Below are 53,036 nucleotides of genomic sequence, written 5' to 3' on the forward strand. Positions count from 1 at the left end.
CGGCCCCAACGAGGTCTGGTCGTTCGGCGAGGCCGCGTACGAGGCGATCACGGCGTCGCTGCGCCTGCGGGAACGGCTGCGGCCGTACCTGATGGAGCAGATGCGGGTGGCCCACGAGCAGGGCGTTCCCCCGATGCGGCCGGTGTTCGTCGACTTCCCCGCGGACCCGGCGGCCTGGGACGTGGACGACCAGTTCCTCCTCGGGCCGGACGTGCTGGTGGCCCCGGTGCTCGAACCGGGGGTCACCACGCGCCGGGTATACCTGCCCGCGGGCGCGACGTGGACGGACGCGGTGGCCGGAACCCGGCACGAGGGCGGCGAATGGGTCGAGGCCCCCGCGCCGGCGGAGCGCATCCCGGTGTTCCTCCGCGACGGGGCGGACCTGCCGATCCGCGACGCGTAGTCACTGCTTCCGCAGCTCGACCCACGGCTGCGGCTCGGGTTCGCCCGGCGCCCAGCCCGGCGGCCAGGTCCCGGCCACGTCGATCCGGACGTGGGCTCCGGTGAAGTCGTATTCGGTGACCGTCGCGCCCGTGAAGTCGACGGGGCCGGCGAAGGAGGCCTGCACGAAGCTCGCCTTGCGGACTTCGCAGCCCCGCAGGTCCACCGCGTAGAGCACCACGTCGTCCAGGTCGAGGTCCATCCCGGGCCAGAACCGCGGGGACTCGCGATGCAGGTGGGGCCGCAGGAGCTGCCACAGCTCGGCCTGCCAAGCGACCGGGTCCGGCCAGTCGTCGTCGAACCGGGCGGCGATGGCGTGGACGCATTCCTGGCGCCGCTCGGGGTCGCCGTCGGCCTGCTCGGCGAAGGAGGCCAGCTCGGCCAGCCGGATGGTGTGCTCGTCCGCCAGCAGCTGCGCCGAGACCTCGTCGGGCACCGGCTCCGGGGGCGCCGACGGGGTCAGCACCTCGGCGGGGCGGTCGCGGCGCAGGAGCAGCCACGCCGTGAGCGACCCGGACACGGCGCCGATCAAGGCCAGGACCGCGAACGGGGTGACGGTGGACATACCCGCCATTCTCCCGGCCGGGGCCAGCCAATTAGGTGAACCGGTGAATCCGGCGGGTGCCCCGATCCGGCAGCGGATCATCGAGCGGGAACCGGGGAGCCCGGTTCCCGCTCGCGGGATCAGGCGGACTTGATCGCGGAGATCTCGAACTCCAGCGTGACCTTGTCGCTCACCAGCACGCCGCCGGTCTCGAGCGCGGCGTTCCAGGTGATGCCGTAGTCCTTGCGGCTGATCGTGGTGGAGCCCTCGAAGCCGATGCGGTCGTTGCCGAACGGGTCCTTGGCGGAGCCCTCGAACTCGAACGGGACGGTCACCGAGCGGGTGACCCCCTTGATGGTCAGGTCGCCGGTGACGTCGAAGCTCGTGTCGCCGGTCTGCTTGATCTCGGTCGAGGCGAAGGTGACCTGCGGGTACTCGTCCATCGACAGGAAGTCGTTGCCCTTGAGGTGCCCGTCGCGGTCGGCGTTGCGGGTGTCGATGCTGTGGGCCTGGATGGTCACCTGGACGCTCGACTTCTCCGGCACGTCACCGTCGATGGTCGCGGTGCCGGTGAACTCGTTGAAGCTGCCGCGCACCTTGGTCACCATGGCGTGCCGGGCGACGAACCCGATCCGCGAGTGGGCGGCGTCGAGGGTGTATTCGCCGGTCAGCTGGGGGTAGGTGGTCGCGCTGGTCATCGTCGTTCTTCTCTCCTCGTGGTGGCGCCCCCAGGTGATTGAGGGTTCAACGACACTGTACTCACTTTGGCTGGTTGCGCAAGCAAGCTTTCGGTAGAGTCGCCGACATGGGTGATCTGTCCGCGCTCGACCCCGACGAAGCCGCCTTCTGGCGGCCGCTGATGCGCATCGTCACCGCCCTGCCGCGCGCGCTCGAGGACCAGTTCCTCCCCGAGACCGGCCTCGCGATCACCGACTACGGGGTGCTGGTCGCGCTGTCCGAAGCGCCCGAGCGCCTGCTCCGCATCTCGGCGCTGGCCGCGACCACCGGGCTGTCGCTGAGCCGGATCAGCCGGGTCGTCGACGACCTGACCCGCCGCGGCCTGGTGGAGAAGCGCAAGTGCGCCGAGGACGGCCGCGCGTCCAACGCCGTGCTGACCGCGGCCGGATTGGCCAGACTGGAGGCGGCCTACCCGGGCCACCTCGCCCGCGTGCGGGCTTCGGTGTTCGACCACCTGAGCGCCGAGGACGTCCGCACGGCCGGGCCGGTGCTGGCCCGGCTGGCCGCGGCACTGGACACCGCTCCCCCGACCGACGACTGCTGAGGACGCCGATGAGCGACAAGGGCGAGTACAAGCGCGACCAGAACTACCTCCCGGACCGCATCACGGCCGACGGCCGCGACGGCTGGCCGGTCGAGCCCGGCCGCTACCGGCTGGTGGTGGCGCGGGCGTGCCCGTGGGCGAACCGCGCGGTGATCGTCCGGCGGCTGCTGGGCCTCGAGCCGGTGCTGTCGATGGGGATCGCGGGGCCGGTGCACGACGAGCGCAGCTGGAGTTTCGACCTCGATCCCGGCGGCAAGGACCCGGTCCTGGGGATCGAGCGGCTGCAGGAGGCGTTCTTCAAGCGCGACCCGGACTACCCGCGCGGCATCACGGTGCCGGCGTTCGTCGACGTCCCGAGCGGCAAGGTCGTCACCAACGACTTCGCGCAGATGACGCTGGACATGTCGACCGAGTGGACGGCGTACCACCGGTCCGGCGCGCCCGAGCTGTACCCGGAGAAGCTGCGCGACGAGATCGACGACGTGGCGCAGAAGGTGTTCACCGACGTCAACAACGCGGTGTACCAGTGCGGGTTCGCGCGGTCCCAGGAGGCGTACGAGCACTCGTACCGGAAGCTGTTCGCCCGGCTGGACTGGTTGTCGGAGCGGCTGGCGGACCAGCGGTACCTGGTGGGCGACACGATCACCGAGGCGGACATCCGGTTGTTCACCACGCTGGTCCGCTTCGACGCGGTGTACCACGGCCACTTCAAGTGCAACCGGCAGAAGCTCACCGAGCTGCCGGTGCTGTGGGCGTACACGCGCGACCTGTTCCAGACCCCGGGGTTCGGCGACACGATCGACTTCGCGCAGATCAAGGAGCACTACTACGTGGTGCACGAGAACGTGAACCCGACGGGGATCGTCCCGCTCGGGCCGGACACCGCCGGCTGGCTCACCCCGCACGGCCGCGAGGACCTGGGCGGCCGCCCGTTCGGCGACGGGACACCGCCGGGCCCGCCGCCCGAGTCCGAGCGGGTGCCCGCACTCTGAGGTCGGCGAGTTCGTCACGGCACGTGATCCGCATCGACGGCGGTAGGCTCGCCGAGGCCGGCTAAACCGGGGAGGCGGGTCGGGCGTGGCCTGCTCATGACTGCGAACATGCCGAACGCCGAGCGGGAAATCGTGTTCCGGGCCCTGTTCGAGCGGTACTTCGGTGAGCTGACGCGGCTGGCCCACCTGCTGGGCGCCGACGACGCGGAGGACGTCGCCCAAGAAGCGTTCGTCCGCCTGCACCGGCGACGGGCCCCGCTGACCGACGAGCCGCAGGTGACCCGCCGCCTTCGCGCGAGCGTAGTGCGGCTGGTGCGAAGGCGGCGCTCGCGGCCGGACCCGCCGCTCGACGGGCTGCCCCGCCGGCATCGCGAGGTCCTCGTCCTGCGCTACGGCCTCGCCCTGGGCACGGCGGACATCGCCGAGACGCTCGCTCTTTCGCCGCGCGCGGTCGACGCTGCCGCGCAAAGCGCGCTGGAGAAGCTGCGGTGGCCCGGAGACCGATTCCCCACCCCGGCTCGGAGACGAACCTTCGCGGTGGCAGCGGCGTTCGTGGTGGCGGCGAGCGCGCTCACCGTTTCCCAGCCGCTGCCGGACACCACCGCGTACCCCGACACCCCGCGAGCGGAGGGCTCCCGGCAAACAGGACCGAACCCGTCCTATATCCGCGAGACCGTCGCCCCATGGATCCCTTCCACATCGACATCCCCCAGGCCGACCTCGACGACCTGAACGACCGCCTGGCGAGGACCCGCTGGCCCGGCGAACTTCCCGGCGCCGGCTGGTTCTACGGCGTCAACCAGCCCTACCTCGCCGACCTCGTCGACTACTGGCGGCACGGCTTCGATTGGCGCGCCCAGGAAGCCCGCCTGAACGAATACCCGCAGTTCACGACCACCATCGACGGCCAGCGCATCCACTTCCTGCACGTCCGCTCCCCCGAACCCGGCGCCACGCCCCTGATCATCACCCACGGCTGGCCCAGCACCATCGCCGACTTCCGGGACGTCCTCGGCCCGCTCACCGATCCGGCAGCCCACGGCGGTGACCCCAAGGACGCCTTCCACGTCGTCGCGCCGTCGGTGCCCGGGTTCGCCTTCTCCGGGCCGACCACCGACCGCGGCTGGAACACCCGCCGCGTCGCGAAGGCCTGGGCCGAGCTGATGCGGCGGCTCGGCTACGCCCGCTACGGCGCCCACGGGGGCGACTTCGGCAGCATCGTCTCCCCCGAACTGGGCCGCCAAGCCCCCGATGCGGTGCTGGGCGTGCACGTCAACGCCGTCGCCAACGCCGGGGTGCCGACCGCTCCCGGCGACCTCGAGCGATTATCCGAAGAGGACCGCAAAAAGGCGCAGGAAAACGCCACCTGGTGGTATGCCCACTCCGGCTACGCCACCCAGATGGCCACCCGCCCGCAGACCCTCGCCTACGCCCTCAACGACTCCCCCGCCGGGCAGCTCGCGTGGAACCTCGAGTGGTTCGTCGACTGGGATCCCACCACCACGCACCAGACCCCGGTGAGCCGGGACGCCATCCTGACCGACGTGACGATCTTCTGGCTCACCGGCACCGCCGGCTCGGCCGCGCGCCTCTACCTCGAAGCCGGGCAGGACGGCTGGGGTGAGCGGCCCGCGCCCTCCGGTGTGCCCACCGCCGTCGCGAACTTCCGCGGTGACCACGCGCTGCGCGGGCTGGCCGAGCTGTCGAACACCGTCACGCGCTGGACGGAGTACGACACCGGCGGGCACTTCGCGTCGCTGCAGGCACCCGGAGAACTGGTCGAGGACATCCGGGAGTTCTTCCGCGGCCTCTAAACCCGGCGGCGGCGGCGATCCACGGCCCCGTCGAGCAACGGCCGCAGCTCCGCGACCACCGTCTCGAGGGGCGCGACGTCCTGGTGCGCCCGCGCCAGGACGATCGCGCCCTCCAGCGCGCTCAGCATCAGCACCGCCAGGGACGCGCTGCGGGCCGGGGGCACGCCGAACTGCTCCAGGGTGGCGGCGACCGGGCGCTGCCAGCCTTCGAACGCCTTGCCGACCGCTTCGCGCAGGCTGTCGCTGGTGGCGGCCGTGTCGGCGACCGTCGCCACCAGCGGGCAGCCCGCGTCGAAACCGGACGTCGTGAACTCGTCGGTCCACTGGGCCGCCATGGCCGCGAACAGGTTCCCCGGTGTCGGATCCTCGAGCTTGGCCGCGAAGCGGGCCACGCGCCGGGCGGCGTAGTCGCCGGCCCAGGTGACGGCCTCGGCGATCAGCTGGTCCTTACCGCCCGGGAAGTAGTGCTGCAGGGACCCCCGCGGCGCTTCGGCGTGCGCGACCACGTCCCGCATGCCGGTCGCCCCGACACCCTGGATCCGCACCAGCTGCGCGGCGCTGAGCACCATCCGCTCGCGCGGTGTCCTGGTCATCGGCTGCCTCCTTCATGACGTCCGTCATGGTAGCCCAGGCGGGCACGACCAGCACGAAGTCGCGTTCGCCGCGCTCGTACGACGGCACCGGCCGGAAGCCCTGGCCCCGCAGCAGCGCCTCGGCGCCGGTGTTCCCGGCCTGGACGGTGGCCCGCACGGTCCAGCCCGCCCAGCGTCCCGACGCCCACAGCCACCGGCTGAGCGCACTGCCGATTCCCTGCCGCTGCCACGCATCGGCGACGAGGATCCCGATCTCCGCCTCCCCCGGCGTCTCCGAGACGAAGTTGAGCAGCCCCACCGGAGTGTCCCCGCGGAAGGCGAGCAGCGCGACGCCGTCCGGTGGCCCGGCGAGCAGGAAACGCTGATAGCGCTGGAAAACGTCGGCCGGGCGCGCGGGGCCGCCCATCATGAAGCGGCGCCGGAGACTGTCCGGCGAGCAGGCCGCCACGAGGGTGGCCACCGGCGAGCCGTCCGCGACCTCTATGACAGTGGTCATAGCTTCATGAGACCACACGGCGACGCGGACCACACTATGACCGGCGTCATAGCCCACGGCACCCGATTCGCCCAGCCGGGAGGCGGGTACGTTGCCGTGGCCGCGCTCCCCCACCGCGAAAGGCGTCCGACGATGCAGCTCTACGCCGAACGGCCGATCCGCCGCACCGCCCAGCTCGTCAGCGACCTGCTGGCCGTGCTGCTCGTCGTCCTCGCGGTGTGGCTGGGGACCTCGGTGTACGACCAGGTCATGAAGCTGCGGGCGCCCGGCGACGGCCTCGTCGACGCCGGCACCGGCCTGCGCGGCACCTTCGACTCCGCGGCGAACACCGCCGACGGCATCCCGCTGGTCGGGGACGCACTGGCCAAGGCCCTGCACGGCGGTTCGGACGTCGGTACGAAGCTCACCGACGCCGGCCGCTGGCAGATCGAGGCCGTCGAGAACCTGGCCTGGTGGCTGGCGGCGATCATCATCGCCGTGCCCGTGCTCACGCTCCTGGTGACGTGGTTGCCGCTGCGCTGGCACTACACCCGCCGCGCCACCGCGGCCGCCCGGCTCCGGGCGCTCGGCGAAGACGGGCTGGACCTGCTGGCCCTGCGCGCCCTCGCGACGCAGCCCCTCCACCGCCTGGCGTCGGTGGGCGAACCGGCCACCGGCTGGCGGGAGCGCGACCGGGACGTCATCGAGAAGCTGGCCGGGCACGAGCTGGCCCGCCACGGGCTCGCGCCCTGAGCCGGAGGTCTCCCCGCCGGCGCTCAGGACACCGGCGGGAAGACCTCCTCACTCCGCGGGCCGGGAGAGCTCAGCCGACGGAGGGGCCCATCCCGAGCGACTGCGGCGTGCTCGCGTCGGGGGACGGCTGGTGCAGGCCTTCGTCCAGCGGGCCGAATTCGGTCATCAGGGCCGGGCTGCCGCCCCACGGGGTTTGTTCCTCGGCGATCAGCGAGTTCGTCGTGAGCAGCAGACCCGCCACCGACGCGCCGTTCTGCACCGCGGACCGGCACACCCGCAGCGGGTCGACGACGCCGAGGGCGATCATGTCCCCGTAGCGGTCGTGCAGGGCGTCGAAGCCCTCGTCGTCGCCCAGCTCCCTGGTCCGCGCGACGATCTCGTGCGCCGGGTGGCCCGCGTTGTGCGCGATCAGGAACGCCGGTTCGGCCAGGGCCCGCCGGACGATCTCGACACCGATGGCCTGGTCACCGTCCAAGCCGAGGCCTTCCAGGGCCTTCTCGGCGTGCAGGAGCGCCGCTCCCCCGCCGGCCACGATGCCCTCGGCCATGGCCGCCCGGGTCGCCGACAGGGCGTCCTCGACCCGGTGCTGCAGCTCCTTCAGCTCGGCCGGGGTGGCTGCGCCGACCCGGACCACCGCGACCTTGCCGGTCAACGCGCCGATCCGCTCGGTCAGGACGTCCTCGTCGACGCCGAACTGCGCGCGCTCCAGCTCCGCCCGCAGCTGGCCGACCCGGAAGTCCACGGCCTCCGAGGATCCCGCGCCGCCCACGACGGTCGTGCGGTTCTCGGTGACCCGGACCTGCTTGGCGCGGCCGAGGTGCTCCAGCGTCATGGTTTCCATCGTGAACCCGGACTGCCGCGAGAGCACCGCGCCGCCGACGATGGCCGCGAGGTCCTCCAGCTTGTGCAGCCGCCGGTCGCCGAAGCCCGGCGCGCGGACCGCGACCGACTGGAAGGTGCCGTTCATGTGGTTGTGCACCAGCATCGACAGCGCCGTGCCCTCGACCGTCTCGCCGATCACGACCAGCGGCCGCGGGTTCCGCATCACCTTGTCCAGCAACGGCATCAGCTGCTGCACCTTGGTGATCTTCTCCGCGCACATCAGGATGTACGGGTCGTCGAGCACCGCTTCCAGCCGGCCGGGGTCGGTGACCAGGTACGGCGAAAGGTAGCCGTTGTCGAACTCGAACCCTTCGACGAACTCGACGCTCATCCCGATCGACGGCGACTCCTCGACCGTCACCACACCGCCGTCGCCGACCGTGTGCAGGGCCTTGGCGATGACCGCGCCGACGGCGTCGTCGTCGTTGGCCGAGATCGCCGCCACCCGTGCGTAGTCCTGTTCGGACACCACCGGGTGCGCCTGCTTCTCCAGGTGCGCCACCAGCAGCCCCACGGCGTGGTCGATGCCGCGCTTGACCAGCACCGGGTTGCCGCCGTCCGCGATGGCCCGCATGCCTTCGCGGACGATCGCCTGGGCCAGCACGGTGGCCGTGGTGGTGCCGTCGCCGACGACGTCGTTGGTCTTGATCGCCGCTTCCTTGACCAGCTGCGCGCCCATGTTCTCGAACTGGTTCTTCAGGTGGATCTCGCGCGCGATGGTGACGCCGTCGTTGGTGACCACCGGCGACCCGGTGATCTTCTCGATGATCACGTTGCGGCCCTTGGGACCCAGCGTGGACTTGACCGCTTCGGCCAGCTTGTCCACCCCCGCCAGCAGCAGGTCGCGGGCGTCCGGGCCGAACCGCAGTTCCTTCGCCATGAGGCGCTCCTAGGGGGTGAGGATGGCCCGGCCGCGCACGCGCCCGGCGTCGAGGTCGGCCAGTGCGTCGAGGGCCGCGTCCAGGGGGTATTTCTTCGTGTGCAGGGTGACCTTCCCGGCCTGGGCCAGCACCATCAGCTCGACGAGGTCGTTGTAGGTGCCCACCAGGTTGCCGATGATGTTGCGTTCGGTGGAGATGATGTCGATCGTCGGGATCTCGATGTTCGAGCCGTAGCCGATGACGAAGTGCGACCCGGCCCGCCGGGTCATCGCGAAGGCGTCCTGCTGGGCGCCCTGCTGCCGCTGTACCTGCCGGGCGTCGTCGGCTCGGCGCCGCTGTGGCTGCGGTGCGCGCACGACCTCGACTCCGGCCACCAGCGCGGCGAGTGGGTCGCGCTCGAAGGCGAGCCCGGAACCGGCAAGCTGACCCTGGCGAAGGGCCTCCACCAGCGTCATCACCCGGCGGCCCGGCTGCTGACCGTCGACGCCGCCCTCGGCGCGGAGTGGTCCGCCTTGCCGCGCGAGCACGCCGAAGCCCCGATCCGCACGCTGGTGATCCGCCACGCCGACCGGCTGACGGCGCCGGCGGCCGCCGCGCTGGCGGCGGTGCTGCGGACCCTGCGCGAGGACCCCGGAGCACCTTGGGTCGTCGTCACCCTCGTGCCGGAGGCCGAAACCGAGCCGGCGCTGGCCGAGCTGCTGAAGTTCTTCCCCCGGACGGTGCGGGTGCCGCCGCTGCGCCACCACGTCGAAGACCTCGCGGAGCTCGTCCCGCTGGTGCTGAGCAAGCTCGGCTACGGCGGCAGGCTCACGTGTTCGGCCGCGGCGCTGCACCTGCTGATGCGGGCGGAGTGGCCGGGCAACACCGGGCAGCTCCACCAGGTGCTGCGCAAGGTGGCTCAGCGCCGCCGGGCGGGCACCATCCGCCCGGGCGACCTGCCGGCGGAGTTCCACGCGGTGACCCGGCGGCCGCTGAACCGCTTCGAGTCGATCGAGCGGGACGCCATCGTGCGCTGCCTGGAGGACGCGGACGGCAACAAGGTCAGGGCGGCGAAGCTGCTGGGCATCTCGCGGGCGACGATCTACCGCAAGATCCACGAGTACGGCATCGTGCCGCCGGCCCGGTAACCGCCACCGGGCCGCGCGGTGCAGTGAATGACTCATTCCTGGCCTCGCAAGTCATGGGCTTGCCCCGTTTGGGCGGACAGGGTTGATGAGTGGGGTCAGGCTAGCGCAGGTGTGGTAGCTGGCCGGGCTGTTGCTTCGTAGGCGGTGGGGCTGCGGTAGCCGAGGCTGGAGTGTCGGCGGCGGGTGTTGTACCAGCCTTCGATGTAGCTGAAGATGGCCTGGTGGGCCTGGGTTTTGGTGGGCCAGGGGCGGCGGTTGAGCAGTTCGGTTTTGATGGTGGCGAAGAACGACTCGGCAACTGCGTTGTCCCAGCATTGGCCTGTGCGTCCGACCGAGAGCCGGACTCCGCCCTGGGCGGCGGTGCGGGCGAACTGGGCTGAGGTGTACTGGCAGCCGCGGTCGGAGTGGAAGATCACTGCGGGGTCGGGGCGGCGCTGGGCGAGTGCGGTGCGCAGGGCTTGGTCGATGAGGTCGGTGCGCAGGTGATCGGCGGTGGCCCAGCCGACCACCTTGCGGGAGGCGATGTCGATCACGGTGGCCAGATACAGCCAGCCCTCCCCGGTGGGGATGTAGGTGATGTCCCCGCACCACCGCGTGTTGATGTTCTCGGGGTGGCAGGTGAAATCGCGGGTGATCAGGTCCGGGCGGCCCGGCGCGGCCGGGTCGGCGACGGTGGTGGTCCGCCATCGCTTCGGTGCCCGCCCGGCCAAGCCGGCCTGGCGCATCAGCCGGGCGATGCGTTTGCGGGAATGCCGATGGCCCTGGGCGTGTAGTTCGGCGTGGATGCGGGGTGCGCCGTAGGTGCCGCGGGACTCCTCGTGCACCCGGATGATGTTCTCGGTCAGCACGGTGTCGGCGCGGTCACGTGCCGACGGGCTGGGGTTGCGGTGGGCGTAGTAGGCGGCACGGGAGACCTCAAGCAGGGCGCAGGCACGCTTGACGGTGCCTGCGCCGCTGGCGTTCTCCGCCTCGATGAACGGGTAGACGTTCACCGGGTCTCCTTCGCGAAGAAAGCCGTCGCTCGCCGCAGGATCTCCACGTCCTCCTGCAATCGTTTGTTCTCCCGCCGCAGCGCGGCGAGCTCGGCCTTCTCGTCGCTGGTCAGCCCGTCGGTGCGGGTGCCGGCGTCACGCTCGGCCTGGATGATCCATTTCCGGACCACCGAGTCGGTCAGCTCGAAGTCCCGGACCACCTCCGGCACCGTCCGCTCGCCGCGTTGCACCAGCCCGACGATCTGGGCTTTGAACTCGGTGGTGAACACCCGCCGAGGCCGCTGCCGGGCACGAGGCTTCTTCTTCGCCATGCGATCCATGATGAGCGACATCCCTTCCAGGAGCTCCCGCCCCTGATCAGAGGTGTCCGCAAAACCGGGTCAAGCCCAGTCAGGAATGAGTCATTCACTGCGTGCGGAGTCACTTCGCGGGCGGGTTCACCGCCGCGGCGACGTCGGCGAGCGTTTTCGCGTCGACCAGGCCGGTGTCCTCGAGCACCTCCATGTGGTCCATCACGGTCTGGTTGGCCTGCTTCGCGTGCCGCCGGATCACGTCGTTCTGCGTGCCGGCGCGGACTTCGGCGATGGTCGCGAAGATCTTGCCGTGCGAGGAGCGGAGGAGGTTCGCGAACAGCTTGTCGAACTCCAGGCCCTGTGCGGCGGTCAGCTGCCGGACCCAGCCCTGCTGTTCGGCGCTGGCCTGCTCCGGCAGTGTCACCCCGAGCATCTTGGCGTCTTCGCGGACGAGCTGGTCGAGGCGCGAATGGCCGTCGAGCAGGTGCAGCCCCGCACGCTTCACCTGTTCGCTGCTGGCGTGGGTTTGCGCCAGGGAGCCGGCGGGGATCTCCCACAGACCGGCCTGGCGCACCTTGACCAGGAACGTCTTGTCGAGCTCGGTGACCGGCCCGGCCCCGGAGACGGGGGCGCCGGCGGCGGCGTCGCCGTCCGAGCCCATCTGCATGCCGGCCATGTCGTGGCCGTAGGCGGGGACCTGCGCCTGCGTCGAGCCGGGCGTGGTCTGGGCGTTGGCGTTCAGCACCATGACCGAGCCCACGCCGACGACGGCGAGCGTGGCCACGACGACCAGCGCGGTCCGGGCCTTGGCGCGGCCCGTCAGGCCACGGTGATCCGGCATGGTTCCTCCTTGTGACGACAGTTCTGGTACGGGGTACACGGACGCCGTCACGCGGAAGTTCAGCAAAATCCGGAGAATTTTCGTTGCCTGCCAACGGAATCAGCCCACAGGGACGCCGAAGACAGCGAAAAGAAGAGTGCGGCCGATCCGGCCGGGCACCGCCGGCGAGCGCCGGGGATGTCCATCTTGACCGATGCTCTTGCGATTGGCAAGTATTGCGCCATGCAACCCCTCGAAGACGCGGCCCCGGGCGCCGACCCGGACGTGGCCGCCCTCGACGGCCTCACCGTGGTGCTGGTCGGGATCGCGTGGGAATGCGCGCACGCGGCCCCGCCCGAAGTGTCCTTCCCGCAGACGCGGCTGCTGCTCATCCTCGACCGCCTCGGGCGGGTCCCGAGCTCACAGCTGGCGGCGGCGATGGGCGTCAACGCGTCTTCGGTGACGCGTCTGGCCGACCGGCTGGAGGCCCTCGGGTACGTGGCCCGCGGCCGCAGCCCGGGCAACCGCAGCGTCGTCACGCTGGAGGTGACCGAGACGGGCCAGGAAATCGTGGCGCGGATGCTCGAGCGGCGGCAGGCCGCCCTCGGCGCGCTGCTGGACAAGCTGCCGCCGTCGCAGCGGAAGGCCGCGGGCGAGGCGGCCCGGCAGCTGGTGCACGCGGCCGCCACCATCCCCGCGCTCGGCTCGGCCGCGCTGTGAGTGCCATCCTGGACGGCATGCCGACCCGGTGGACGTGCCCCCGCTGTGACCGGGAGTTCGCGCGGGCCGGTCAGGGGCACACCTGCGTCCCCGGCTGCACGGTGGACGAGACGTTCGCGGGCAAGCCGCCGTGGCAGCGCTCGGTGTACGAAGCGGTGCTCGACCACCTGCGCACCCTCGGCGACGTCCACGAGGACGCCGTCAAGGTCGGGGTGTTCCTCAAGCGGGACCGGAAGCTTGCCGAGCTGCGCCCGCGATCGCGGGACGTGCTGGTGTACCTGTGGCTGCCCCGGCCGATCGAAACGGCCCGCATCGCCCCGGCGAGCTGGGCGAGCGGGCCGCGCGTCGGGCACAAGCTCAGCCTGCGCGCCGTGTCCGATGTGGACGACGAAGTCCGCGGCTGGCTGACCGCGGCCTTCACCGTCTCCTGACCCCGGGCGTCGTGAGTGGTAAGGCGGGTTAGAACCCAATGCCACTTAGCTTGTGTTGATCATGCGGCGGTGGTGAGGGTGATGGTGGCGGGTCCGTTGTGGTGGGTGCCGGTGTCGGTGGGTTTCTTAATCCGGTATGCGGTGTGGCGGGCTCGTTTGACCACGCGTGGGTAGGTTCTGTGCCGGCGTTGCGGGTTGAGGTGACGGCGGGTGGTGATGGCGGTGGTGAGTGTTCTGGTCTGCTGGTTAGGGGGAAAAGGCCGCCGGGCCGGAGGTGGTCTGGCGGCGAACGAGGCGGACGGTGCGCAGGAATTTGACCCGGTCGGGGTCGATGTCGGCTTCGGTGGCGGCTCGGCAGATCAGTGTGCTGATGGCGTAGTGGGTGAGCAGGTAGCCGTAGATTTCCTGGCGGATCATGTCCGGGCTTTTCGATCGCAGGACCCGGCCGGGGCCGCGGAGGTGGGTTTTGAGCTGGTCGTTGCCGGTCTCGTGCTCCCAGCGCTGGTGGTAGGCCTGGGCGAGTATCTCGGCCGGGGCGTCGGCGGGATCGCCGATGGTGGTGATCACGCGGATCACCTCGTCCGGGTCGGGTCCGCGGTCGGGCACGGTGTACTCGATCACGCGCACCACGGTCGCCTCGGCGGGGTCGAGGTCACCGCCGTCGCGGGCGGTCTGCAGGATCTCGGCGCGGCGGGTGGTGCTGCGCACGGTCTTGTTGATCAGTACCGACAGGTAGGATCCGTCGTCCAGATCCATCAGCTTCGGGGTCTTCACCGTGGCGGGCAGCCGCCAGAGCAGGGCCGCGCCGGTGGCGGCCGCCTTGCTCCAGTCCTGGTAGCTGTAGAAACCGGAATCGGCGATCAGCAGCCAGTCCTCGGCCAGTGCGGGCCAGAGCCGGCGGGCCAGGGTCTGTTCGCCCTGGCGCTTCCCGCCGGTCCCGCGCCCGCCGATCCGGGTGGCCACGACTGCGTGGGAGGCGCACTCGGCGATGGTCAGTACCCGAACCTTTGCAAACGCGGATGCTTTCTCGCCGGTGCCGCCGGAATACCCGAACTCGGCGACGTTGGCGTCGGTGTCGGGGGCGTCCCACTCGAATCCGTCGATGCTCATCAGCCGCCATGGCCCCAGAAACGCGCCCTGGGTCAGCTCATCGGCTACCGGGACCGCGACCGTGTCGAACACCTCCGCCAGCGGCTCGGCGCCCAGCCGCTGGCGGGCCTGGGTGATCCCGCCTGTGGTGGGAATGTCCCAGCCCGGATCCCAGCATCCCCACGAGGCCAGCGTGCCGGCGAGGCGGGTCATGACCTCTTCGTAATCGTCGTCGGCGAACAACGACAGCGCCATCGCGTAGTACACCATCACGTGCGGGGGCAGTTTCCCGCCGGAGCGCTTCGCGCCCCGGCGGGTCACCGCGATCGCAGTGTCCACCGCGTCCCGTGGCACCGCCGTGGCCAGCACCCCCACCGACATCGAGTCCGCCCACCCGCCACCAATCCCGCTCACGGCAGCGACACTAACCAGCCAACCGACACCGCCAGAAGCACCACACCGACCAGCACAACATCAACTTAAGCTAAGCGGCATTGGGTTAGAACCCGCCTTACCACTCACGACCGGGTCAGGCGGACGGGCCGGTCCAGCCATCGGGCACGTGGCCGATGCGGACCCGCTGGGGGTGGTCGCCGACCGGTACCGAGACGAGCTTCTGCCCGGTCGCGAAGTCGATGGCGGTGACCTGGTCCGCGCCGGCCTCGGAAATCACGCAGGCCTTGCCGTCGCCGCTCACCGTCGCCCAGTACGGCTTCACCGCGGGCACCAGCGTGCCCTGCTGCAGGGACGCGCGGTCGACGACCGTCGCGTAGTCGTCCATGGTCCCGGCGATGCAGAGCTTGGTGCCCGCCGGGTTCATCGACATGCCGTGGTGGCGCGAGTCGTTGACGAAGGTCTTGCGGTCGTCGCTGGTGGCCGGGTTCTTGGGCAGTTCCTTGATCCGCGTGATCTTGTCGGTGGCGACGTCGTACTCGGCGAAACCGTTGAAGAACGACACCTGGAAGTACAGCTTGGACTCGTCCGGGGTGAAGGCGACCGGGCGCACGGCGTCCGAGAGGTCGCTGCGGCCGAAGGCGTCGAGGCGCTGGCGCATGTCGATCACCTTGACCTGGCGGAAGGTCGCCGCGTCGACCACGGTGATCCGCCGGTCCCCCTTGGTGAAGTCCCAGCCCGGGTCGTCGAGGTCGGTGTTGACCTCGCCGATCGACATGTTCCACAGGTACCGGCCGCCGTCGGTGAACACGTTCTCGTGCGGCTTGTCGCCGGTGCTGAAGGAGCCCACCTGCTGGCCGGTGACGATGTCCAGCACGTGCACGGTGTTCGACGTCGAAGCGGAGACGGCGACGCGGCGGCCGTCGGGCGAGACCGCCATGTGGTCGGAGCGGAAACCCGACACCGGGAAGCGCCAGTTGATCCGGCCGGTCGTCAGATTGATCGAGACGACGTCGGCGAAGCTCGGCCGCGACGCCACCACCGAACCGCCGTCCGGCGTGGTGTACATGTCGTCGACGAACTGGTCGTGCCCCTCGCCCGGCCCGTTGCGGATGCCGAGGAAGAAGGCCAGCTTGATCGGGTTGAGGTAGATCTCCGCGAGCCGCTGGTCCTTGTCGGGGATGATGTTCACCCGGCCGATCTTGGCGAACGAGCCGCGGGACTGGATGACGTCGGCCGTGCCTTCCCAGTTGTTGCCGACGAACATCACCTCCCGCAGGGCCGCCGCGGCGCCGGTCGCCGGCACCGCGGCGCCGGTCGCCAGGAGGGCGACGGACGCGGTGAGCAAGGCCAGGCGGGAGAGGTACGACCGTTTCCGACGGGAACTGCGCACGGGGAACACCTTTCGGCAGTGAAGAGGTGCGGTGACCTTCGGTCGATGGATTTCGCGGAGGAACGGGGTTACTGTCCGGTATTGTCACGATAACCGGCCACCGGAGCCGCTCCGGTAGGGCCGCTCGCCCAACATCGCGGACGCGGTGTTGTGGCCCTGCCACAACGGGAGGGTGCCGTGCCGGCCTCACCGCTGCTGCGGCAGGTGCTGGACGCGATGGCCGCGGACGACGCCGTCGTCGACGAGCTGGTGAAGGCGGCGCGCAGCCAGTCGCCCGAGGTCGCGCGGCTGCCCGAAGCCGAGAACCGGCGGCACGTCCGGTTCCTGCTCTCCGCCGCGTTGCGCGCCACGACGAACCCCGACACCACGGACTACACCACCGCCGAGGCGCTGGGCGCCGACCGGGCCGCGCAGGGTGTCCCGCTCGCCGACCTGCTGCGCGGGGTCCAGGCCGGCCGCACCCTCGCGGCCCGCTTCGCCGTCGAACGCGCGCGGGCCGCGGGGCTGGCCGACGACGTCATCCTCGAAACCATCCTCGAAGCCGAGCGGTACACCGGCGCGCTCGAGCGGCACATCGTCAAGGGCTACCACGCGGCCGAGCTGCAGCTGTCGCGGACGGTGCGCGACGCGCGGACGCAGCTCCTGCGCACCCTGCTGCTCGGCGGCGACTCGCCCACGCCGGAGGAGCTCCGGCAGGCCGGGCTGCGTCCCGAAGGCCGGTACTCGTGCGTGGTGTCCGACGTCAGCGACCCGGCGCGGGCGCGCACGCTCGAACAGGCGCTGCTGGAGTTCGGCGGGGTGTACGGGCTGGTCGAGGGCCGGCTCACCGGCCTGGCGGCCCGCCCGCCGGCCGGGGTCGCGCTCGCCGACGGCGTCCGGCTGGTCGTCGCGCCCCCGGCGGCACTGGCCGAGCTGCGCGAGGTGCACCGCCTCGGCACGGCGGCGGCCCGGATCGCCGGGCCCGGCTGCCACGACCTCACCGAGCTGGCGGGCGAAATCGCGTTGACGGCCCAGCCGCTGCTGGCGCGCCTGCTCACCGCCGGCCTGCTCGGCGCGCTCGACCCGGGCAACACGTTCCACCGCGAGCTGGCCGCGACGGCGCTGGCCTACCTCGACCACGGCCAGCGGCTCCGCCCCACGGCCGAGGCACTGCACCTGCACCCCAACACCGTCCGTTACCGCCTCGACCGGCTGGCCGAGCTCACGCCGGTCGCCCTGACGGAGAACAGCAGCGGCCGCGTGCTCGATGCGGTGCGGACGTGGTGGGCCCTGCACCAGTGGCTCGGAGGCCGATAAAGTCACCCGCATGGCTGAGCTGCGCCGGATGCCGGCGACCACCTCGACCGGAGAATGCGTTTTCTGCGCGATCGGCAGCGGCCGGGCGCCCGCGGCTTTCGTGCACGAGGACGACGACTTCGTGGCGGTCGCCGACCTGCGCCCGGTGACCACCGGACACCTGCTGGTGCTGCCGCGGACCCACCACGCGGACCTGGCCTCGCTGCCGGCCGGGGCGGGCGCGCGGATGTTCACCATCGCCCAGGAGCTGGCGGCGGCGTTGCGGCGCACGGACCTGCGCTGCGAGGCGATCAACCTGTTCCTGGCCGACGGGAAGGCCGCGGGCCAGGAGATCCCCCACGTCCACCTGCACGTAATCCCCCGGTTCGCCGGCGACGGGTTCGTGATGCGGGCGGACTGGCGGGTGCGATCGCGCGAGGAGCTGACGGAGGTCGCGGAGAAGGTCCGCGCGGCGCGTTAGGCCTTGTGCAGCTTGTCCGGGTGGTGCACGGCGGTCTTCCCGGACTTCTCGCTCTTGACCAGGTACTGGGGGTTGTCGGGCGACGCTTTGACGTCCCGCTTGCCGGCGTGGGTGTCCTGGGTGATCTTCTCCTCGACCGTGCCGACCGAGCTCTGGTTGCCCGCGTCCCACCGGACGCGGTCACCCTTCTTGAATTCTTGGGTCATGACCTGCGGGTACCCCGGATCCGCCCGCTCACCACTACGGTGACCGGGTGGACCCGAACGAGCGGCTGTCGTTCGGCGCGGAGGCGGCCGCCTACGCCGCGCACCGCCCGGACTACGCGGCCACCGCGGTGCGCTGGGCACTCGGCCCCGCGCCCGGCCCGCGGGTGCTCGACCTCGGCGCCGGAACCGGCAAGCTCACCGCCACGCTGGTGGAGCTCGGGTTCGGCGTGACCGCGGTCGAGCCCGACCCGGCGATGCTGGCCGAGCTGCGCCGGTCGCTGCCGCACGTGCGTGCCCGGCCGGGCAGCGCCGAGGCGATCCCGCTGCCGGACGCGTCCGTCGACGCGGTCCTGGCCGGCAACGCCCTGCACTGGTTCGACCCGGCCGTCGCGGGCCCCGAGATCGCCCGGGTCCTGGCTCCCGGCGGCGTCCTGGCCGGGCTGTGGAACGTCGTGGACGACCGGGTCGGCTGGGTGACCGGGCTGGCGCGGGTCGCCGGGCCCGCGGTGATCGGGCCGCGGGACACGCCCGGCGGCTGGCGTGCCGTGACAAGGGGGATCCTGCGCGGGACGGCCTGGTTCGGTCCGCCGGAGCGGGCGGAGTTCCCCCACGGGCAGCGCCGCACCGCCGATTCCCTGGTGGCGACCCTCGGCACGCGGGCCGGGATGCTGGTCATGCCACCGCGGGAACGAGCGGACACACTCGGCCGCATCCGGGCTTTCCTGGCGCAGGAACCGGAAACCGCGGACGGCGAATTCACCCTTCCGATGCTGACCTGCGTGCTGCGCGCCCGGCGCGGGTACCCGTCCCGGATGGACGACGAGGAAACGCGCCGCGAGTTCGGCACCAGCGTCAACATGACCGCCAAGCAGCTCGAAGACTGGCTGGGGAGCGACGAGTCGAAAGCCGCCGGGCAGCACAAGGACAGCGAGTCGATCGGGCACAAGTCCGGCCGGCGCATCGTCGAGATCCTGCGGAAGAAGAAGGACGACCTGAGCGAGGACGACCTGGCGCACATGCGGAAGGTGGTCGGGTACGTCCACCGCCACCTGGCCCAGCGCCCGTCCGGGGACGTCGAGGACACCACCTGGCGGCACTCGCTCATGAACTGGGGCCACGATCCGCTGAAGTAGCGGCGTAATCCTTCAGTTCCAAGGCGTTCGCCGCTTCCCGGATGGGGCGGGCCATCTGCTCGAGGACGCGGTTGCGGCCCGGCAGGTGCGGCATCAGCTTGATCATCCGGGTGTTGAACCACGCGAACGCCCGGGACTGCGGGATGATGCCGCGCAACGCCGTCTTCGCCAGCGCCTGGTTCTTCTCCACGAACGGCCGCATCGCGGCTTCGTACCGGGGCAGTGCCTGCGAAAAGTCCGAAGCCAGCTCGCCCGCCAAGACGTACGCGCCCGCCAGGGCCAGGCTTGTGCCCTGGCCCGACGCCGGGGACGGGCAGTAGCCCGCGTCGCCCAGCAGGGTCACGCGGCCGGTCGACCAGCGGTCCATGACGATCTGGCACACCGGGTCGAAGTAGAAGTCGTCCGCCGCGCGCATCGCCTCCAGCAGCGCCGGGATCTGCCAGCCCAGGCCGGCGAACCGGTCGGCCACCAGTTCCTTCTGGCTGTCGACGTCGCGCCGGTCGTAGGTCAGCGGAGGTGCGGTGAACCAGAACGCCGCCTTCGCGTCGGCCGCCCGCGCGGTGCTGTAGACGTTGACCATCTTGCCCGGCGCCGCCGAGTGCAGCAGTTCCCAGCGGTCCAGCTCGAAGCGGTTGGGCACCGTCGAGATCGAGATGTAGGCGTCGAACCGGCGCAGGTGGTCCTCTTCCGGGCCGAACGCCAGCGCACGGACGCCGGAGTGCAGGCCGTCGGCGCCCACCACCAGGTCGAAGCGGCGGGGCGCGCCGTGGGCGAACGTCACCTCGACGCCGTCCGGTCGCTCGTCGAGCCCGGTGATCCAGTCGCCGAAGAGGTACTCGGTGTCCGATCGCGTGGCGTCGTAGAGGATCCGGGCCAGGTCGCCGCGCAGGATCTCGGTGTCGTCGCCGTGGCGGAAGCCGAACGTGTCCGCGTCGAGGGTGGCGACTTCCTTGCCGCGCTTGTTCACGAAGGCCGCGCCGCGCATGTCGGTGCTCGCCGCGTGCACCTGCTCCAGCAGGCCCATCCGGCGGACGACGTCGACCGCGACGCCGCGGATGTCGACCTTGTAGCCGCCTTCGCGCAGGCTGGGGGCGCGCTCGACGACGGTGGTCCGGAAGCCGTGGTGGTGCAGCCACCAGGCGAGGGCGGGGCCGGCGACGCTGGCGCCGGAGATCAGGATGTGCTTCGTCATGCCCCGAAGGATCGGCGCGGCCGCTGACCGCTCACGAACCGAGCGCGAACCGCCGCTGACCGGCCTCCTCGACGGCCTGCTCCGGGGGCATTTCCCGGCCGCGGTCGAACGCCTCGGCGTAAGCCGCGGCGCCGAGGCGCGCGCGGACGCGGTCCGCCACGCCGTCGACGTCGGCGTCCCCGGTGACCGGCACGCCGCGCAGCCCGACCGCCACGCCGAGCAGGAACGCGGCCCGCTCGTCCTCGTCCCGTCCGGCCAGCACCCCGGCCAGTCCTTCGATCGCCTGGGCCGCCCCGGGCAGGTTCGCGTGCTCCAGCGCCGTGGCCAGCGCTTCCTGGTGCAGCTCGGTGGCTTCGTCGAGCCGGCCCTCGGCGGCCGCCGTCCAGCCGAAGCCGGTGTGGACGCGGATGCGGGTCTCGCCGCCGGTCACCGGGTCGGCGGCCAGGGCGAGCGCCGAGGTGTACCAGCGCCGGGCCGTGGCCAAGTCGCCCGTGCGCCGCGCGATCTCGCCGAGCCCACCGCGGGCCCGGGCCAGCGTCACCGGTGTTCCCGCGGCACGCGCCTGCTCGGCGGCCGCTTCGTAGTCGGCCTTCGCGGCGTCGGCGTCGCCCTGCCGCAGGACGCCGTCGGCGCGGCGGCACAGCAGGTCGGCGGCGTCTTCGGCCGCGCCGAGCTCGCCGGCCAGCCGGACGGACTCGTCCATCAGCTCGCGGAACCGCGCGTGGTCGCCCCGCCAGTCCGCGAACTCCGCGAGCTTCTCCAGCGCGCTCGCCTCGCCCCAGCGGTCACCCAAGGTGCGGAAGGCGGCCAGTGCCGCCGAAAAGTGCCCTTCGGCTTCGGCGATCCGACCGCGGTACTGGGCGCCGAGGCCGTCGCCGATCCCCGCGAACGCCCGGGACCACGCGTCCGGGCCGATCAGCGCGGCCAGCCGCTCGCCGTCTTCGGCCTTGGTGCGCGGGGAAAACGCCCAGAGCAGGAAGAGGTACGGGTACTCGAGCGGCCCGTCGAGCTCCCGCAGGATCGGCTCGATCGCGACGTCGGTGTCCGACGCCTGGATCACGCACAGGACGAATTCCTCGGCCAGGCCCGGCGGCGGTTCGGGGCCGACGGCGGCGAGCACGGCGTCCGCGATCGGCGTCGCCTCGCTGCGCAGGCCGCGCAGCCACCAGTACCACGAGAGCGCGGCGATGAGCCGCAGCGCGGTTTCCGGTTCCGCGGTGGCGCTCCAGCGCAGGGCCGCGTGCAGGTCGGCGTGTTCGGCGGTCAGCTCGGCCAGCGCCGTCAGCTGGTCCGCGCCGCGCAGTTTCGGTTCGCGGGCGCGCGCGAAGTCCAGGAAGTACCGCGCGTGCGCCGCACGCCGGTCTTCGCCCTGCTCGGCACAGAACGCGCGGATCGTCTCCAGCATCCGGTACCTGGTTCCGTCGAACTCGATGAACGACTTCTCGACGAGACCGGTGAGCACGGCGTCGGAGACCGCGCAGACGTGCTCGACGGCGGCCGGCCGCGCGCCGCCGGCGAACACCGCGAACCGGCCGGACAGCAGCTGTTCGTCCGCGTCGAGGAGGTCCCAGCTCCACTCGACGACGCCGCGCAGGGTGCGGTGCCGCGGTTCGGCGGTCCGGTCGCCGCGGGACAGCAGGCCGAACCGGTCGCCGAGCCGGGCGGCGACGTCGTCCGCCGACAACGACCGCAGCCGGGCCGCGGCGAGCTCGATGGCCAGCGGGAGGCCGTCGAGGGCGGCGCAGATGCGGGTGACCGCGCCCGGGTCGGGTGCTGCGCCGGGGGCGACGGCGGCGGCCCGGGCGGTGAACAGGCGCGCCGCGGCCTCGGCGGGCAGCGCGCCGACCGGCACCAGGGTTTCGCCGGTCAGGCCGAGTGCTTCACGGCTGGTGGCCAGCACGCGCAGGCCGGCGGCCTCCCCCAGCAGGCGCCGCACCAGCCGCGCGGCTTCGGCGACGACGTGTTCGCAGTTGTCGAGGACCAGCAGCAGCGGCCGGTCGGCGAGCCCGGCGGCCAGGCGGTCGGCCGGGTCCGCGGCCGCGCCCGGCGTCAGGACGCCCTGTTCCCGCAGGCCGAGCGCGGCGAGGACGGCACGCGGGACGTCGGTGGTCGTCGCGAATTCGACGAAACACACTTCGCCCGCCGCCCGGGCCGCGGCTTCGACGGCGAGCCGGGTCTTGCCCGCGCCGCCCGGTCCGGTGAGCGTGACGAGCCGGTGATCGCGCAGGGCCGTGGTGAGCCGGTCGAGTTCGGTGCGGCCGACGAACCCGGTCAGCGGCACCGGCACTCGGCGGGCCGGAGCGGGGGCCGCGGCCCGCAGGACCGCGGCGTGCGCGTCGGCGAGCTCGGCCGAGGGATCGGCGCCGAGTTCGTCGGCGAGGCGTTCCCGCATCCCGGCGAAGACCGCGAGGGCTTCGGCGGACCGGCCGCTGCCGTGCAGCGCCCGCACGAGCTGGGCGGTGAGCCGTTCGCGCAGCGGGTGTTCGCGGGTGAGCTCCCGCAGTTCGGCGACGAGCCGCTCGTGGTGCCCGAGCGCGAGCCCCGCCTCGACGCGGTCCTCGGTCGCGGCCAGCCGCAGCTCCGCGAGCCGGACCGCGCGCGGCGGGTCGGCGAGCCCGTCGAGCGCGGGGCCACGCCAGAGTGCGAGGGCCTCGGTGAACAGCCTGAGCTGCACCGCCGGTTCGGCGGTCTCCCGCGCCTGCGCGGTGAGCCGTTCGAACCGGTGGACGTCGACGTCGGCGGGGTCGACGGCCAGCCGGTAGCCGGCGGGGGTGAATTCGACGAGGCCGTCGGGTGCACCGCCGTCCCGCAAGCGCCGCCGCAGCCGGGAGACCTGGGACTGGAGGGCTTCGGCGGCGCCCTCGGGCGGGTGCTCGCCGTGCAGGCCGTCGATGAGCCGTTCGGCGCTGACGACGCGCCCGGCGTCGAGGGCGAGGAGGGCGAGCAGCCCCCGCAGCTGCGGGCCGCCGAGGGCAACCGGGGTCCCGTCGGGACGGCGGGCTTCGACCGGCCCGAGAATGGCGAATTGCACGCCGCCGATTCTGGCCCACCCCCCGCCCTCGTGAGTGGTAAAGCGGGTTAGAACCCTACTTACCACTCACGAGGGCCACGGCAGACTGCTCGCCCGCGCCGAGGAACTGCAGCAGGCGGGCGCCCTCCGCCTCGATCTCCGCCCGCTCCCCCGCTGTGAGCCGGCCGTGCGGTGTCACCTCCAGGACCGTTCCGGACCGGCGCCAATCCGCGCGGTAGAAGCCGTCCACCAGCAGCGTTCCGCGGGAAGCGCCGTTGCCGGGCGGCAACGGGACCCGCCGGCCGGGCGGGAGGACCCGCGCCCGGTCGGCGTGCGAGAGCAGGACGTTGTCGTACTCCGGCAGGAACCGCGCCGGCGCCGGGGTGTCCGGGTCCGGCAGCACGCCGTCGTCGACGTCGTACAGCACCTCACCGGTCTCCGCGCGGAATGTCCGCAGGCCCATCGGCTCCACGACCTCGCGCAGCTTCGTCAGCCCCGACCACGCCTGGACGTCGGCGATCGTTGCCGGGCCGAACGCCCGCAGGTACCGCCGCACCACGTCCTCGAGGGAGGGACGGCAATCCAGCGGACCGCCGAGCCAGCCGTCCAGGGTGGTCAGCGTGGCCGGGCCGGTCGACCCCCACACGCCGCGAGGTGTCACCTGCGCGGTCGGCACCAGGTAGCTGACCGCGTACGACAGCGCTTCGGCGTCGTGCTCCGGCCACCGCGCGGCCAACGCGTCCTGCAGCTGTCGCCGGGTGCGAGGCCGCTCGTGCAGCAGCACCCGGCCGAAGCGCGCCACCGCGCCCAGGTCGGCGTCGCCGATGCGCCGTCCGAAGTGGCCGGTGTAGCCGTTCGCCACCACGCGCTGGATCAGCGGCCGCAGCACCCGCGCGTCCTCGGCGAGGACCAGGTGGACGGTCCCCCGCATCAGCAGCCCGCGGACGGCCTGGCGACCGGTGAGCAGGGACGCGAGATCCTCCGGCCGGAACCGGGCGAGCCGCGTCCACAACCCGACGTACGGCGCGAGCGGCGCCTGCCCCTGCATCCCGACCAGGTGCCCGAGCATCGCCGGGACCGGCAGCGACGACCGCTCGAGGAGGTGCTGCCGCGCGAGCAGGGCCCGGTTCAGCGCGCGGACGTTCACGGCCGCAGCCCGCGGAAGAACGCGCGGATGTCGGCGACGAGCAGCTCGGGCTCCTCCATCGCCGCGAAGTGGCCGCCCTCGGTGAAGTCCGACCAGTGTGCGATCTTCTCCTCCGGATCCATGATCCGCCGGACCACCGGCGAGGTGTTGAACACCGCCCAGCCCGCCGGGACGTCCGAGGGCGCCAGCCAGCCGTGCGCCGCGTGGGCGGCCTCGTAGAGGAACCGGGCCGCACTCGCGCCGCTGCGGGTGAACCAGTAGAGACTGACGGTGGTCAGCAGCCGGTCGCGATCGATGCCGCCGGCTCCGCTCCACGCTTCGAACTTCTCGGCGATCCAGGCCAGCTGCCCGACCGGGGAGTCGGTGAGCGCGGCGGAGATCGTCTCGGGCTTGTGCGACTGGAGGTCGAGATACCCGCGGCCTGCCTGCCAGTCCGCGCGGGCGGCGTCCAGTTCGGACTGCTCGGCCTCGGAGAGGCCGTCCGGCAGCGGCAGCTGCTCGCCGGCCAGGGCGATCGTGCCGCGGTCGCTGTTGACGTGGGTGCCGATGACGCGGTCCGGGTACACCGCCGCGAGCCGGCCGGTGACCCCGGCACCCAGGTCACCGCCCTGCGCGGCGAACCGGTCGTAACCCAGCCGGGTCATCAGCTCGGCGAACGCGTCGGTCGTGCGCGCCAGCTCCCAGCCGGGGCCGCTCAACGGCGTCGAGAACCCGAACCCGGGCACCGACGGGACGACGACGTGGAAGGCGTCCGGACCCGGCTCGGTCAGCGGGCCGATGACGTCGAGGAATTCGGCGATCGAACTCGGGTAGCCGTGGGTGAGCAGCAGCGGCACCGCGTCGGCCTGCGCCGAGCGGACGTGCAGGAAGTGGAGGGTCTGGCCGTCGATCTCGGTCGTGAACTGCGGGAACGCGTTGAACGCCGCTTCCTGGGCGCGCCAGTCGAAGCCGTCGCGCCAGTACTCGGCCAGCGCCTGGACCTCGGCGGTCGGGATGCCGCGGGACCAGTCGGGTTCGTCGCCGGGCACGGGCACGGCGAACCGGGCGTCGGTGAGCCGCCGGTGCAGGTCGTCGAGCTCGGCCTGCGGGACGTCGATGCGGAAGGGACGGATTTCGTTCGTCATGAGCAGCACGGTATGAGTCATTGCGGAAGCCTTCCTTCCGCGATTCGTGCGATCCTCGAGGAATGTTGCAGACCTCCGCCCGCCTCCTGCGGCTGCTGTCGCTGCTCGAAACGCGGCGTGACTGGACCGGCGCCGACTTGGCCGACCGGCTCGGCGTCACCGCGCGCACCGTCCGGACCGACATCGGCAAGCTGCGCGAGCTCGGCTACCCGGTCGAAGCCGCCCCGGGTGTCCAGGGCGGCTACCGCCTGGGCGCGGGCGCGCAGCTGCCGCCGTTGCTGCTGGACGACGACGAAGCGGTGGCCGTCGCGGTCGGGCTGCGGACGGCGGCGGGCGTGGCCGGCATCGGCGAGACGTCGGTGCGCGCGCTGGCCAAACTGGAGCAGGTGCTGCCGTCCCGGCTGCGGCACCGGGTGCGGGCGCTGCAGGCCGCGACGGTCGCGGTGCCCGGCGCCGGTCCGGCCGTCGACGCGGACGTGCTCACGGCGATCGCGGCGGCGATCCGGGCGAGCGAACGGCTGCGCTTCGACTACACGAGCCACCAGCGCACGCCGAGCCGCCGTGACGTCGAGCCCCACCGGCTGGTCAGCTGGGGGCGCCGCTGGTACCTGGTCGCCTGGGACACCGCCCGCGACGACTGGCGCACCTTCCGCGTCGACCGGATGACGCCGAAGGTGCCGAGCGGCCCGCGCTTCGCCCCGCGCGAGCCGCCGGAAGGCGATGCCGCACAGTTCGTCCAGCGCAGCGCGGGCGCGGCGACCTGGCGGTTCCACGCCCGGGTACGGCTGCACGCCTCGGTGGAGTACGTGCGGGCCCGGCTGCCGATCGCGGTCGACGTGACGCCCGAGGGACCGGAGGTCTGCGTGGCCGAGGTCGGGTCCGATCACGCGCAGATGCTCGGGCTGTACCTGGGCCTGCTCGAGGTGGACTTCGAAGTGCTCGACGCGCCGGAGCTGGCCGAGGCGCTGGCGAAGACGGGCGAGCGGTTCCTGCGCGCGGCTAACGCAGGGAGTCCGCCAGCTCCTGGATGAGCTCCATCTGCTCTCGCGCGCCGACCTCCATGCCGGACTGCAGGATCGTGTCGCGCAGTTCCCTGCTGCCGGTCTCGGTCAGCAGCTCCAGGCGCGCGCGGTCGCCGTCGAGCGCGGTGAAGGTGACGGTGTTCAGCGGGCCGTCCACGTCGTCCGGGTCGACGCCCGGCAGCTCGAACACCTCGGTGTAGACGATCCGCTCGTCGGGCACGATCTCGCGGTACTCGCCATGGAAGCCGACCTCGGCGCCGTCGCCGGTCTTCAGCACGTACCGCCAGCGACCGCCGGGACGCAGGTCCAGCTCGACCTCGGTGGTGGTCCCGCGGTGCCCGCTCCACCAGCGGCTCACCAGCTCCGGGGTGGTCCACACCCGGTAGACCAGGTGTCTCGGCGCGTCGAACTCGCGCGTGATGAGGATCCGGTCGTCGGCGGGGGTGGTGATCTCCACGTCAGTGCTCCTGTTCCTTGAGTTCTTCGAGGACGTCGTCCATCAGGTCGAACCGCGCCGCCCACGTCCGTTCGTAGCGCTTGACCCAGTCGTGGATGGGCTTGAGCGCGGCGCCGTTGAGCCGGTAGAGCCGCTGGCGGCCGTCACCGCGCACGTTCACCGCGCCGACTTCGCGCAGCACCCGCAGGTGCTTCGACACCTGCGGCTGGGCCAGGCCGAGCAGGTCGACGAGATCGCCGACCGAGCGTTCACCGTCCATCAGGACGTCGAGGATCTGCCGTCGCCGGGGTTCGGCGACCGCGTTGAAGGTGTCGGCCGTCGTCGCTGCTCGTGCCACGCAGCTCATCATATTCCCATATGGGTATGCGTCAAGCCCGCATCCTGGGCACGCTGGGCCCCCGCCCCTCCGTCTGTCACGATCGGGCGATGACCAGCCGGGCGGAGAGTCCACAGAGGACTGACGCGCGCGGCGCCCGGCGCAGCGCCAGCGCGAGCGCCGTGCTGCGGGCCGTCCTCGACGGCGGGCCGATCGCGCGCAGCACCATCGCGCGCCGCACCGGGCTGTCCGCCGCCGCCGTCACCGGGCACACCGCCGAACTCGCCAGGCTGGGGCTGCTGCGCGAACTTCCCGAAGCCGAGTCACGCAAAAGCGTCGGGCGGCCGCACGTCCCGGTCGACCTCGACACCGGACGCCACGTCGCCGGCGCGTTGCACCTGGCCGTGCACCACGCCACCGTCGCACTGCTCGACCTGCGCGGGAACGTCTTGGTGCAGCACGAAGAACCCCACGACGGCCTGGCCGCCGAAGACCTGCTGGCCCGCGCCGCCGAGATCTTCGACGACCTCCTGCTCGGGCACGCCCCGGACCGCGAGCCGCTCGGTCTCGGCGTCGCCACCGGGGGCTGGGTCGACCGCGCGTCCGGCACCGTGGTCGAGCACCCGCTGCTCGGCTGGCGGGACGTGCCCGTCCGCGACCTGCTGACCGGCAGCACCGGGCTGCCCGTGGAGGTCGACGGGCACGCGCGCGCCCTGGTGCACGCCGAACGGCTTTTCGGGGACCCGAGGGCCCGCGACAGCGTCGTGCAGCTGTTCACCGGCAACGTCGTCGACGCCGCGTTCGCCACCGGTGCCAGCGTGCACCACGGGCCGCGCTCGGCCGCCGGCGGTGTCGCGCACCTGCCGGTCGACGGCGGCACCGAGCCGTGCCGCTGCGGGCGCACCGGCTGTCTCGAGGCGGCCGTTTCGGAAGCGACACTCGCCCGCAAAGCCGTGGAAAACGGATTGCTCGACGAGCCGGAATTTTCGGAATTGCTCGCGCTCGCCACCGACGGCAATTCCGCGGCACTGCGGATGTTCGACGAACGCGCGCGGCTGATCGGCCAGGCGGCGGCCCTTCTGCTCGACGTCCTCAACCCGGCCGTGCTCGTGGTGGTCGACCGCAGTGTAGCCGGGGTGCCGAACTGCCTTCCCACGATCCGGAACGAGGTTCGTGACCGGGTCCGCGGCCCGGCATCGGCGGAAACCGTTGTCGGCACGAGCTTCCCGGGTCGAGAGCTGGCCACCGCCGGCGGCGCGGTGCTCCTGGACGTGCTCTACGAAGACCCGCTCGGTCCCCTTCTCACGCGGTGGCCGCGCGCCTCGTGAACCGGCCGAGTTATTTCACGAACTCGCAAAATTGACCGTCCGTCCGGGTGCTGCGAACAATTGCTCCCATCCCCACCGACTCCCGGAACGGACGAAACCACCGTGAAGAAAACCCTGCCCCTGTTCGCCGCCGCCGTGGTGCTGCTGGCCGGCTGCGCTTCGGCGACGGCCACCGGTGCGCCCGGGCAACCGGAGAAGCTCGAGCTGCGCTACCAAGGCAGCGCGAACGCCGTGACCCTGCCCGAGCTCGCCGAGGACCTCGGCTACTTCGGGCCGGTCAAGCTGAAGTGGGTCGGCAACACGATCAGCGGCCCGCAGGACATCCAGTCCGCGGCCACCGACCAGACCGACTTCGGCGGCGCGTTCACCGGCGCGGTCGTCAAGCTCGTCGAAGCCGGCGCCCCGGTCAAGGCGGTCGTCAACTACTACGGCTCCGACGACAAAGCCTTCATCGGCTTCTACACCGGAGAGGACAGTCCGATCCGGACCGCCCGCGACCTCATCGGCAAGAAGGTCGGCGTCAACACCGCCGGCGCCAACCTCGAAGCCGCGCTCGACACCTGGCTCAAGGGGCAGGGCCTCTCCGACGCCGAGATCAAGCAGGTCCAGCTGGTCGTCATCCCGCCGGTGAACGCCGAGCAGGCGCTGCGCAACGGCCAGCTCGACGTCGCCGCGCTGCAGGGCATCCTGCAGGACCACGCGCTGGCGGCCGGCGGCGTGCGCCCGCTGTTCACCGACGTCGGTGCGTTCGGCCCCTACAACGGCGGCCCGTACGTGCTGCGGACCGACTTCATCAAGAAGTACCCGGAGACCGCGAAGATCTTCGTCTCCGCCGTGGCACGGGCGATCGAATGGGAACGCACGACTCCGCGCGACGAGGTGATCGCCCGCTTCACGAAGATCATCAAGGCCCGCGGCCGCAACGAAAGCACCGACACCCTCAAGTACTGGAAGAGCGTCGGCATCACCCACGGCGGCCTGATTTCCGACGCCGACTACACCCGCTGGGAACCGTGGCTGAAGCAGGAGGGCTACCTCAAGCACGACAAGATCGACACTGCGAAGCTCTACACCAACGAGTTCAACCCCTACCGCGACGGCGCCCCGGCGGTGACCAAGTGATCGGCATCCGTTCGGTGACCAAGACCTTCGGCGCGCTGACCGCCCTCGACGACGTCAGCCTCGACATCGCCGACGGCACGTTCCTGTCGCTGGTCGGGCCCAGCGGCTCGGGCAAGTCGACGCTGCTCGACCTGCTCGCCGGGCTCGCCACGCCGACGTCGGGCGAGGTGCTGATCGACGGCGAGCCGGTGCGCGGGCCCGGCCTCGACCGCGGGGTCGTCTTCCAGCAGTACGCGCTGTTCCCGTGGCGCACCGCCCGCGCCAACGTCGAATTCGGCCTCGAAGGCGGGCCGCTCGGCAAGCGGGAGCGCACCGAGCGCGCCCGCGAATACCTCGCGCTGGTCGGGCTGTCCGGCTTCGAGGACCGCTACCCGCACGAGCTGTCCGGCGGGATGAAGCAGCGGGTCGCGATCGCCCGCAGCCTGGCCTACGACCCGGCCGTGCTGCTGATAGACGAGCCGTTCGCCGCGCTCGACGCGCAGACCCGCGAGCAGCTGCAGGAGGAACTGCTGCGGATCTGGCGCCGCACCGGCAAGACCATCGTGTTCATCACCCACGGCATCGACGAAGCCGTCTACCTCGGACAGCAGGTCGCGGTGCTGACCTCGCGGCCCGGGCGGCTCAAGGCCGTCGTCGACGTCGACCTCGGCGACCGCACCGGCGACGTGCGGTCCGGGCCGGAGTTCGGGCGGCAGCGCCACCGGCTCTGGGAACTGCTGCACGACGAGGTCCGCAAGGCGGCCGAACACGAACGGAGCGCGGCCCGATGACGACCACCCTCGAAGCCCCCGCCGTCCACACCAGACCCATCGGCCCACCGCCGGAACCGCGCCGGTTCACGAAGAAGCTCACCCGGGCGGTGCACGCGTCCGCCGCGGTCGTGCTGTTCGTCCTGCTCTGGGAGCTGGTCCCCCGGTTCGTCCTCGACGAGGGCACCCGGACCTTCCTGCCGCCGCTCTCGGAAGACCTGCAGGCCCTGTGGGACCTCACCCTCGACGGCGAGCTCGCCGACCACCTGCTGGCCAGCGTCGGGCGCTCCGCCGCCGGGTTCGCGGTGGCCGTGGCCGTCGCGGTGCCGCTCGGGCTGCTGATCGGCTGGTACCGGCCGGTGGCGCGGTTCCTGCAGCCGCTGCTGGAACTGGCCCGCAACACCGCCGCGCTGGCGCTGCTGCCGGTGTTCACGCTGCTGCTCGGCATCGGCGAGCTGTCCAAGGTCAGCCTGGTGGTCTACGCCTGCGTGTGGCCGGTGCTGCTCAACACGATCGCCGGGGTCAACACGGTCGATCCGCTGCTGGTCAAGGCGGCCCGCTCACTCGGGTTGTCGAGCCCGCGGCTGTTCCGGAAGGTGATCCTGCCCTCGGCCGTGCCGACGGTGTTCACCGGCATCCGGATGGCGGCGTCCTATTCGATCCTCGTGCTGGTGGCGGCCGAGATGGTCGGCGCGAAGGCCGGGCTCGGCTACCTGATCAACACGAGCCAGGTGAACTTCCAGATCCAGCAGATGTACGCCGGGATCATCGCGGTCTCGCTGCTCGGCGTGCTCGTCAACGCCGGTTTCGTCGTCCTCGAACGGCGGTTTTCCACCTGGCGTCCCAAGGAGTTTCAATGATCGTGTCAAGCACCAGCTGCGGTCGTGATCGGTGGTGAGTGATGGAATTCGCGGCCGTCGCGCAGCAGTGCCCAGATGACGTCGACCAGGCGGCGGGCCAGGGCGATCAGAGCCTGGGCGTGCCGTTTCCCCTCGCCTCGTTTGCGCAGGTAGAAGGCCCGGGAGGGACTGCCGGGGCGTTTGATCGCCGACAGGGCGGCCAGGTAGAACACCCGGCGCAGGCCGCGGTGATAGCGCTTGGGGCGGTGCAGATTGCCCCGCACTCGCCCGGAGTCGTGGGGCACTGGTGCGAGACCGGCGTAAGCAGCCAGATGCGCGGAACTGCGGAACGCAGCCTGCAGGTCACCGCCGGTGCCGACCAGCAGCTGAGCGCCCAGGACCGGCCCGAACCCGTCGAGGCTGGTGATATGTCCGGCATCAGGATGCTCACCGAACCGCTCGGCGAGCTGCTTGTCCAGATCCTTGATCTCCCGGTTCAATTCCAGCAGCTGCCGGGCCAGCCGGGCAATCAACGGCGCGGTCACCGATTCCCCCGGCAACGCCACATTCTGCTCCGCCGCGGCAGCCAGGGCCTTGTCCACCATGGACGGAATTCCCTTGGCCCAGGCACCATGCTCGGTCAAGTAAACCGACAGGCCGGCCGCTTCGGCCGCGCGGATGCCCTCGGGGGTCTGGAAGCCGGTGAGCAGCACCAGCGCCGAGCGGGTGGAGTAGTCGAACGCCCGCTCCAGCGCGGGAAAAATGCTCGCCAGCAGCTCCCGGATCCGGTTGACCCCGCGGACCCAGTCGGCCATCAGGTCGTCCCGGCGCGCGGTGAGCACCTGCAGGTCGCGCGTGATCGCATCAGGGGCGGTGATCGGGGTCAGATCGCGGCGCAGCCGGGCGGTTTCGGCGATCGTGCGGGCGTCACGAGCGTCGGTTTTGCCTTCACCGGCGAACGCGCCGGCCATCCGGTTGACCAGCCGGCCCGGCACCGACACCACCGGCTGCCCAGTGCCCAGCAGCAAGGTGATCAGCAGGCTCGCGGCGCCGGATGTCATGTCGAGCGCCCACACCACCTCCCCACCTTCACCGGCTTTCGCGGTGGTGCGGGTGATCAGTTGCTCGATCGCGGCCTGGCCATTGGCCACTTTCCGGGAGAACACCATCTTGCCGGCCTCGTCCACCGCGCACGCGTGGTGGAAGCCTTTCCCCACGTCGATTCCGACCCACACCCTGCGCGCTGCCACGCCGCCTGTCCTCCCGTCCTTCGCAGCTCAACCCCGTGGACGACCCGCCAGCATCTCCATAAACAGCGACCGAGCGCAGATCTCAATCAGCGGCCAGGGCGTCCAGAACGACGGAGCGGCCACTCCTCGGAAGCCACCTCGAAGGCAAGAAACCATCAGCCACACCCCATCGCCCTGGGCATCCAGGACACCCCGTCCTGAACACCGACAATCTTATGGAGAAGCCATGATGCACCTCAACGCGTTCGTGATGCCGAACGGCCACCACGAAGCCGCGTGGCGGCACCCGTCGACGGACCCGCACCGGGCCCGGACGCTGCAGCACTACGTGGACATCGCGCGGACCGCCGAGCGCGGCAGGCTCGACTCGATCTTCCTCGCCGACGGAGTCGCCCTGTGGGGCAACGTGAAACACAACTCCCACAGCCACTTCGAACCGCTGACCCTGCTCTCGGCGCTCGCCGCGTCCACGGTCCACATCGGACTGATCGCGACGGCGTCGACGACCTACAACGAGCCCTACCACCTGGCCCGGAAGTTCGCCTCGCTCGACCACCTCTCCGGCGGCCGCGCGGGCTGGAACATCGTCACCTCGGCGGGCATCGACGAAGCCCGCAACTTCAACCTCGCCAAGCGCCCGTCGCACGACGCGCGGTACGACCGGGCCGAGGAGTTCGTCGAGGTCGTCAAGAAGCTCTGGGACAGCTGGGACGACGACGCCGCGGTCGTCGACCGGCCGAGCGGCGTCTACGCCGACACCGGCCGGATCCGCGCGATCGCCCACGACGGACCGCACTTCCAGGTGCAGGGCCCGCTCAACATCGAACGCCCGGTGCAGGGGCACCCGCTGCTCGTGCAGGCCGGTTCGTCGGAGACCGGCAAGGAGTACGCGGCCCGGCACGCCGAGGCCGTGTTCACCGCACAGCAAACCTTCGCGGACGGCAAGGCGTTCTACGACGACGTCAAGGGCCGTCTCGCGAAGTACGGTCGCACGCCGGACGAAATCAAGATTCTGCCGGGCATCTCGCCGATCCTCGGCCGCACCGAAGCCGAGGCGCGGGCGCGCGAAGCCGAGCTGAACGCGCTGATCATCCCGGACTACGGGCTGCGGCAGCTGTCCAAGATGCTCGACCACGACGTCACCCGCTACCCGCTGGACGGGCCACTGCCCGACGTCGGCAGCTTCACCGAGGGCGGCCAGAGCCGGTTCGACCTGGTCGTCGGCCTGGCCCGGCGCGAGGACCTCACCATCCGGCAGCTGCTGGAAAGGCTGGCCGGCGGGCGCGGGCACCGGGTCTTCGCCGGGACGCCGGTCCAGGTCGCCGACGAGCTGGAGGCGTGGTACCGCGGCGGCGCCGCCGACGGCTTCAACGTCATGCCGCCCACCCTGCCCGGCGGGCTCGACGACTTCGTCGACCTCGTCGTCCCGGAGCTGCAGCGGCGCGGGCTGTTCCGCACCGAGTACTCCGGCACCACCCTGCGCGAGCACTACGGCCTCGCGCGGCCGGTCAACCGCAACCGAGTGAAGGAGCCCGCATGACCACCATCGGCACCGACGTCCGCAAGCTCACGGGGAGGATCGGCGCCGAGGTCGTCGGCTTCGATCCCGCCGGTGACCTCGACGCCGCGCAGGTGGCGTTCCTGACCGACGCGCTGCACGAGCACAAGGCGCTGGTGTTCCGGAACGCCCGGCTCGACGACGAGGGCCAGCAGCGGTTCGCCGCGCACTTCGGCGAGCTCACCAAGGCCCACCCGACGGTGCCCGCCGTCGACGGCGCGCCGACGATCCTGCCCGTCGACAGCGAGCGCGGCCGCGCCAACCACTGGCACACCGACGTCACCTTCGTGCTCAACCCGCCGAAGGCCAGCACGCTGCGCAGCCTGGTGGTGCCGCCCTACGGCGGGGAGACGCTGATCGCGAACACCGCCGCGGCCTACCGGGACCTGCCGGAGCCGTTGCGCGCGTTCGCCGACACGCTGCGGGCGGTGCACACCAACGACTACGACTACGTGCAGCCGCCGGAGACGGTGGACGAGCAGGAGCGGGAGCGCCGGGCGCAATTCGTCTCGCGGAAGTACCGGACCGTGCACCCGGTGGTGCGGGTGCACCCGGTGACCGGTGAGCGCGGCCTGTTCATCGGCGGGTTCGCGCAGCGGATCGAAGGCCTCTCGGTGTCCGAGTCGCGGGACCTGCTGCGGCTGCTGCAGTCCTACGTCACGCGGCCGGAGAACGTCGTGCGGGTGACGTGGGAGCCGGACCAGCTGGTGCTGTTCGACAACCGGATCACCCAGCACTACGCGATCGACAACTACGACGGCCTGCCGCGGCGGCTCAACCGCGTCACGGTGGCCGGGGACGTTCCGGCCGGCATCGACGGGCGGTCCAGCGAGTCGCTCGAAGGTGACGCGTCGCACTACATCTCCGTCGCGTAGTCAGCGCCCGTCCGCGCCCGGGTAACCGGGTGCGGACGGGAAGGAGTGTGGTGTGGTCATTGTGCAGGCGAAGGTCAGGATGGCGGTGCTGCGGGCGTCGGGCCAGAAACGGTTCTACGACAACGCCTCGGCGTTGCACCACCGGCTGCCGCGGCACCAGAAGCCGTCGATGGCCCGGCCGCCGCGCAAGGTCCGGCGGCGGGTCGACGTCGAACACCACGACGAGCTCGGCTTCCCCTGCTCCACGTTCCGGCCACGGGGTGTGCGGGCGTGCGACCTGCACGTGCTGCACCTGCACGGCGGCGGGTACGTCGAGCAGGTGCGGAAGCACCACTGGCGGTACGCCGCCGACCTGGTCGCCCGGCTCGGCTGCGCGGTGACGCTGCCGGTGTACCCGCTGGTCCCCCACCACGACCACACCGCCACCATCCCGGTGGTCCAGGCGGCCTACGACGAGATCGAGGCCGAGCGGGTCGTGGTGACCGGTGACTCCGCGGGCGGGGCGCTCGCGCTGGCGGGTCAGCCCGATCCACGCCGACCTGACCGGGCTCGCCCCGATCACGCTGTTCATCGGGACCCGGGACGTCCTGCTGCCGGACTGCCGCCGGTTCCGCGCCCGGGCTCGGGACGCCGGGACGGAGCTGGACTACCGCGAATACCCCGGCATGTTCCACAACTGGCTCATGCAGGCGATCCCGGAGCGCCTCCTGCGGCGGTCACCCGTCAGCGCCCACCGAACGCAGTGAATGACTCATTCCTGGCGTCGGACGCCAGGAATGAGTCATTCACTGCACCGGGGCCGGTCAGCGCCCGTTCCGTGCCGAGTCCCGGAAGCAGTCCCACGCGCGGCTGACCAGCGCCGGGTGCGTCCGCAGGTCGATCACCGTGCGCGCCAGGGCGGCCGCCGAAGCCAGCATCGCCGCCCGGCCGCGTGGGCTCGCCGCCGCCCGCGCGAACTCCGGCGTGTGGTCCGACATCTCCTCCGCCGTGATCGCGACGAACGGGTGGATCGCCGGGACGCGGACGCTGACGTCGCCGATGTCCGACGAGCCGAGGAAGACGCCCGGCGCCGGCGGGGTCGCGTGGATGCCGCACGCCGCCAGGTGCTCGGTGAACCGCTCCGAGAGCACCGGGTTGTCGCGGAAGTGCGCGTACCCGCGTCCGAGGCGTTCGACGTCGACCTTCGCCCCGGTCGCCAGCGCCGCCCCTTCCGCGCACGTCGTCACGTCCTCGACCAGGCGGTCGAGCGCGTCGGTCGTCAGCGCGCGGAGACCGAACCGGCCTTCGGCGCGGTCGGGGACGATGTTCGTGGCCTCGCCGCCCTCGGTGATGATCCCCTGGACGTGCGAGCCGGACGGCAGCCGCTGGCGCAGGGCGGAGACCGCGCCGAACGCCTGGATCAGCGCGGCGAGGGCGTCGATGCCGTGCTCCGGGTCGCCGGTCGGGTGGGCGGCCCGGCCGTGGAAGGTCGCCTTCAGCTCGACCTGCGCGGTCAGCGGCGCCCACGACCACGAGTGGACGCCGGGGTGGACCATCAGGGCCGCGTCGACGTCGTCGAACACGCCCGCCTCGGCCAGTGCGACCTTGCCGCCGCCGCGTTCCTCGGCCGGGGTGCCCACGGCGAGCAGCGAGCCCGGGGCGTCCCCCAGGACGTCCTTGGCGGCCAGCGCGGCCCCCAGGCCGGTCGCCGCGATCAGGTTGTGCCCGCAGGCGTGCCCGAGGCCGGGCAGCGCGTCGTATTCGAGCAGCAGCGCGACGCACGGCCGCCCTTCGCCGGCGCGCGCGACGAACGCGGTGGGGAGCCCGGCGATCCCGGTTTCCACCTCGAAGCCGTCGGCGGCCAGCTCGGCGGTGAGCCGCTCGGCGGCCGCGTACTCCTCATAGGACAGTTCCGGCCGCTCGTGCAGCGCGGTCGCGACGGCCCACAGCCGCTCGTCCAGGTGCTCGATGCGCTCGTCGGCCCGCTCGTGCAGCTCCTCGTGCCACTCCATGCCCTCCGGGATACCCCAACCACGGACGGTCATGCCACCGGGGTGTTTCGCGCGGACCGCGTCCGGCTACTCCGGCGCCATGGACCACAGCAAGGCACCGGTGCTCGAGGCGCTGCGCGACTACCACAGCGCCGGCTACGTTCCGTTCAACGCGCCCGGCCACAAGCAGGGCCGCGGCATCGACCCGCGGGTGCTGGAAGTCGTCGGCGCCGACGTCTTCAAGTCCGACGTCATCGCGCTCAACGGCCTCGACGACCGCCTGATGCGCCAGGGCGTGCTCGCCGACGCGCAGGCGCTCATGGCCGACGCGGTCGGCGCCGAGCACACCTTCTTCTCGACCTGCGGCAGCTCGCTTTCGGTGAAGAGCGCGATGCTCGCCGTCGCGGGCCCGCACGAGAAGCTCCTGGTGCCGCGGCACGTCCACAAGTCGGTGATCTCCGGGCTGATCGTCAGCGGCGTCCGGCCGGTGTGGGTGCGGCCGCACTGGGACGCCGAGCGGCACCTGAGCCACCCGCCGGGTGTGCGGGAGTTCGCGGAGGCCTACGAGAGCGACCCCGAGGTCAAGGGCGCGCTCGTGGTGACCCCGACCGACTACGGCACGTGCGGTGACCTGCGGGCGATCGCCGAGTGGTGCCACGAACGCGGGCTGCCGCTGATCGTCGACGAGGCGTGGGGCGCGCACCTGCCGTTCCACGACGGCCTGCCGCCGTGGGGCATGGACGCGGGTGCCGACCTCTGCGTCACCAGCGTGCACAAGATGGGCGCGGCGGTGGAACAGAGCTCGGTCTTCCACCTGCAGGGCGACCGCGTCGACCCGAAGGTGCTGAAGGCGCGCGAAGACCTCCTCGGCACGACGAGCGCGAGCTCGCTGGTCTACGCGGCCCTCGACGGCTGGCGCCGGCAGATGGCCGAGCAGGGCAAGGAACTGATCGACGGGGCGCTGACGATCGTGGAGGCGGTCCGCGGCCGGCTGACCGAGCTGGGGCTGACGGTGATGCACGACGAGTTCCTCGGACCGGACCTCGCCGACTCGGTCGACCCGCTCAAGGTCGTGCTCGACCTCGACCCGCTCGGCATCAGCGGCTACCAGGCGGCCGACTGGCTGCGCGAACACCGCCGGGTGACCGTCGGCCTGTCCGACCACCGCCGGATCGTGGCCCAATTCACCCACTCCGACGACGAGAAGACGGCGGGCACGCTGATCGACGCGCTGGACGCGTTGCAGAAGGTCGCGCCTTCGTTCGAGAAGCCGCCGAAGGTGGACCTGCCGTCGCCGAAGGAAATGGAGCTCGAGACGGCGATGCTGCCCCGCGACGCCTTCTTCGGCGAGACCGAGCAGGTGCCGGTGGCCGAGGCGGCGGGCCGGATCGCGGCCGAGATGATCACGCCGTACCCGCCCGGCGCGCCCGGCGTGCTGCCCGGCGAGGTGATCACCCGGCCGATGCTCGACTACGTGCGCAGCGGTCTCGGCGCGGGCATGCAGCTGCCCGACCCCGCCGACTCCGAGCTGAAGTCGATCCGCGTCGTGGCCCGCTAGTCGTGAGTGGTAAGGCGGGTTAGAACCCGCCTTACCACTCACGAGCGCGGGGCGGCGGCGGTCAGGCTTTGGCGCTCTTGAGTTCCAGGGGGTTCTTCGGTGCCTGGGAGCGGGCGTCGATCATCCGCTGCCCCAGCTCCTGCAGCTGCTTGCGCCCCATCGCCGAGCGGACCTCGGGGAACCACTCGTCCTCTTCCTCTTCGACGTGGTGGCGGACGTTCTCGGTGAGCACGGTGACCTTCGCGTCGAAGGTCTCCTCCTTCGGGTCCATCCCGAGCAGTTCGGACAGCATCCACACCACGACGTGGTGCTCCTCGACGCTCTCCAGGACGTGGTCCTTCGTCTCCGGCACGGCTTCCCGCGCCGCCGGGTAGAAGATCTCCTCCTCGATGTAGGCGTGGACGGTCAGCTCTTCGATGATCGAGTCCGCGATCCGGCGCTTCTCGTCGTACGCGTCCTCCCCCGCCTTCTCGAATTGCTTGAAGAGCTTCTCCACGGTCTTGTGGTCGTTCTTGAGCAGCACGATCGCGTCGGTCGACATGACCGGGCGAATACCCAGTCGCGACGCCGGAAAACGCCGTTTGCCGGATCCCCCATCCGGGTATTCAGGCGGTCCCCGACCTCCAGGAGTACAGCGGTGAACCAACCGACGGGCGATGTGCTGACGTTCGGCATCGAAGAGGAGTTCTTCGTCGTCGACCGCCGTGGCCACCTGTCCCACGCCGGCGACGACGTCGTCGACGCGGCCGAAGCCGCCGGCGACGACCAAGGCGAGCTGCAGCACGAACTCACGCGCCACCAGGCCGAGGCGGCCACCGACGTCTGCCGGACCCACACCGAAGCCCTGCGCCAGCTGCGCAGCCTGCGCGGAGACCTCGACGGCGCCGCCCGGCGGCGCGGGTACCGCGTGCTGCCGGCCGCGGCCCCCCTGCTGTTCGACCCGAACCCGCCCGTGATCACGCCGAACCCGCGCTACGAGCGGATGGCCGAGCACTTCGGCGCCACCGCGCGGACGTCGCTCACCTGCGGCTGCCACGTGCACGTCGCGATCCCGGACAAGGAAACCGGCGTCCAGGTGCTGAACCGGATCCGGCCGTGGCTGCCCGCCCTGCTGACGGTGACCGCGAACTCGGCGATCTCCGACGGCTACGACACCGGCTACTGCAGCTGGCGCTACCAGCAGTGGAGCCGGTGGCCGTCGGCCGGGCCGCCGCCGCGGTTCGCGTCGCTGGACGAGTACGAAAGCATCGTCGACGGCTGGCTGCGCGCGGGCTCGATCCTCGACCGCGGGATGATCTACTGGGACGTCCGGCTGTCGGAAAACCAGCCGACGCTGGAGTTCCGCATCGCCGACGTCGCGGCGGTCCCGGAAGACGCGGTGCTGCTCGGCGTGCTGGCGCGCGGGCTGGTCGCCACCGCGCTGGCCGACGACGCGGCCGCGCCGCACCTGTCGAACGAGGTGCTGCGCGCGCAGATGTGGCGGGCGTCGCGCGAAGGCGTCACCGGCTGCTGCCCGCACCCGAAGAGCGGAGACCTCGAACCGACGAAGGTGGTCCTCGACAACCTCGTGGAGCTCGTCGCCCCCGCGCTCGAAGCGGCCGGTGACCTCGAATTCGCCCGGGAAGGCACGGCGCGGCTGGCGGCCGAGGGTGGCGGCGCGGACCGCCAGCGGCGGAAGTTCGCGGAGCGGGAGCGCGCCGAGGACGTCGTCGACCTGCTGACGGGCGACTAATCCTGCAGGCGGTCGAGCAGTTCGAGGGCCCGGATCGCGGGACGCGACTCCCCCGGGTCGACGACCAGGTGGACGCCCGCCGCCTCGGCGTGCCGGTGGGCGCGGAGCAGCACGCGGATGCCCGCGCCACCGAGGAAGCCGACGGTGCCGAGGTCGACCCGCAGGACGCCGGGGCGGGCGCGGATGTGCTCGTCCAGCACTGCCGCCAGCCCGGCCGCCGTGCACAGGTCCACCTCGCCGGTGATCTCCACGACGACCGCGTCGGGGCTCTTCCAGCGGATGCGGCTCCCCGGGTCGCCGTCGGACGGGGCGCGGGGTGCAGGCAGCCCTTGCGTCGGCGGCGCGTCGGCCCCGATCACGCGCAGCCGCTCGTGAGTCGTCATGGGTGCGAGGTACCCGCCGTGCGCGAGCGGTGAAACAAGACCCGGGTCCAGGTGCATTTACGCGCACCGAACGGGTAACCCCGGCGAACGCCCGTCCGGAAGGAGCCCGACCCATGTCCGACGGCCCGCCCACGATGGGTGTCGAAGAGGAGTTCCTCCTCGTGAACCCCCGCACCGGGCACGCTTCGCCGTGCGCCGAACCGGTGCTGGCCCGGTACCGCCACCACGGGCCGCTGCCCGACGGCGTCCGGGTGCACCGGGAGCTGCGGCTCACCCAGCTCGAAGCCGCCAGCGGCGTGTGCACGACGGCCGGCGAGCTCCGCGACCAGCTGACCGTCGCGCGCCGGGTGCTGGCCGGGGCCGCGGCGGCCGAGGACTGCGCGCTCCTGGCCACCGGCACGCCGGTCGGGCCCGGGCCGGCCACGCAGCCGCCCCCGAGCACCGGCCGGTACGCCGAGATCGACGCCGCGTACGGCGCGGTCGTCGCCGATTACGAAGCCTGCGGCTGCCACGTCCACGTCGGCGTCGCCGATCCCGACACCGCGGTCGCCGTCGTCAACCACCTCGGCCGGTGGCTGCCCACGCTGCTCGCCCTGTCCGCCAATTCGCCGTTCGACCACGGGCGCGACACCGGCTACGACAGCTGGCGGATGGTGCTGCAGTCGCGCTTCCCCGGCTCCGGCCTCGCCCCGCACCTGCGCGGGCACGCCGAGTACCGCCGGGCCGTCGAGACGCTGGTCGACTGCGGCGCGCTCGTCGACCCGGACCAGACGTTCTGGCTGGCCCGGCCGTCCGGCCGGTTCCCGACGGTCGAGTTCCGGGTCGCCGACACCGCGCTGACCGTCGACCACGCCGTGCTGCAGGCCCTGCTGAGCCGCGCGCTGGTGCAGCGGGCCCTGACCGACCTCGCCGAGGGCCGGGAGGCCGCGCCGCTGTCGCCCCAGGTAGCCGCGGCGGCGGTCTGGGCCGCGGCGCGCCACGGCCTGTCCGGGAGCCTGGTGGACGCCGTCGAGCAGACGCGGCGGCCCGCGTGGACGCTCGTCGAGGAGTTGCTGGCGCACGTCCGCGCGCCGCTCGAAGAAAGCGGTGACCTGGCGGAGGTCCGGAAACTGGTCGAGGCGGTGCGCGCCGGCGGCAGCGGCGCGGCGCGGCAGCGCGCGGTGGCCGATCGCGGGACGGCCGAGGCGGTGCGGTGGCTCACCGCGGCGACCGTGCCCGTGGGGCATGGATCGCTGCTGACGGGGTAGCCGGGATCATGACGACTTCCACCACTGCGGCGCTCACCCTGCCCGCCGCGCGGGGTCCGCTGTCGGCGTCGGTGCTGGGCACGCTTCTCCGCGAGCAGCCGCGGGCGGATCTGGACTTCGACGGTCTCGCGGACGCCGACCCGCTCGGCGACGATCTCCAGCTGGCCCTGCACCTGTGCTACGAGCTCCACTACCAGGGCCTGCCGGGCGTGTCCCCCGACTGGGAATGGGATCCGGAACTGCTCCGCCTGCGCGGCGCGCTCGAGGCCCGGTTCCTCGCCGCGCTGCGCGAGAACGTGCCGGGCGGCGACGACGTTCAAGCGGCACTCGACGACCTGCTGGTCGAGCCGATCGACGTCGAAGGCGTCTCGCACTTCCTGCGCGACCAGGGCGACTGGACGCAGATGCGCGAGTACTTCACGCACCGCTCGATCTACCACCACAAGGAAGCCGATCCGCACGCGTGGGTGATCCCCCGGCTGCGCGGCCGCGCCAAGGCCGCGCTGGTGGCGGTGGAGTTCGACGAGTTCGGCGGCGGCCGTGCGGAGCTCGTGCACGCCCGCCTCTACGCCGACCTGCTGCGCGCGGCCGGCCTGCCCGACGGCTACCTCGCCCTCATCGACCAGGTCCCCGGCGCGATGCTGGCGGTGGTCAACATGATGTCGTTGTTCGGCCTGCACCGGTCGCTGCGGGGCGCGCTGTGCGGCCACTTCGCCGCGGCGGAGATCACCACGGCGCCCTCCGCGCAGCGGATGGACCAGGCCCTGCGGCGCCTGGACGCCCCGGAGGCGTGCCGGTTCTTCTACACCGAGCACATCGAAGCGGACGCCGTCCACGAGCAGGTCATGCGCCACGACGTGCTCGGCGACCTGCTGGAGCAGGAGCCCGAGCTGGCTGCCGACGTCGTGTTCGGCATCCAGGCGACCGAGTTCCTCGAGGGCCGCTTCGGGGAGCAGCTGCTGAGGCGCTGGAAAGCCGGGAAGTCGTCCCTGCGCTCGTGACGAAAATGGCCTCCCGGTCCGCCGGGAGGCCATTTCGGTCAGTCGTTCGCCTGCGTGCGGACGCGTTTGCGGTGGCTGGTGTCGCAGAACGGGAACCGCTTGCTGCGCCGGCACGCGCACACCGCGACCAGGAACCGGTCGGAGCGCACGAGCTCGCCCTCGGGCGTGCACAGCTCGACCGGTCCCTCCACCAGGACCGGGCCGCCCGGGACGACGGTCACCCGGCGGGGTTCCCGCTCAGCGGTCGGCACGGAGCACCACCAGCTCTTCCATCCGCTGACCCGGCTGGATCAGCCCGGCCGCCTCGAGGAACTCCGTCCGTCCGGAAAGGACCGGACCGAACGGGATCCGCGCGCGGCGTGCCACCGAAGTCCGCAATCCCCGCGCGGCCAGCAGTTCCCGCGACTTGTCCGGATCGGCCATGGTGGACTGGACGAGCAGCATGGTCCCGCCCGGACGCAGGAGCGTCGCCGCGGCGGCGCACAGCGGGTCCAGCAGCGCGCGGCCGTCCGGGCCGGCGTCCCAGCCCCGGGTGGACCGGATCGTCGGCGCCGGGGACGGCACGTACGGCGGGTTCGCGACGACGACGTCGAACGGCCCCTCGCGCAGGGCTCGGGCGAGGCCTCCCCGGCACGGGCGCACGGCGAGCTGCCGGACCAGCGCGTTGAGGCGCGCCGAAGCCAGCGCCCGGCGCGAAAGGTCCACCGCGACCACGGTTCCCGCGCCGCGGCGAGCGAGCGTGATCGCCTGCGCGCCGGTGCCGGTGCACAGGTCGAGGGCCCGCGCACCGGCCGGGATCGCCAGCTCCGCGATCGCCGAGGCGAGCAGGGCGGTGTCTTCCTGGGGACGGTAGACGCCGGGCAGCCGCAGCATCCGCGGGGCGGGCGGCACGGGCTGGTGGACGACGGACCGGGCGGCCAAGGGGCCCGGGCGGACGGGTTCCGCCGACGTGGTCATCTGGGTCTCCTTCACTCGCCGCGGTCCCGGCGCGATCGCCGGCGGACAACCGCGTCGCCTCGGCTTACCCGGCGATCATCACGGCAAACGCCGGTGGTTGAGCCGTGCGCGGCGGGGTATCCGGGGTGGAAAGGACCTTGAAGGAGGCATGAGATGACGTCCGAAGAGCGCACGCAGCACCCGACCGATCCCGCGGAAGGCCCCCGCGGCGACGACCCGCACGGCGACACGCCGGAGGCCCAGCGCGAAACCCTCCGCGGCGAGCAGGGCACGTCGGGCGGCGACGAGCACGACGACAGCGACCCGCAGTCGGGCTGAGCACCCCTCGTGAGTGGGAAACAGGGTTCTAACCCTGTTTCCCACTCACGAGGACGGAAGCGGGGGTCGCGTTCGGACTGTCCGAACGCGACCCCCCGCTTTTGCGCACCCGCGGGTCAGTCCTGCGCGAACTCGAACGGCAGCGCGTCCACGCACGCCTGGTACTTCTGCACCATCTCGTGTTCGGTGTGCCCGGCGACGAACAGGTGGGCCAGCTCGAAGCTGTAGCTGTCCTGCTCCGGCAGGTCCGACAGCCGCTGCCCCACCTCCGGCACGATCTCGATCTGGGTGCCGTCGATGCGGTTCTGCACCGTCGCGACCTCCTCGGGCGTCGGCACGCGCGTCACCACGCCGTCCTCGAACCGGCGCAGGTACCACTTGCCGGCGATCTGGTAGGTGCCCTTGTGCGGACGGCGGCCGGGGTCCTGGCCCAGGCCGAGCCGCACCATGATCTCGTGGTTGGCGACACCGTCGACGAACTCGAACAGCTCCGCGTGCGACTGCGAGTGCCGCGGGTTGATCTCGAGCAGCGCCACCTGCCCCGACTCCGGGTCGCAGAAGAACTCGATGCTGAAGGTCGCGTTGTCGAAGCCGATCTGCTTCATCACCCGCTCGGCGACGTCCCGCATCCGCTGGACGGGCTCCTCCGGCAGCTGCGACGGGTACTGATGGCGCAGGAACGAGGAGCTGTCCGGGTAGTTGATCGAGTCGAGGGCGCCGTAGACCGTCACTTCGCCCTGGTGGACATAGCCTTCGATGGCCGCCTGGACGCCGTGCAGCGCTTCTTCGGCCAGGCACGCCGCGCCACCCACGCGGGCGATCTCCGGCGGCAGGTCGACCTGGTCGAGCACGTAGCCGAACGGCTCCCCCACGCGACCGACCCCGGCCCGGATCTCGGCCACGGCTTCGGCGAATTGGGTGTCGTTCTCCGCCTTGAAGGCGAGTTCGGAGGAGAAGGACTTGACCGGCTTCAGCCACATCGGATAGCCGACGCCCTCCGGCGGGGCGGGTTTCCGGTCGTCGAGGTCGACGATGCCGAAGTTCGGCAGCTCGTCGATCACCTTTCTCTGCTCCAGCCGGCTCCAGTACTTGTGCTCGCACTTCAGCACCGCCTCCAGGGACACGCTGGGCAGGCCGTACCGGGCGCACAGGATGGGCACGAGCGACGCGGCCGGGAAGTCCCAGTAGCTGACGATCGCGCCGACCTCCCCGTCGAACGCGTCCAGTTCGTGCTGCGCCGTCTTCAGCAGCGCTTCGAAGTCGATGTCGCCGTGTTGCAGCTCTTCGGGGGTCAGGAGGCCGTGGAACCGGTAGCTCCCGGCCCCCGGCAGGCGATCCAGTACGCGCTGGTTCTCCTCGTCCAGGCCGATCACGAAGATGTCGGTACTCATGCTGAAGGGCTACCCGAGGTACCGAGCGGCCGAAACGGGGCCGGATGGCCCGTTTCGCGGCGCCCGCAGCGGGCATCCGCAGGTATGACAGCCCTGCCCGAACCACTTTCCCTGTGGGTCGAAACCGCCCCTGCCCCGGATCGCACCGGCGTCCCGGTGCCGGAGTCCGCCGACGTCGCGGTGCTCGGCGCGGGCATCGCCGGGCTCACCACCGCGCTGCTGCTCGCGCGGGCCGGCCGGTCGGTCGTCGTGCTGGAGGCCGAGCGGGTCGCGGCCGGGGTGTCCGGCCACACCACCGCCAAGGTCAGCGCCCAGCACGGCGCCAAGTACGCGGATCTGACCTCCCGCCACGGCGAGGCCGCCGCGAAGGCCTACGCCGGAACGCAGGCGGCGGCGTGCGAGTGGATCGCGACCACCGCGGCCGAGCTGGGCATCGACTGCGGGTTCACCCGCGCGGACAGCTACGTCTACACGACGCAGGAAAAGACCGTGGACTCCCTCAAGGAGGAAGCGGACGCGGCCGCCGCGGCCGGCCTGCCGGCGTCGTTCACCGAGGACGTCGCGCTGGACGTGCCCGCGCTCGGCGCCGTGCGAACCACCGGGCAGGCGCACTTCCACCCACGCCGGTGGCTGCTCGGCCTGGCCGCCGAGATCGAGCGGGCGGGCGGCACGATCGTCGAACACGCCCGGGCGACCGCGCTCAACGGGCAGACCGTCCGGACCTCGCGCGGTGACGTCGTGGCGGGTGAAGTCGTCGTCGCGACCCACTACCCGGTGCTCGATCGCGGCCTGTACTTCGCCCGGCTCGACCCGGTGCGCGACCTCGTCGTCGCGGGCCCGGCGGACGGCGGCACCGCACCGGAGGGCATGTTCCTCGACGCCGACACGCACCACTCCGTGCGCGGGTACACCGAGCAGGGCACGCCGATGGTGATCGCCGGCGGCGAGCACTACCGGGTGGGCGCGCACGTCAACGTCGAACGCCGGTACCGCCGGCTCGCGGACTGGGCGGACGAGCACGCCGGCCTGCACCGCGTCACCCACCGCTGGTCGGCCCACGACATGTCCACGCCCGACCTGATGCCCTACGTCGGCCGGTACCTGCCGGGGACGAAGAACCTGTGGGTGGCCACCGGGTTCGGCCAGTGGGGCATGACCGGCGGCACGGCCGCGGGCCACGTGCTGGCGGCGCGGATCCTCGGCGAGCCGCACCCGGCCGCGGACCTGTTCGACCCCAACCGCTTCGACGCGCGTTCCGTGCTCGAAGTGGCCCAGGACAACCTGACCGTCGCGAAGTACCTGGTCGGCGACCACGTCGCCGCGCTGTGGCGGTCCGAGAAGCTCGACGACCTGCAGCCCGGCGAGGCCGAGGTCGTCCGCGTCGGCGGGGAGCTGGTCGCGGCCCACCGTGACGAGGCCGGGAAGCTGCACACCGTCGGCGCGCACTGCACCCACCTGGGCTGCCTGGTTTCGTTCAACGACGCGGAGAAGACCTGGGACTGCCCCTGCCACGGCTCACGCTTCGGCGTCGACGGCGAAGTGGTGCAGGGCCCGGCGGTCCGCCCGCTGCGCCGCGGCCCGGAATGAGCCGGCGGGGGACGTCCCCCGCCGGCCCGCCCGGCTATCCGGAAGCCAGCTTCTTGCCCGCGTCGTAGAGCAGGTGCAGGGCGTCCGCCAAGCCCACGACGGTCAGCACCGTGGCTGCCAGCCGGGTCGCCCGCGGGGCGATCACCAGGCCGGCGGTCAGGCCGGTGCCGATCCAGACGTTCAGGCAGAACGGACACGACACGAGCTCGCCGACCGCGTGCTCGACGTGCCCCTTGCCCGGGACGGACTCGTTCAGCTCGGTCGCACCCGCGGACTCCTCGTAGCGGGTGAACGGGGCCCGCAGGGGGCTGGTGACGGCCGCCTTTCCCAGCATGCGGCTGGCCTTGAACGTCGCCGCACCCAGCAGCGCCGTGTCGCCGGCCCCGAACCGGTCCGGCAGCCGGGCCCCGAGCGCGCGGCCGAGCACGGTGAGCCCGCCCACCAGCGCACCGTAGGCGCCCATCGCGCCCCGATAGCCGGCCAGCGGCCGATCCTCGTCACCGGCGTAACTGCGCTGAACCTGCTTCGCCTTCTCGGTGACGTCTTCGATGACGCTCATTCGTCCGCCGATCCGGGCTGCATCATCTTGCCCTGCTGCTTCGCCTTCGCCTCGTCCGGCAGGAACCGGGAACCGGCCGCCTGGAGCTTGTTCTTCACCGCGCCGGGGACGATCTTGTCCTTCCCGGCCATCAGCGCTTCGTATCCGGCCTCGGCGATCTCGGCCGGGGTGTCCTTGTCGCCGGCGGCGATCTTGGTGTCCTCCATGCCGGCGCGTTCGAAGAACTCGGTGTCGACCGGGCCCGGCAGCATCGCGGTGACGGTGACACCCTTGTCCTTCACCTCGGCGCGCAGGCCCTCGGAGAACGACGTCAGGAACGCCTTCGAAGCGGCGTAGACAGCCTGGTAGGGCGCCGGCGACGTACCGGCGATCGACGAGGTGAACAGCACCCGGCCGTGACCGCGGCCGACCATCCCGGGCACGACCCGCTTGGTCAGGTGCACCGCCGAGCGGACGTTCAGGTCGACGACCGTCAGGTGGTCCTCCAGCCGGGTGTCCCCGGCGAACTCGCCGTTGACGCCGACCCCGGCGTTGACGGCCAGCGCTTCGACCGGGCGGTCCGCGAGCCGGCGCACGAGCTCTTCCACCCCGTCCGGGGCGGCGAGGTCGGTGCGGACCGCCTCGACCTGCGCGCCGCACGCGCGGACCTCGGCGGCGGCCGTGTCCAGCTCGGCGTCTTCGGCGGCCAGGACCAGGTCGAAGTCGTGCCGGGCGAACTGCTTGGCCAGCTCCAGCCCGATGCCGCTCGACGCGCCGGTGACGACGGCCAGTGGCTTGGTTGCGGTGGTCATCCGTGCTCCTTCCGGTGCTTCGGTCGTCGGCTACCCGCCGCCGCGGGCGGCAATCATGGTTTCCCGGTACGCGGGGCGGGTATTTCGCGGCGGTGGGACGCACCAGACTCCGGCGCAGTGACCTGCGCGGCCCGGGCATCAGGCGGATCCGCCGCGGCCGCGGGTTCTCCTATGCCATGCCCGACGGCTCGCCGGTGACCGACGAGGAGATCCTGACCCGGATCAAGGACCTCGTCATCCCGCCGGCCTGGAAGAAGGTGTGGATCTGCCCCTACCCGAACGGGCACGTCCAGGCGGTCGGGACCGACGACGCCGGGCGGCGCCAGTACCTCTACCACGAGCAGTGGCGGCGGGACCGCGACGAGGAGAAGCACGACCGCGTGCTGCAGATGGCCCGACGGCTGCCGCAGTGGCGCGAGTCGGTGGCGGCGGACCTGGCCGGTCGCGGCCTGACGCGCAAGCGGGTCCTCGCGGCGGCCCTGCGCATGCTCGACCGGGGCATCTTCCGCACCGGCGGCGAGGAGTACGCGGAGGAGAACGGCACCCACGGCGCCGCGACCCTGCTGCGTGAACACGTGGCCGTCCGCGGCGACGAATGCCGGTTCTGCTACATCGCCAAGGGCGGCCTGAACCGCGAGGTGGCCATCTGCGACGCGGAGCTGGCGGCGGTGATGAAGGCGCTGCTGCGGAGCCGGTCCGGCAGCGACCGCCTGCTGGTCTACCGCGAGGGCGGCACGTGGCACGAGGTGCACGCGGCCGACATCAACGAGCGGTTCAAGGAGCTCGCGGGCGAGGACTGCACGGCGAAGGACATGCGGACCTGGAACGCGACGGTCCTGGCGGCGGCCGCCTTCGCGGCCGCGGACCCCCCGACGTCGGAGACGGCCCGCAAGCGCGCGGAGGCGAAGGTGATGAAGGAGGTCTCCGCGGCGCTGGGGAACACGCCGGCAGTCTGCCGGTCGTCCTATGTGGACCCCCGGTTGGTGGAGGCGTACCGGGCGGAGCGCACGATCGCCCCGGCGCTGAAGCGCGCGGCGCGGCTGGACGGCGACGAGGCCAGGGCGGTGCTGGAGAGGGCGTGCGCGCGGCTGCTGAACGCGTCGTGACGGTGTGGAGTGGGAGGAACGGTGGGATCCATCCGAACGTGTACTGGCCCGGGGCGGCTCCGGTCGGGGAACCTGGAGGGGATGACAACCTCCGCAGTCCGCTGGCGCGCGTCGATCGCCCTCACCGTGGGCGGCGACGGCCCGGTGTCGAGCATCGTCGAATCCGACCACGGGAGCGAGGGGTCGGCGCGGGAGTGGGTCGAGCGGAAGCTGCCCCGGACACGATTCCCGGCGTGGATCCCGGCGGCCCGGCGGAGTGACGGGGTCGAGCTGTTCGGGCGGGTGGCCCGAGGGCGGGTCTTGACGGACCAGCTGCTCCCCACCTGGGAGCCGGAAGCGGCGCCGGTGTGGCACGCCGACCGGGCGGGCGACCAGGTCCAGTGGCGCCGGTGCGCCGCCGGGGAGAGCTGAGCTCGGTTCCGGAAGCCGGAACGTGCCCCGAAGCAACCTTCGGTGCCCCCGGTCCACCTTGTCCCCCGACGCCCCAAGCGCCCCAATGTGGCTTTCGGTGCGTTGAATCAGTACTGCGGCGCGAAGCGCCTCCGTTGAGGGCGGCGGTGGGGGCATGGGAGGCGCACCCAAGGCGGCCTTCGGTGCGTCACACGCAACCAAGGCCGCCTTGGGGCGCTTGGCGCCGCAGCCGGGCTCAGGCCGGGCCCACGTCCTTGCGCAGCAGGCAGAACTCGTTGCCCTCCGGGTCCTGCAGGACCACCCAGGACTCCTCCCCCGTCTGCCCCACGTCCGCCGGGCGGGCGCCCAAGGCCGTCAAGCGCGCCAGTTCCGTCTCCTGGTCCGTCCCCGCCGGGCTCACGTCGATGTGCAGGGGAAGCTTGCCGGCGCGCGGGTTGTCCGTCTGGGCCAGGATCAGCGTCACCGCCCCCTCCCCGAACCGGGCGCCCGCCGGCCCCAGCGCGAGGCCGTCCGGCTCGTGGCCGATCACCTCGTAATCGAGGACCGCGCACCAGAACTCCGCCAGGCGGTCGGGGTCGTGGCAGTCCAGCACCAGTTCGGTGATCCGGCAGGCCATCCGCTCACTTCCGTTCGGACTCCGCCACCGCCGCGGCTTCGTCGTCGTCCATCGCCTTCGTGTCCCGCGGCGGCAGGAACGGCTCCTCCTGGTCGTCCGCGCGGCCCGCCTCGATCGTGCGGCCGCGGGCCAGCTCCGCGTCCAGCTCGGCCCCCAGCAGGATCGCGAGGTTGGAGATCCACAACCATACAAGGAACGCGATCACCCCGGCGAGCGAGCCGTAGGTCTTGTTGTACGAACCGAAATTCGCGACGTACAGCGCGAACCCGGCCGACGCCAGCACCCACAGCACGACCGCCAGCAGCCCACCCGGCGTCAGCCACTTGAACCCCGGCAGCCGCACGTTCGGGCCCACCCAATACAGCAGCGCGAACGCCAGGCTGACGAGCAGCGCGATCACCGGCCACTTCGCGATCTCCCACACGAGCACGCCCGTCGAGCCGAGACCGATCAGGTCACCGAGCCGGCGGGCCACCGAACCCGTCGCCACCACGCCCAGCGCGCACGCCGCCAGCAGCACCACGATGCCGATCGTCAACGCGATCCGCAGCGGGATCGTCTTCCACACCGGCCGCCCCTCCGGCATGCCGTAGATCGCGTTCGACGCCCGCATGAACGCGCCGATGTACCCCGACGCCGACCACAGCGCGCCCAGTAGGCCGATGATCGCCAGCGGGCCGGCCAGGCTGCGCGAACCGGCCAGCTCCTTGATCGCGCCGACGAGGATGTCCTTGCCCTGGCCGGGGACGAGCTGGTTGACGTTGTCGATCACGGTCTGGATCTTGTCCGGGCCGAGCAGCCCGAGGATCGCGGTGAGCACGATGATGCCCGGGAACAGCGACAGCACGCCGTAGTAGGTGAGGGCCGCCGCCCAGTCGGTGAGGTTGTCCCGGTTGAACTGCTTGAACGTCCGTTTGAGGGCCGCACCCCACGACCGCTTCGACAGCTGTCCCGGTCCTTCGGGTTCTTTTTCGTGTCTGGCCACCGCAGCCACCTCCTGCTCAGTCCCGGCGGGCATACCCCGTCCGGGAGTGGGTATGCCTGTTTCGTCACCCGAACCAGGAGGAAGCCGTGCCCGAGGTCAGCCGCGTGATCGACGTACCACCCGACGCCGTGTTCGCCGTACTGGCCGACGGCTGGCTCTACGCCGGCTGGGTGGTCGGCAGCTCCCACATCCGCGACGTCGATGAAGACTGGCCCGCGGTCGGCTCCCGGATCCACCACAGCGTGGGCCCGTGGCCCCTGCACATCCAGGACGTGACGGTGGTCCGCGCGGTCGAGCCGGGCTTGTCGCTGTCACTGGAGGCCCACGGCTGGCCCCTGGGTGCGGCGGCGGTCGGCCTGACCCTGGTCCCCCACGGCGACGGGCAGACGCTGGTCCGGATGACCGAGCACATCGTCCGCGGGCCGGGGAAGGTGCTCCCGGAGGCGCTGCAGGCCCTCATCGCGAAGCCCCGCAACACCGAGTCCCTGGCCCGCCTCGACGACCTGGCCAGCGGCAAGTACGCCCGCGCCCAGCACGGCCACCCCAGCCCCTAGCCCACTCGGCGGCCGGCTCTCCGAGCGCCTTGAATGACTCATTCCTGACTGGGCTTGACCCGTTTGGGCGGACAGGGTTGATGAGTGGGGTCAGGCTAGCGCAGGTGTGGTAGCTGGCCGGGCTGTTGCTTCGTAGGCGGTGGGGCTGCGGTAGCCGAGGCTGGAGTGTCGGCGGCGGGTGTTGTACCAGCCTTCGATGTAGCTGAAGATGGCCTGGTGGGCCTGGGTTTTGGTGGGCCAGGGGCGGCGGTTGAGCAGTTCGGTTTTGATGGTGGCGAAGAACGACTCGGCAACTGCGTTGTCCCAGCATTGGCCTGTGCGTCCGACCGAGAGCCGGACTCCGCCCTGGGCGGCGGTGCGGGCGAACTGGGCTGAGGTGTACTGGCAGCCGCGGTCGGAGTGGAAGATCACTGCGGGGTCGGGGCGGCGCTGGGCGAGTGCGGTGCGCAGGGCTTGGTCGATGAGGTCGGTGCGCAGGTGATCGGCGGTGGCCCAGCCGACCACCTTGCGGGAGGCGATGTCGATCACGGTGGCCAGATACAGCCAGCCCTCCCCGGTGGGGATGTAGGTGATGTCCCCGCACCACCGCGTGTTGATGTTCTCGGGGTGGCAGGTGAAATCGCGGGTGATCAGGTCCGGGCGGCCCGGCGCGGCCGGGTCGGCGACGGTGGTGGTCCGCCATCGCTTCGGTGCCCGCCCGGCCAAGCCGGCCTGGCGCATCAGCCGGGCGATGCGTTTGCGGGAATGCCGATGGCCCTGGGCGTGTAGTTCGGCGTGGATGCGGGGTGCGCCGTAGGTGCCGCGGGACTCCTCGTGCACCCGGATGATGTTCTCGGTCAGCACGGTGTCGGCGCGGTCACGTGCCGACGGG

Annotated in this window: 58 protein-coding genes and 2 pseudogenes (2 of these 60 cut by a window edge); 30 read left to right on the top strand and 30 right to left on the bottom strand. The window is 71.9% G+C overall.

Annotated features, from left to right (window positions below):
• Positions 1-403, top strand: partial view of a glycoside hydrolase family 31 protein gene (locus tag ACFPLC_RS38510; protein ID WP_191309215.1) — the 3' end only. The gene continues 1,601 nt to the left of window position 1, outside the view; the window shows 403 of its 2,004 coding nt (coding positions 1,602-2,004); the start codon falls outside the window, past its left edge; its stop codon occupies positions 401-403.
• Here the strand turns inward: ACFPLC_RS38510 and ACFPLC_RS38515 are convergent, their stop codons facing one another.
• Together ACFPLC_RS38515 and ACFPLC_RS38520 are read right to left on the bottom strand one after the other, a co-directional pair.
• Positions 404-1,006, bottom strand: a complete 603-nt coding sequence (locus ACFPLC_RS38515; RefSeq protein WP_378199489.1) for a pentapeptide repeat-containing protein — start codon at positions 1,004-1,006, stop codon at positions 404-406. It abuts the gene before it with no gap.
• 119 nt (positions 1,007-1,125) lie between these two features.
• On the bottom strand, positions 1,126-1,683 hold the full coding sequence (locus tag ACFPLC_RS38520) for a YceI family protein (RefSeq protein WP_378199492.1): 558 nt from the start codon (positions 1,681-1,683) through the stop codon (positions 1,126-1,128).
• 107 nt (positions 1,684-1,790) lie between these two features.
• Here ACFPLC_RS38520 and ACFPLC_RS38525 point away from each other — a divergent pair, with 107 nt between their 5' ends.
• The 4 genes from ACFPLC_RS38525 to ACFPLC_RS38540 all read left to right on the top strand — a co-directional run bounded on the left by ACFPLC_RS38525 (position 1,791) and on the right by ACFPLC_RS38540 (position 5,073).
• Positions 1,791-2,267: a MarR family winged helix-turn-helix transcriptional regulator gene (locus tag ACFPLC_RS38525; protein ID WP_191309210.1), complete on the top strand. Its 477-nt coding sequence runs from the start codon at positions 1,791-1,793 to the stop codon at positions 2,265-2,267.
• Positions 2,268-2,275: 8 nt separating this feature from the next.
• Positions 2,276-3,259 carry a glutathione S-transferase family protein gene (locus ACFPLC_RS38530; RefSeq protein WP_378199496.1) on the top strand — a complete coding sequence of 328 codons (984 nt, stop codon included), beginning with the start codon at positions 2,276-2,278 and terminating at the stop codon, positions 3,257-3,259.
• A 96-nt stretch (positions 3,260-3,355) separates the two neighbouring features.
• The gene (locus ACFPLC_RS38535) at positions 3,356-3,991 is read left to right on the top strand and encodes an RNA polymerase sigma factor (protein ID WP_378199499.1); all 636 of its coding nucleotides are present in this window, start codon (positions 3,356-3,358) and stop codon (positions 3,989-3,991) included.
• Positions 3,943-5,073, top strand: coding sequence for an epoxide hydrolase family protein (locus tag ACFPLC_RS38540; RefSeq protein WP_378199502.1), 1,131 nt, complete (start codon positions 3,943-3,945; stop codon positions 5,071-5,073). Before ACFPLC_RS38535 ends, ACFPLC_RS38540 begins: the two co-directional genes overlap by 49 nt.
• On the opposite strand, the gene ACFPLC_RS38545 is transcribed toward ACFPLC_RS38540, so the two are convergent.
• Complete coding sequence (locus tag ACFPLC_RS38545) at positions 5,070-5,639, bottom strand: LmrA/YxaF family transcription factor (RefSeq protein ID WP_446681645.1); 570 nt, start codon at positions 5,637-5,639, stop codon at positions 5,070-5,072. The genes ACFPLC_RS38540 and ACFPLC_RS38545 overlap by 4 nt on opposite strands.
• Positions 5,521-6,162, bottom strand: a complete 642-nt coding sequence (locus ACFPLC_RS38550) for a GNAT family N-acetyltransferase (protein ID WP_378199505.1) — start codon at positions 6,160-6,162, stop codon at positions 5,521-5,523. Before ACFPLC_RS38550 ends, ACFPLC_RS38545 begins: the two co-directional genes overlap by 119 nt.
• 132 nt (positions 6,163-6,294) lie before the next feature.
• Here ACFPLC_RS38550 and ACFPLC_RS38555 point away from each other — a divergent pair, with 132 nt between their 5' ends.
• Positions 6,295-6,894 (top strand): hypothetical protein, encoded by a 600-nt coding sequence (locus ACFPLC_RS38555; protein WP_378199508.1) that lies wholly within the window; start codon positions 6,295-6,297, stop codon positions 6,892-6,894.
• A 70-nt stretch (positions 6,895-6,964) separates the two neighbouring features.
• Here ACFPLC_RS38555 and groL read toward each other — a convergent pair whose 3' ends face one another.
• The gene (gene groL, locus ACFPLC_RS38560; RefSeq protein WP_378199511.1) at positions 6,965-8,656 is read right to left on the bottom strand and encodes a chaperonin GroEL; all 1,692 of its coding nucleotides are present in this window, start codon (positions 8,654-8,656) and stop codon (positions 6,965-6,967) included.
• Positions 8,657-8,665: 9 nt separating this feature from the next.
• Positions 8,666-8,956: pseudogene (locus tag ACFPLC_RS38565) on the bottom strand (zinc-binding dehydrogenase); the annotation flags it as partial.
• 426 nt (positions 8,957-9,382) lie between these two features.
• On the opposite strand from ACFPLC_RS38565, the gene ACFPLC_RS38570 reads away from it, so the two are divergent.
• Positions 9,383-9,784: a helix-turn-helix domain-containing protein gene (locus ACFPLC_RS38570; RefSeq protein ID WP_446681646.1), complete on the top strand. Its 402-nt coding sequence runs from the start codon at positions 9,383-9,385 to the stop codon at positions 9,782-9,784.
• 95 nt (positions 9,785-9,879) lie between these two features.
• Here ACFPLC_RS38570 and ACFPLC_RS38575 read toward each other — a convergent pair whose 3' ends face one another.
• The 3 genes from ACFPLC_RS38575 to ACFPLC_RS38585 all read right to left on the bottom strand — a co-directional run bounded on the left by ACFPLC_RS38575 (position 9,880) and on the right by ACFPLC_RS38585 (position 11,910).
• Positions 9,880-10,776 (bottom strand): IS3 family transposase, encoded by an 897-nt coding sequence (locus ACFPLC_RS38575; RefSeq protein WP_378208308.1) that lies wholly within the window; start codon positions 10,774-10,776, stop codon positions 9,880-9,882.
• Positions 10,773-11,087, bottom strand: coding sequence for a transposase (locus ACFPLC_RS38580; protein WP_378236076.1), 315 nt, complete (start codon positions 11,085-11,087; stop codon positions 10,773-10,775). Before ACFPLC_RS38580 ends, ACFPLC_RS38575 begins: the two co-directional genes overlap by 4 nt.
• A gap of 109 nt (positions 11,088-11,196) precedes the next feature.
• The gene (locus tag ACFPLC_RS38585) at positions 11,197-11,910 is read right to left on the bottom strand and encodes a DUF4142 domain-containing protein (RefSeq protein WP_378208277.1); all 714 of its coding nucleotides are present in this window, start codon (positions 11,908-11,910) and stop codon (positions 11,197-11,199) included.
• Positions 11,911-12,132: 222 nt separating this feature from the next.
• Here ACFPLC_RS38585 and ACFPLC_RS38590 point away from each other — a divergent pair, with 222 nt between their 5' ends.
• Together ACFPLC_RS38590 and ACFPLC_RS38595 are read left to right on the top strand one after the other, a co-directional pair.
• On the top strand, positions 12,133-12,609 hold the full coding sequence (locus ACFPLC_RS38590; protein ID WP_378208280.1) for a MarR family winged helix-turn-helix transcriptional regulator: 477 nt from the start codon (positions 12,133-12,135) through the stop codon (positions 12,607-12,609).
• A 17-nt stretch (positions 12,610-12,626) separates the two neighbouring features.
• Positions 12,627-13,040: a DUF5655 domain-containing protein gene (locus tag ACFPLC_RS38595; RefSeq protein ID WP_378208282.1), complete on the top strand. Its 414-nt coding sequence runs from the start codon at positions 12,627-12,629 to the stop codon at positions 13,038-13,040.
• A gap of 246 nt (positions 13,041-13,286) precedes the next feature.
• Here ACFPLC_RS38595 and ACFPLC_RS38600 read toward each other — a convergent pair whose 3' ends face one another.
• The gene (locus tag ACFPLC_RS38600) at positions 13,287-14,543 is read right to left on the bottom strand and encodes an IS4 family transposase (RefSeq protein WP_378235794.1); all 1,257 of its coding nucleotides are present in this window, start codon (positions 14,541-14,543) and stop codon (positions 13,287-13,289) included.
• Between the two features lie 115 nt (positions 14,544-14,658).
• Positions 14,659-15,915 (bottom strand): YncE family protein, encoded by a 1,257-nt coding sequence (locus ACFPLC_RS38605; protein ID WP_446681658.1) that lies wholly within the window; start codon positions 15,913-15,915, stop codon positions 14,659-14,661.
• 177 nt (positions 15,916-16,092) lie between these two features.
• Between ACFPLC_RS38605 and ACFPLC_RS38610 the strand changes: the two genes are divergently transcribed.
• On the top strand, positions 16,093-17,211 hold the full coding sequence (locus ACFPLC_RS38610) for a helix-turn-helix domain-containing protein (protein WP_378206878.1): 1,119 nt from the start codon (positions 16,093-16,095) through the stop codon (positions 17,209-17,211).
• A 10-nt stretch (positions 17,212-17,221) separates the two neighbouring features.
• Positions 17,222-17,671 (top strand): HIT family protein, encoded by a 450-nt coding sequence (locus ACFPLC_RS38615; RefSeq protein WP_378206881.1) that lies wholly within the window; start codon positions 17,222-17,224, stop codon positions 17,669-17,671.
• On the opposite strand, the gene ACFPLC_RS38620 is transcribed toward ACFPLC_RS38615, so the two are convergent.
• Entirely contained in the window at positions 17,668-17,877 is a 210-nt protein-coding gene (locus ACFPLC_RS38620; protein WP_191309165.1) for a hypervirulence associated TUDOR domain-containing protein, read from the bottom strand. The genes ACFPLC_RS38615 and ACFPLC_RS38620 overlap by 4 nt on opposite strands.
• Positions 17,878-18,041: 164 nt before the next feature.
• Between ACFPLC_RS38620 and ACFPLC_RS38625 the strand changes: the two are divergent.
• Together ACFPLC_RS38625 and ACFPLC_RS38630 are read left to right on the top strand one after the other, a co-directional pair.
• Positions 18,042-18,302 (top strand): annotated as a pseudogene (locus ACFPLC_RS38625) (class I SAM-dependent methyltransferase); the annotation flags it as partial.
• A gap of 387 nt (positions 18,303-18,689) precedes the next feature.
• Positions 18,690-19,010, top strand: coding sequence for a DUF3140 domain-containing protein (locus tag ACFPLC_RS38630; RefSeq protein ID WP_378206978.1), 321 nt, complete (start codon positions 18,690-18,692; stop codon positions 19,008-19,010).
• Here the strand turns inward: ACFPLC_RS38630 and ACFPLC_RS38635 are convergent.
• The 4 genes from ACFPLC_RS38635 to ACFPLC_RS38650 are packed head-to-tail and all read right to left on the bottom strand — an operon-like array spanning position 18,979 to position 25,483.
• Positions 18,979-20,202, bottom strand: coding sequence for an FAD-dependent monooxygenase (locus ACFPLC_RS38635; protein WP_378206884.1), 1,224 nt, complete (start codon positions 20,200-20,202; stop codon positions 18,979-18,981). The genes ACFPLC_RS38630 and ACFPLC_RS38635 overlap by 32 nt on opposite strands.
• Before the next feature lie 31 nt (positions 20,203-20,233).
• Positions 20,234-23,233, bottom strand: a complete 3,000-nt coding sequence (locus tag ACFPLC_RS38640; RefSeq protein ID WP_378206887.1) for an ATP-binding protein — start codon at positions 23,231-23,233, stop codon at positions 20,234-20,236.
• A gap of 55 nt (positions 23,234-23,288) precedes the next feature.
• Complete coding sequence (locus ACFPLC_RS38645; RefSeq protein WP_378206890.1) at positions 23,289-24,359, bottom strand: winged helix DNA-binding domain-containing protein; 1,071 nt, start codon at positions 24,357-24,359, stop codon at positions 23,289-23,291.
• A complete protein-coding gene (locus ACFPLC_RS38650) occupies positions 24,356-25,483 on the bottom strand; it encodes an epoxide hydrolase family protein (protein ID WP_378206893.1) in 1,128 nt (375 codons plus the stop codon). Before ACFPLC_RS38650 ends, ACFPLC_RS38645 begins: the two co-directional genes overlap by 4 nt.
• 62 nt (positions 25,484-25,545) lie before the next feature.
• On the opposite strand from ACFPLC_RS38650, the gene ACFPLC_RS38655 reads away from it, so the two are divergent.
• Complete coding sequence (locus tag ACFPLC_RS38655) at positions 25,546-26,514, top strand: helix-turn-helix transcriptional regulator (protein ID WP_378206896.1); 969 nt, start codon at positions 25,546-25,548, stop codon at positions 26,512-26,514.
• On the opposite strand, the gene ACFPLC_RS38660 is transcribed toward ACFPLC_RS38655, so the two are convergent.
• On the bottom strand, positions 26,483-26,962 hold the full coding sequence (locus ACFPLC_RS38660; protein WP_378206899.1) for an SRPBCC family protein: 480 nt from the start codon (positions 26,960-26,962) through the stop codon (positions 26,483-26,485). The two genes, ACFPLC_RS38655 and ACFPLC_RS38660, sit on opposite strands and share 32 nt — an antisense overlap.
• Before the next feature lies 1 nt (position 26,963).
• The gene (locus tag ACFPLC_RS38665; RefSeq protein WP_378206902.1) at positions 26,964-27,299 is read right to left on the bottom strand and encodes an ArsR/SmtB family transcription factor; all 336 of its coding nucleotides are present in this window, start codon (positions 27,297-27,299) and stop codon (positions 26,964-26,966) included.
• Between the two features lie 89 nt (positions 27,300-27,388).
• On the opposite strand from ACFPLC_RS38665, the gene ACFPLC_RS38670 reads away from it, so the two are divergent.
• The 4 genes from ACFPLC_RS38670 (at position 27,389) to ACFPLC_RS38685 (ending at position 31,337) form a co-directional block, all read left to right on the top strand.
• Entirely contained in the window at positions 27,389-28,606 is a 1,218-nt protein-coding gene (locus ACFPLC_RS38670; RefSeq protein ID WP_378206905.1) for an ROK family transcriptional regulator, read from the top strand.
• 102 nt (positions 28,607-28,708) lie between these two features.
• A complete protein-coding gene (locus ACFPLC_RS38675; protein WP_378206908.1) occupies positions 28,709-29,728 on the top strand; it encodes an ABC transporter substrate-binding protein in 1,020 nt (339 codons plus the stop codon).
• Complete coding sequence (locus tag ACFPLC_RS38680; RefSeq protein WP_378206911.1) at positions 29,725-30,498, top strand: ABC transporter ATP-binding protein; 774 nt, start codon at positions 29,725-29,727, stop codon at positions 30,496-30,498. Before ACFPLC_RS38675 ends, ACFPLC_RS38680 begins: the two co-directional genes overlap by 4 nt.
• Positions 30,495-31,337: an ABC transporter permease gene (locus ACFPLC_RS38685; protein WP_378206914.1), complete on the top strand. Its 843-nt coding sequence runs from the start codon at positions 30,495-30,497 to the stop codon at positions 31,335-31,337. Before ACFPLC_RS38680 ends, ACFPLC_RS38685 begins: the two co-directional genes overlap by 4 nt.
• A gap of 5 nt (positions 31,338-31,342) precedes the next feature.
• Here the strand turns inward: ACFPLC_RS38685 and ACFPLC_RS38690 are convergent, their stop codons facing one another.
• Positions 31,343-32,566, bottom strand: a complete 1,224-nt coding sequence (locus tag ACFPLC_RS38690; protein WP_378206917.1) for an IS110 family RNA-guided transposase — start codon at positions 32,564-32,566, stop codon at positions 31,343-31,345.
• 226 nt (positions 32,567-32,792) lie between these two features.
• On the opposite strand from ACFPLC_RS38690, the gene ACFPLC_RS38695 reads away from it, so the two are divergent.
• Genes ACFPLC_RS38695 through ACFPLC_RS47560 form a run of 3 tightly spaced genes read left to right on the top strand, consistent with a single transcriptional unit; the run spans position 32,793 to position 35,852 of the window.
• A complete protein-coding gene (locus ACFPLC_RS38695; RefSeq protein ID WP_378206920.1) occupies positions 32,793-34,106 on the top strand; it encodes an LLM class flavin-dependent oxidoreductase in 1,314 nt (437 codons plus the stop codon).
• The gene (locus ACFPLC_RS38700) at positions 34,103-34,999 is read left to right on the top strand and encodes a TauD/TfdA dioxygenase family protein (RefSeq protein WP_378206923.1); all 897 of its coding nucleotides are present in this window, start codon (positions 34,103-34,105) and stop codon (positions 34,997-34,999) included. The genes ACFPLC_RS38695 and ACFPLC_RS38700 overlap by 4 nt, the downstream gene beginning before the upstream one ends.
• 52 nt (positions 35,000-35,051) lie before the next feature.
• Positions 35,052-35,852, top strand: a complete 801-nt coding sequence (locus tag ACFPLC_RS47560; protein WP_465251643.1) for an alpha/beta hydrolase — start codon at positions 35,052-35,054, stop codon at positions 35,850-35,852.
• On the opposite strand, the gene ACFPLC_RS38715 is transcribed toward ACFPLC_RS47560, so the two are convergent.
• Positions 35,803-37,023, bottom strand: a complete 1,221-nt coding sequence (locus ACFPLC_RS38715; protein ID WP_378206929.1) for an amidohydrolase — start codon at positions 37,021-37,023, stop codon at positions 35,803-35,805. The genes ACFPLC_RS47560 and ACFPLC_RS38715 overlap by 50 nt on opposite strands.
• On the opposite strand from ACFPLC_RS38715, the gene ACFPLC_RS38720 reads away from it, so the two are divergent.
• On the top strand, positions 37,022-38,527 hold the full coding sequence (locus ACFPLC_RS38720) for an aminotransferase class I/II-fold pyridoxal phosphate-dependent enzyme (protein WP_378206932.1): 1,506 nt from the start codon (positions 37,022-37,024) through the stop codon (positions 38,525-38,527). The genes ACFPLC_RS38715 and ACFPLC_RS38720 overlap by 2 nt on opposite strands.
• Positions 38,528-38,588: 61 nt before the next feature.
• Here the strand turns inward: ACFPLC_RS38720 and ACFPLC_RS38725 are convergent, their stop codons facing one another.
• Positions 38,589-39,068: a hemerythrin domain-containing protein gene (locus tag ACFPLC_RS38725; protein ID WP_378206935.1), complete on the bottom strand. Its 480-nt coding sequence runs from the start codon at positions 39,066-39,068 to the stop codon at positions 38,589-38,591.
• 96 nt (positions 39,069-39,164) lie between these two features.
• Between ACFPLC_RS38725 and ACFPLC_RS38730 the strand changes: the two genes are divergently transcribed.
• Complete coding sequence (locus ACFPLC_RS38730; RefSeq protein ID WP_378206937.1) at positions 39,165-40,259, top strand: carboxylate-amine ligase; 1,095 nt, start codon at positions 39,165-39,167, stop codon at positions 40,257-40,259.
• Here the strand turns inward: ACFPLC_RS38730 and ACFPLC_RS38735 are convergent.
• Positions 40,256-40,642: an STAS domain-containing protein gene (locus ACFPLC_RS38735; RefSeq protein ID WP_378206939.1), complete on the bottom strand. Its 387-nt coding sequence runs from the start codon at positions 40,640-40,642 to the stop codon at positions 40,256-40,258. The genes ACFPLC_RS38730 and ACFPLC_RS38735 overlap by 4 nt on opposite strands.
• A gap of 113 nt (positions 40,643-40,755) precedes the next feature.
• Here ACFPLC_RS38735 and ACFPLC_RS38740 point away from each other — a divergent pair, with 113 nt between their 5' ends.
• Together ACFPLC_RS38740 and ACFPLC_RS38745 are read left to right on the top strand one after the other, a co-directional pair.
• Complete coding sequence (locus ACFPLC_RS38740; protein ID WP_378206942.1) at positions 40,756-41,889, top strand: carboxylate-amine ligase; 1,134 nt, start codon at positions 40,756-40,758, stop codon at positions 41,887-41,889.
• Between the two features lie 8 nt (positions 41,890-41,897).
• Positions 41,898-42,890, top strand: coding sequence for an iron-containing redox enzyme family protein (locus ACFPLC_RS38745; RefSeq protein WP_378206944.1), 993 nt, complete (start codon positions 41,898-41,900; stop codon positions 42,888-42,890).
• 38 nt (positions 42,891-42,928) lie between these two features.
• Here the strand turns inward: ACFPLC_RS38745 and ACFPLC_RS38750 are convergent, their stop codons facing one another.
• Positions 42,929-43,141 (bottom strand): CDGSH iron-sulfur domain-containing protein, encoded by a 213-nt coding sequence (locus tag ACFPLC_RS38750; RefSeq protein ID WP_191317233.1) that lies wholly within the window; start codon positions 43,139-43,141, stop codon positions 42,929-42,931.
• Complete coding sequence (locus ACFPLC_RS38755; RefSeq protein ID WP_378206947.1) at positions 43,128-43,847, bottom strand: methyltransferase; 720 nt, start codon at positions 43,845-43,847, stop codon at positions 43,128-43,130. Before ACFPLC_RS38755 ends, ACFPLC_RS38750 begins: the two co-directional genes overlap by 14 nt.
• Positions 43,848-44,000: 153 nt before the next feature.
• Here ACFPLC_RS38755 and ACFPLC_RS38760 point away from each other — a divergent pair, with 153 nt between their 5' ends.
• Positions 44,001-44,165: a hypothetical protein gene (locus tag ACFPLC_RS38760; RefSeq protein ID WP_191317235.1), complete on the top strand. Its 165-nt coding sequence runs from the start codon at positions 44,001-44,003 to the stop codon at positions 44,163-44,165.
• 116 nt (positions 44,166-44,281) lie between these two features.
• Here ACFPLC_RS38760 and ACFPLC_RS38765 read toward each other — a convergent pair whose 3' ends face one another.
• A complete protein-coding gene (locus ACFPLC_RS38765; protein ID WP_378206950.1) occupies positions 44,282-45,556 on the bottom strand; it encodes an ATP-grasp domain-containing protein in 1,275 nt (424 codons plus the stop codon).
• 84 nt (positions 45,557-45,640) lie between these two features.
• Here ACFPLC_RS38765 and ACFPLC_RS38770 point away from each other — a divergent pair, with 84 nt between their 5' ends.
• Positions 45,641-47,143 (top strand): FAD-dependent oxidoreductase, encoded by a 1,503-nt coding sequence (locus ACFPLC_RS38770; protein WP_378206953.1) that lies wholly within the window; start codon positions 45,641-45,643, stop codon positions 47,141-47,143.
• Between the two features lie 34 nt (positions 47,144-47,177).
• Here the strand turns inward: ACFPLC_RS38770 and ACFPLC_RS38775 are convergent, their stop codons facing one another.
• Both ACFPLC_RS38775 and ACFPLC_RS38780 read right to left on the bottom strand, forming a co-directional pair.
• Entirely contained in the window at positions 47,178-47,702 is a 525-nt protein-coding gene (locus ACFPLC_RS38775) for a DUF1360 domain-containing protein (RefSeq protein ID WP_378206956.1), read from the bottom strand.
• Positions 47,699-48,493, bottom strand: coding sequence for an SDR family NAD(P)-dependent oxidoreductase (locus ACFPLC_RS38780; protein ID WP_378206959.1), 795 nt, complete (start codon positions 48,491-48,493; stop codon positions 47,699-47,701). The genes ACFPLC_RS38775 and ACFPLC_RS38780 overlap by 4 nt, the downstream gene beginning before the upstream one ends.
• 92 nt (positions 48,494-48,585) lie before the next feature.
• Between ACFPLC_RS38780 and ACFPLC_RS38785 the strand changes: the two genes are divergently transcribed.
• Complete coding sequence (locus ACFPLC_RS38785) at positions 48,586-49,599, top strand: DNA topoisomerase IB (protein WP_378206962.1); 1,014 nt, start codon at positions 48,586-48,588, stop codon at positions 49,597-49,599.
• Between the two features lie 81 nt (positions 49,600-49,680).
• Positions 49,681-50,010 (top strand): hypothetical protein, encoded by a 330-nt coding sequence (locus ACFPLC_RS38790; protein WP_378206965.1) that lies wholly within the window; start codon positions 49,681-49,683, stop codon positions 50,008-50,010.
• A gap of 235 nt (positions 50,011-50,245) precedes the next feature.
• On the opposite strand, the gene ACFPLC_RS38795 is transcribed toward ACFPLC_RS38790, so the two are convergent.
• Together ACFPLC_RS38795 and ACFPLC_RS38800 are read right to left on the bottom strand one after the other, a co-directional pair.
• Complete coding sequence (locus tag ACFPLC_RS38795; protein WP_378206968.1) at positions 50,246-50,626, bottom strand: VOC family protein; 381 nt, start codon at positions 50,624-50,626, stop codon at positions 50,246-50,248.
• A gap of 4 nt (positions 50,627-50,630) precedes the next feature.
• On the bottom strand, positions 50,631-51,644 hold the full coding sequence (locus tag ACFPLC_RS38800) for a YihY/virulence factor BrkB family protein (protein WP_378206970.1): 1,014 nt from the start codon (positions 51,642-51,644) through the stop codon (positions 50,631-50,633).
• A 53-nt stretch (positions 51,645-51,697) separates the two neighbouring features.
• Here ACFPLC_RS38800 and ACFPLC_RS38805 point away from each other — a divergent pair, with 53 nt between their 5' ends.
• The gene (locus tag ACFPLC_RS38805) at positions 51,698-52,165 is read left to right on the top strand and encodes an SRPBCC family protein (protein ID WP_378206973.1); all 468 of its coding nucleotides are present in this window, start codon (positions 51,698-51,700) and stop codon (positions 52,163-52,165) included.
• A 90-nt stretch (positions 52,166-52,255) separates the two neighbouring features.
• On the opposite strand, the gene ACFPLC_RS38810 is transcribed toward ACFPLC_RS38805, so the two are convergent.
• Positions 52,256-53,036, bottom strand: partial view of an IS3 family transposase gene (locus tag ACFPLC_RS38810; protein WP_378208308.1) — the 3' portion only. It continues 116 nt past the right edge of the window; 781 of the gene's 897 nt are visible here — the last part of the coding sequence; the start codon falls outside the window, past its right edge; it ends in the stop codon at positions 52,256-52,258.

This window comes from Amycolatopsis plumensis, assembly GCF_042652605.1.
In the GTDB taxonomy this organism is placed as follows: domain Bacteria; phylum Actinomycetota; class Actinomycetes; order Mycobacteriales; family Pseudonocardiaceae; genus Amycolatopsis; species Amycolatopsis plumensis.

Excerpts from the sequence above, each read along its gene's own strand:
- ACFPLC_RS38515 (WP_378199489.1), bottom strand. The coding sequence starts at position 1,006 with ATGTCCACCGTCACCCCGTTCGCGGTCCTGGCCTTGATCGGCGCCGTG.
- ACFPLC_RS38520 (WP_378199492.1), bottom strand. The coding sequence starts at position 1,683 with ATGACCAGCGCGACCACCTACCCCCAGCTGACCGGCGAATACACCCTC.
- ACFPLC_RS38525 (WP_191309210.1), top strand. The coding sequence starts at position 1,791 with ATGGGTGATCTGTCCGCGCTCGACCCCGACGAAGCCGCCTTCTGGCGG.
- ACFPLC_RS38530 (WP_378199496.1), top strand. The coding sequence starts at position 2,276 with ATGAGCGACAAGGGCGAGTACAAGCGCGACCAGAACTACCTCCCGGAC.
- ACFPLC_RS38535 (WP_378199499.1), top strand. The coding sequence starts at position 3,356 with ATGACTGCGAACATGCCGAACGCCGAGCGGGAAATCGTGTTCCGGGCC.
- ACFPLC_RS38540 (WP_378199502.1), top strand. The coding sequence starts at position 3,943 with ATGGATCCCTTCCACATCGACATCCCCCAGGCCGACCTCGACGACCTG.
- ACFPLC_RS38550 (WP_378199505.1), bottom strand. The coding sequence starts at position 6,162 with ATGACCACTGTCATAGAGGTCGCGGACGGCTCGCCGGTGGCCACCCTC.
- ACFPLC_RS38555 (WP_378199508.1), top strand. The coding sequence starts at position 6,295 with ATGCAGCTCTACGCCGAACGGCCGATCCGCCGCACCGCCCAGCTCGTC.
- groL (WP_378199511.1), bottom strand. The coding sequence starts at position 8,656 with ATGGCGAAGGAACTGCGGTTCGGCCCGGACGCCCGCGACCTGCTGCTG.
- ACFPLC_RS38580 (WP_378236076.1), bottom strand. The coding sequence starts at position 11,087 with ATGGCGAAGAAGAAGCCTCGTGCCCGGCAGCGGCCTCGGCGGGTGTTC.
- ACFPLC_RS38585 (WP_378208277.1), bottom strand. The coding sequence starts at position 11,910 with ATGCCGGATCACCGTGGCCTGACGGGCCGCGCCAAGGCCCGGACCGCG.
- ACFPLC_RS38590 (WP_378208280.1), top strand. The coding sequence starts at position 12,133 with ATGCAACCCCTCGAAGACGCGGCCCCGGGCGCCGACCCGGACGTGGCC.
- ACFPLC_RS38595 (WP_378208282.1), top strand. The coding sequence starts at position 12,627 with ATGCCGACCCGGTGGACGTGCCCCCGCTGTGACCGGGAGTTCGCGCGG.
- ACFPLC_RS38615 (WP_378206881.1), top strand. The coding sequence starts at position 17,222 with ATGGCTGAGCTGCGCCGGATGCCGGCGACCACCTCGACCGGAGAATGC.
- ACFPLC_RS38620 (WP_191309165.1), bottom strand. The coding sequence starts at position 17,877 with ATGACCCAAGAATTCAAGAAGGGTGACCGCGTCCGGTGGGACGCGGGC.
- ACFPLC_RS38630 (WP_378206978.1), top strand. The coding sequence starts at position 18,690 with ATGGACGACGAGGAAACGCGCCGCGAGTTCGGCACCAGCGTCAACATG.
- ACFPLC_RS38635 (WP_378206884.1), bottom strand. The coding sequence starts at position 20,202 with ATGACGAAGCACATCCTGATCTCCGGCGCCAGCGTCGCCGGCCCCGCC.
- ACFPLC_RS38650 (WP_378206893.1), bottom strand. The coding sequence starts at position 25,483 with ATGACGAACGAAATCCGTCCCTTCCGCATCGACGTCCCGCAGGCCGAG.
- ACFPLC_RS38655 (WP_378206896.1), top strand. The coding sequence starts at position 25,546 with ATGTTGCAGACCTCCGCCCGCCTCCTGCGGCTGCTGTCGCTGCTCGAA.
- ACFPLC_RS38670 (WP_378206905.1), top strand. The coding sequence starts at position 27,389 with ATGACCAGCCGGGCGGAGAGTCCACAGAGGACTGACGCGCGCGGCGCC.
- ACFPLC_RS38685 (WP_378206914.1), top strand. The coding sequence starts at position 30,495 with ATGACGACCACCCTCGAAGCCCCCGCCGTCCACACCAGACCCATCGGC.
- ACFPLC_RS38695 (WP_378206920.1), top strand. The coding sequence starts at position 32,793 with ATGATGCACCTCAACGCGTTCGTGATGCCGAACGGCCACCACGAAGCC.
- ACFPLC_RS38700 (WP_378206923.1), top strand. The coding sequence starts at position 34,103 with ATGACCACCATCGGCACCGACGTCCGCAAGCTCACGGGGAGGATCGGC.
- ACFPLC_RS38720 (WP_378206932.1), top strand. The coding sequence starts at position 37,022 with ATGCCACCGGGGTGTTTCGCGCGGACCGCGTCCGGCTACTCCGGCGCC.
- ACFPLC_RS38715 (WP_378206929.1), bottom strand. The coding sequence starts at position 37,023 with ATGACCGTCCGTGGTTGGGGTATCCCGGAGGGCATGGAGTGGCACGAG.
- ACFPLC_RS38725 (WP_378206935.1), bottom strand. The coding sequence starts at position 39,068 with ATGTCGACCGACGCGATCGTGCTGCTCAAGAACGACCACAAGACCGTG.
- ACFPLC_RS38735 (WP_378206939.1), bottom strand. The coding sequence starts at position 40,642 with ATGACGACTCACGAGCGGCTGCGCGTGATCGGGGCCGACGCGCCGCCG.
- ACFPLC_RS38740 (WP_378206942.1), top strand. The coding sequence starts at position 40,756 with ATGTCCGACGGCCCGCCCACGATGGGTGTCGAAGAGGAGTTCCTCCTC.
- ACFPLC_RS38745 (WP_378206944.1), top strand. The coding sequence starts at position 41,898 with ATGACGACTTCCACCACTGCGGCGCTCACCCTGCCCGCCGCGCGGGGT.
- ACFPLC_RS38755 (WP_378206947.1), bottom strand. The coding sequence starts at position 43,847 with ATGACCACGTCGGCGGAACCCGTCCGCCCGGGCCCCTTGGCCGCCCGG.
- ACFPLC_RS38760 (WP_191317235.1), top strand. The coding sequence starts at position 44,001 with ATGACGTCCGAAGAGCGCACGCAGCACCCGACCGATCCCGCGGAAGGC.
- ACFPLC_RS38765 (WP_378206950.1), bottom strand. The coding sequence starts at position 45,556 with ATGAGTACCGACATCTTCGTGATCGGCCTGGACGAGGAGAACCAGCGC.
- ACFPLC_RS38770 (WP_378206953.1), top strand. The coding sequence starts at position 45,641 with ATGACAGCCCTGCCCGAACCACTTTCCCTGTGGGTCGAAACCGCCCCT.
- ACFPLC_RS38775 (WP_378206956.1), bottom strand. The coding sequence starts at position 47,702 with ATGAGCGTCATCGAAGACGTCACCGAGAAGGCGAAGCAGGTTCAGCGC.
- ACFPLC_RS38780 (WP_378206959.1), bottom strand. The coding sequence starts at position 48,493 with ATGACCACCGCAACCAAGCCACTGGCCGTCGTCACCGGCGCGTCGAGC.
- ACFPLC_RS38790 (WP_378206965.1), top strand. The coding sequence starts at position 49,681 with ATGACAACCTCCGCAGTCCGCTGGCGCGCGTCGATCGCCCTCACCGTG.
- ACFPLC_RS38795 (WP_378206968.1), bottom strand. The coding sequence starts at position 50,626 with ATGGCCTGCCGGATCACCGAACTGGTGCTGGACTGCCACGACCCCGAC.
- ACFPLC_RS38800 (WP_378206970.1), bottom strand. The coding sequence starts at position 51,644 with ATGCCCGCCGGGACTGAGCAGGAGGTGGCTGCGGTGGCCAGACACGAA.